We start from the raw sequence: 42,974 nt of genomic DNA, 5'->3' as shown, positions 1-42,974 counted from the left end.
CGACCTGATCGACGAAGCGACCATCACGCGCGGCCGCGACGCGGTGCGGTTCTTCCTGATCTCGCGCAAGGCCGATACCGAGTTCGTGTTCGACATCGACCTCGCGCTGAAACAGAACGACGAGAACCCGGTCTATTACGTCCAGTACGCGCATGCGCGGATCTGCTCGGTGCTCAACGAACTGAAGGCGCGCTACAACGTCGACGCCGCGCAGCTGCCGGGCGCCGACCTGTCGCAGCTGACGAGCGCGCAGGCGGCGTCGCTGATGCAGAAGCTGGCCGAGTACCCGGACATGCTCACGCACGCGGCGAACGAGCTGGCGCCGCACGCGGTCGCGTTCTACCTGCGCGACCTCGCTGGTGAATTCCACTCGTTCTACAATGCGGAGCGCGTGCTGGTGGACGACGAAGCGCCGCGCAATGCGCGCGCCGCGCTGCTCGCCGCGACCCGGCAGGTGCTCGAGAACGGTCTGGCGGTGCTCGGCGTGTCCGCGCCCGCCAAGATGTAACGACGCAAGCGGCCCGAACCGGGCAGCGAATGGCCGTGGCAGCGCCCGCCGTCGGATACCCGCCGTCGGACGCCCGCCGCAGCCTTTTCACGATTCTTTTTGCAGGTGACTCAAGCAATGGCACAACCACGCCGCACTTCGAAACAATCGAAACAAGCCGGAGGGACATTTCTTGGAATCGTGCTGGGCCTGATCGTCGGCCTCGCGATCGCGGTGGTGGTGGCGCTCTACATCACGCGTTCCCCGTCGCCGTTCGTGTCGAAGGTTGCGCCGCCGCCGGCCGACAACGGCGCGAGCCAGCCGCAGCAGTTCGATCCGAACCGCGCGCTGCAGGGCAAAACGCCCGGCCAGCCGGTGCCGCAGGCCGCCCAGTCGGCACCGCCGAACACCGCGCCCGGCCAGGCCGCGAACCAGACCCAGGGCGGCCTGCTGCCCGAACCGCAGATCGTCGAAGTGCCGCCGTCGGCCAACGGCTCGAGCGGCTCGAACAATACCGGCAGCTCGAACGGCACGACCGCGTCGAACAACACGTCGTCGGGCAACGGCGTCGCCGTCGCGCCGAAGCCGGCCGACACCACGCCGCCGCCGAAGAAGACGCAGCAGGCGCAGCAACAGCAGCAAGGCGGCGAGGACGACCTCGCACGCTTCGCCGCGCAGAAGCAGGCGCAGCAAGCCGCCGCACAAAAGCAGCAACAGCAGCAACTGGCCGCGAACACGCCGAAGCCGACCTCGTCGGCCACGGCCGCCGCGGCAGCGAAGCCGCCGACCGCGAACGACGCGAATACCGGCTACTTCCTGCAGGTGGGCGCGTACAAGACGGAAGGCGACGCCGAGCAGCAGCGCGCGCGCCTCGGCTTCCAGGGCTTCGAGTCGAAGGTGTCGAAGCGCGATGTCAGCGGCGTGACGTACTTCCGCGTGCGCGTCGGCCCGTTCTCGAAGTTCGAGGATATGAACTCGGCCCGCCAGCGCCTGTCCGATGCAGGTGTCGACACGGCGGTGATCCGTTTCACGAAGCAGTAAGCAACCGGCCGAGCCCACTCAGAACCCGTTACGTTCCGTAACCCGAGCAACTGATTCGACGTTCACAACATGAAAAAACTGCTTAGCACGCTCCTTCTTTCCCTGGGCCTGGCCGCCGGCCTCGCGCAGGCTTCGCCCGCCGCGCCGGTCGCCGGCAAGGACTTCGAGGTGATGAAGTCGCCGCAGCCGGTGTCCGCGCCGGCCGGCAAGGTCGAGGTGATCGAGTTCTTCTGGTACGGCTGCCCGCACTGCTACGAATTCGAGCCGACGATCGAAGCCTGGGTGAAGAAGCAGGGCAGCAACATCGACTTCAAGCGCGTCCCGGTCGCATTCCGTGACGATTTCGTCCCGCACTCGAAGCTGTTCTACGCGGTGTCCGCGCTCGGCATCTCCGAGAAGGTCACGCCGGCGATCTTCAACGCGATCCACAAGCAGAAGAACTACCTGCTGACGCCGCAGGCGCAGGCCGACTTCCTGGCCACGCAGGGCGTCGACAAGAAGCAGTTCATGGACGCATACAACTCGTTCAGCGTGCAGGGCGAAGTGAACCAGTCGGCCAAGCTGCTGAAGGACTACGCGATCGACGGCGTGCCGACGGTCGTCGTCCAGGGCAAGTACAAGACGGGCCCCGCTTACGCGAACAGCATCCCGGGTACCGCCCAGGTGCTCGACTTCCTCGTGAAGCAGGTTCAGGACAAGAAGCTCTGATCCCCGCCCGCGCGCCGGCATGACTACTCCGCTGAAGGTCTTCATCACCGGCGCATCGAGCGGCCTCGGCCTCGCGATGGCCGAGGAATACGCCCGCCAGGGCGCCACGCTCGCACTCGTCGCGCGACGCACCGATGCCCTCGATGCGTTCGCGCGACGCTTCCCGAAGCTGTCCATCTCCGTCTACTCCGCCGACGTGCGCGACGCCGACGCGCTCGCGACGGCCGCCGCGTCGTTCATCGCGACGCACGGCTGCCCCGACGTCGTGATCGCGAACGCAGGCATCAGCCAGGGCGCCGTCACGGGCCAGGGCGATCTCGCGACGTTCCGCGACGTGATGGACATCAACTACTACGGGATGGTCGCGACGTTCGAGCCGTTCGTCGGCCCGATGACGGCCGCGCGCCACGGCACGCTGGTCGGTGTCGCGAGCGTCGCCGGCGTGCGCGGGCTGCCGGGCTCCGGCGCGTACAGCGCGTCGAAATCGGCCGCGATCAAGTACCTCGAAGCGCTGCGCGTCGAGCTGCGGCCGGCCGGCGTCGGCGTCGTGACGATCGCGCCCGGCTACATCCGCACGCCGATGACCGCGCACAATCCGTACCGGATGCCGTTCCTGATGGACGCCGACCGCTTCGCCGCACGAGCGGCCCGGGCGATCGCCCGGCAGCACGCGTTCCGCGTGATTCCGTGGCAGATGGGTGTCGTCGCGAAGGTGCTGCACGTGCTGCCGCGCTGGCTCTACGACCGCCTGTTCGAGAAGGCGCCGCGCAAGCCGAAGGCCGGCGCGCACTGATCGGCCAAACGGCCCGCGTGACGCATCGCGGGCCGCTTCTCCGCTTCTCCGCCTCTCCACACCGACGCCCAAAGGCTTCGACACTTCGATTCGCGGGGCCGGCCCGCAACGCTGCCGCGCCGTCCTCGCCGTGCCGCTGCCCGGCCTCCCCGGCGCCAGCGCTCCGCCGCTCGCCGCCCCAACACCCGTTCCGTCGCGAACGCAGCCGTTTTTCGGTCAATTCACCGCGTTCAGGCGCCTTTTTCCACGCGTCGCACGCTTTGACGGTATGCTATTCGCCAGCCGCGCCGGCCCTGCCCGCTTCCGGGCCGCGCCCGCATCCCGTCACCCAGCAAAAAACACAAGCCACGTGGGAGATCCTATGCAGGTCAAGCTGTTCGCCGCGGCCGCGCTCGCCGCCGCCCTCGCCGCCCCCGGCCTCGCCGCCGCCAAGCCGCTCACGGTCTGCACGGAATCGAGCCCGGACGGCTTCGACGTCGTGCAGTACAACTCGCTTGTCACGACCAACGCGTCGGCCGACGTGATCTTCAACACGCTCGTGTCGTACGACGAAGCCGCGAAGAAGGTCGTGCCCGCGCTCGCCGACAAATGGGAAGCGAGCGCCGACGGCCTCACGTACACGTTCCACCTGCGCCCGAACGTCGCGTTCCAGACCACCGACTATTTCAAGCCGGGCCGCGCGCTGAACGCGGACGACGTCGTGTTCACGTTCTCGCGGATGCTCGACGATTCGAACCCGTGGCACAAGGTGGCCGGCGCGAGCGGCTTCCCGCACGCGCAGTCGATGGGCCTCGTGAAGCTCGTGAAATCGGTCACGAAGGTCGACGACAGCACCGTGAAGTTCGTGCTGAACGAACCGAACGCGACGTTCGTGCCGATCCTGACGATGGGCTTCGCGTCGATCTACTCGGCCGAATACGCGGACCAGCTGCTGAAGGCCGGCAAGCAGGCCGACCTGAACGCGAAGCCGGTCGGCACCGGCCCGTTCGTGCTGAAGAGCTATACGAAGGACGCGCTGATCCGTTACGACGCGAACCCGACGTACTGGGGCGCGAAGCCGAAGGTCGACCGGCTGATCTACGCGATCACGCCCGACCCGTCGGTGCGCCTGCAGAAAGTGAAGGCCGGCGAATGCCAGATCGCGCTGTCGCCGAAGCCGCAGGACGTGCTCGCCGCGAAGGGCGACAACGCGCTGAAGGTCGTGCAGACGCCCGCGTTCATGACCGCGTTCGTCGCGCTGAACACGCAGAAGAAGCCGCTCGACAACGACAAGGTGCGTGAAGCGCTGAACCTCGCGTTCGACCGCGCGACCTACCTGAAGGTCGTCTTCGACAACACCGCGACGGCCGCGAACAACCCGTATCCGCCGAATACGTGGAGCTACGCGAAGGACGTCGCGCCGTATGCGTACGATCCTGCGAAGGCGAAGCAGCTGCTCGCGCAGGCCGGCTTCCCGAACGGCTTCTCGACGACGATCTGGACGCGCCCGACCGGCAGCGTGCTGAACCCGAACCCGAAGGTCGGCGCGGAGCTGCTGCAGGCCGATCTCGCGAAGATCGGCGTGAAGGCCGAGGTCAAGGTGATCGAATGGGGCGAACTGATCAAGCAGGCGAAGCTCGGCCAGCATGACATGCTGTTCATGGGCTGGGCCGGCGACAACGGCGATCCGGACAACTACCTGTCGCCGCTGTTCAGCTGCAACGCGGTGAAGTCGGGCATCAACTTCGCGCGTTTCTGCGACGCGCAGCTCGACAAGCTGATCGCCGACGGCAAGTCGACCGCCGACCAGGCGAGGCGCGCGAAGCTGTACGAAGCCGCGCAGAAGATCATCCACGACCAGGCACTGTGGATTCCGCTCGGCTACCCGACCGCGGCCGCGCTCACGCGTACGAGCGTGAGCGGCTATCACGTGAGCCCGTTCGGACGGCAGAACTTCACGACGGTCGCCGTGCAGTAACGCGACCCTCGCGCGTGGCACGCAAGCGACGGTGCGTCGGGCCGTCGCTTGCGGCCCGCGCACCGCGCTTGCTACACTGCGCGCTCATTCCTCATACCGGACGCCAGCCAAAGTGAACAACTAAGCCTTCCCGAAATGTTTTCGCCGCCGTGCCACGCACGCCGCGCGCGAAGGTCTTCACGCATTTTTGGAGGTGCTTATGGCTGCTGCCACGCCCACCGGCGCGCTCGTCGCGCTTCATCACGTTTCCTTCCGCTTCGACGACGGCGTCACGCTGTTCGATTCGCTCGACCTTTCCATCGACCGCACGCCGACCGGCATCGTCGGCCGCAACGGCATCGGCAAGAGCCAGCTCGCGCAACTGATCGCGGGCCGCTGCGCGCCGAGCACGGGGACGATCGAGCGGCACACGCCCGTCGTCTACGTCGCGCAGCAGCATGACGACGGCAACGCGGCGGCAAACCCGCGCACCGTCTCGCAGGTCGCCGCGCTCGATGCGCCGCTCGGCGCGCTCGCGCGTCTCGCGGACGGCCACGCGGAACCGCACGACTTCGACCTGATCGGCGATCGCTGGGATCTCGCGGAACGGCTGCGCACGGCGCTCGACGCGGCCGGCCTGCACGACGTGCGCGCCGACACGCCCGCGCACGCACTCAGCGGCGGACAGCGCGCGCGCGTCGCGCTGATCGGCGCGTTGCTGTCGGGCGCCGGCCTGCTCGTGCTCGACGAACCGACCAACCACCTCGACGCGCCGGGCCGCGCGTGGCTGCGCGCGGCACTCGACGGCTGGCGCGGCGGCCTCGTCATCGTGAGCCACGACCGTGCGCTGCTCGCCGACGTACAGCGCATCGTCGAGCTGACGCCACAAGGCGTGCGTTCGTACGGCGGCAACTACGCGTTCTACCGCGCGCAGCGCGACGCGGATCAGGATGCCGCGCAAGCGGCGCTCGACAACGCGCGTGCCGAACGCGGGCGCGCAAGGCGCAGGCTCGAACAGGAACACGACACGATCCAGCGCCACGCGGCCGCGTCGCTGCGCGATGCGAAGACGGCCAACCTGTCGTCGGGAGCGAAACAAAGCCGCAAGGGCGCGGCGCGCAACATCATGGGGCAGGTGCGGCGCCACCAGAACGACTTCAAGGCGACGCTCGACGAACGCGTGCAGCAGGCGGCCGCGCGCGTCGAAATCGACGCGCCCGTGCTGGTGTCGCTGCCGGGCACCGAGGTCAGCGCACGCCGCCAGCTGTTCACGCTCGAACGCGCGCGACTGCCGTGGTTCGTCGCGAGCGACACCGACGGCATCACGTGGTCGGCGAGCGGCCCCGTGCGCATCGCGCTGACGGGCCCGAACGGCTGCGGCAAATCGACATTGCTGAGAATGCTCGCGGGTGAACTCACGCCGCGTTCAGGAGCCTGCACGACGCACGTGAGCGCCGCGTATCTCGACCAGCGGCTCGCGCTGCTCGATCCGGAGCGCTCGATCGTCGAACAACTTGGGTTGCTCGATACGCCGCTCGCCGAGGGCGAACTGCGCAGCCGGCTCGCGCTGCTGCAGCTCGATGCGGCGCGCGCGACGCAGCCGGCGCGTCAGCTGAGCGGCGGCGAACGGCTGAAGGCCGCGCTCGCATGCGCGTTGTGGCGCGGCACGCCCGCGCAACTGCTGCTGCTCGACGAGCCGACCAACCACCTCGATCTCGAATCGGTGCGTGCGATCGAAGCCGCACTGGCCGGCTTCCCCGGTGCGATCGTGGTCGCCTCGCACGACACCGCGTTTCTCGCGGCGCTCGACCCGACGCACACGATGCAGTGGCATCGCGACGGGTGGCGCTACGAACCCGTCGCATGAGGAGAACGAAGCGGTGTCAGCCGGCGGTGCGGAACCGCAGCACGCCGTCGTCCCCCTGCTCGCGCACGAGCTCGCCCGCGAGCCACAGCAGGTTCAGGTGTGCGAGCGCCTCGCCGAGCGCGAACGTCATCTGGTGGATGTCGAGTTCGCGGCGGCGGAACATGATCGGCACGATGTCGGCCGCGCTCATCGGCTTTTCCGCGCATGCGACACGCACTTCGGCCAGGCGCGCGTCATGGTGTTCGCGCAGTTGCGCGATGCGCGTGCGCACGCCGCGGAACGGCTTGCCGTGCGACGGCAGCACCAGCGTATCGGGCGCCATCGTCTCGTAACGGCCGAGCGACTGCAGGTACAGCGCGAGCGGATTCGCCTCCGGTTCGAGGTCGAACACGGATACGTTCGTCGAGATGCGCGGCAGCACCATGTCGCCGGAAATCAGCACGCCGTCCGCTTCGCTATGCAGCGCGCAATGTTCAGGCGAATGGCCGAAGCCGGTCACGACGCGCCACGTGCGCGCGCCGATCGTCACCGCATCGCCTTCACGCAGGCGCCGGTAGCGCGGCGGCACGGCCGGCACGAGATCCGAGTAGTAGTGGCGACGGTTGCGCAGCTTGTCGAGCGCAGCCGGATCGGTGAGCCCGTGGCGCGCGAAATGATCGGCGGCCGCCGCGCCGCCCGCGTTCGAGCCGTTGCCGGCCGCCATCAGGCAGCCGAACATGTACTCGCCGAGCGTCATCCACAGCCGCACGTTCCAGCGGCCCTTGTCGCCGCCTTCGCACAGCCAGTTCGCGAGGCCGAAGTGATCGGGGTGGCAGTGCGTGACGAGCACCCGCAGCACGGGCAGGCCGTCGAGATGCGTGTCGAAGATCTGCTCCCAGTGCGTGCGGATCGCCTCCGACGAGATCCCGCAATCGACGATCGTCCAGCCGGCCTGCCCGTCGATCTCGTCGCGCAGCAGCCAGAGGTTGATGTGATCGAGCGAGAACGGCAGCGGCATGCGCAGCCAGCGCACGCCGGGCGCGACCTCGAACGTGTCGCCCGCGGCGGGCAGCGTGTCGGCGAAGGGGTAGTCGAGTTGGTGTTCCAGTGCGTTCATCGGTGGGGCGTCTCGTCGTTATCGGTGCGAATGCGCGCCGGCGGCAGGCCGCGGCGGGCGTCGCGTCGATTCTATCGCCGTCGCGCTCGACGCGTGCCCGGCGGCCGCCTGCCGGTCAAAAAAAGTTCGTGCCAGAATCGGTTCCGTACCCGTATCTTTACGCGAAGATGCACCGAACGGCACGCAACGGCGAACAACGCGCCGATTGAGGGCCTTGGGCGCGTCCCCCCGAAAGTCATTGAAACGCCGACTTGGGCGCTAAAATGGCGAGTGCTTACAGCCCCTCCCGAACGAGCCTGCACGCAATGAATCACTTCCCCAAACTGCTGTCTTCGCAGATCGGTTTCGACGTCGCGCAGACGATGCTCGAAAACTTCGACCGCCACTACCGGATCTTCCGCGACGCGGCCGTCGAAGCGAAGACGCTGTTCGAGCAAGGCGACTGGCACGGGCTGCAGCGGCTCGCGCGGGAGCGGATCACGTCGTACGACGATCGCGTGAAGGAATGCGTCGAGGTGCTGGAAGACGAATACGACGCGGAAAACATCGACGACGAAGTGTGGCAGCAGATCAAGCTGCACTACATCGGCCTGCTCACGTCGCACCGCCAGCCCGAGTGCGCGGAGACGTTTTTCAATTCGGTGTGCTGCAAGATCCTGCACCGCTCGTACTTCAGCAACGATTTCATCTTCGTGCGCCCGGCGATCTCGACCGAGTATCTCGAGAACGACGAGCCGGCCGCGAAGCCGACCTACCGCGCGTACTATCCGGGCACCGACGGGCTCGAGGCCACCCTCGAGCGCATCGTCACGAACTTCCAGCTCGAGCCGGCGTTCGACGATCTCCCGCGCGACATCGGCTGCGTGATGCAGGCGATCCACGACGAATTCGGCCACTTCGACGAAGCGCCGAATTTCCAGATCCACGTGCTGTCGTCGCTGTTCTTCCGCAACAAGAGCGCGTACATCGTCGGCCGCATCATCAACGCCGACCGCGTGCTGCCGTTCGCGGTGCCGATCCGCCACGTGCGTCCGGGCGTGCTCTCGCTCGACACCGTGCTGCTGCGCCGCGACCAGCTGATGATCATCTTCGGCTTCTCGCACTCGTATTTCCTCGTCGACATGGGCGTGCCGTCCGCGTACGTCGACTTCCTGTGCACGATCATGCCCGGCAAGCCGAAGGCCGAGATCTACACGTCGGTCGGCCTGCAGAAGCAGGGCAAGAACCTGTTCTACCGCGACCTGCTGCACCACCTGTCGCATTCGAGCGACCGTTTCATCATCGCGCCCGGGATCAAGGGCCTCGTGATGCTCGTGTTCACGTTGCCGTCGTTCCCGTACGTGTTCAAGATCATCAAGGATCACTTCCCGCCGCCGAAGGAAACGACGCGTGCGCAGATCATGGAGAAGTACCAGCTCGTGAAGCGCCACGACCGCCTCGGGCGGATGGCCGATACGCTCGAGTATTCGAGCGTCGCGCTGCCGCTCGCGCGGCTCGACCACGCGCTCGTGCGCGAGCTGGAAAAGGAAGTGCCGTCGCTGCTCGAATACGAGGACGACAATCTCGTGATCAAGCACCTGTACATCGAGCGCCGGATGACGCCGCTGAACCTGTACCTGCAGAACGGCACCGATACCGACGTCGAGCACGGCGTGAAGGAGTACGGCAACGCGGTGAAGGAGCTGATGAAGGCGAACATCTTCCCCGGCGACATGCTGTACAAGAACTTCGGCGTCACGCGCCATGGCCGCGTCGTGTTCTACGACTACGACGAGATCGAGTACCTGACCGACTGCAACGTGCGCCGCGTGCCGCCGCCGCGCAACGAGGAAGACGAGCTGTCCGGCGAACCGTGGTATACCGTCGGCCCGCACGACATCTTCCCGGAGACCTACGGGCCGTTCCTGCTCGGCGATCCGCGCGTGCGCGACGTCTTCATGAAGCATCACGCGGACTTTTTCGATCCCGCGCTGTGGCAGGCCAGCAAGGACAAGCTGCTGCAGGGTGAATTGCCCGATTTTTATCCCTACGACGCATCGCTGCGCTTCAGCGTGCGCTACCCCGACCGCTTCGGCGCGACGGACCAGAACGACGGCGAAGGCGACGCGCAGCGCGCCGCCTGACGCCGGTTACACCGAACCCGATACCGTACCGACCCGATTTCCGTCAACGGAAGCCACACCGATGAACACCCAAGACAATCCGCTTTCCCACCTGTTCGACAACAACGATGCGTGGGTCAAACGCAAGCTCGAGGACGATCCGCAGTTCTTCGCGCGTCTCGCCGACCAGCAGGCGCCGGAATACCTGTGGATCGGCTGCTCGGATTCGCGCGTGCCCGCGAACCAGATCATCGGCCTGCCGCCGGGCGAAGTGTTCGTCCATCGCAACATCGCGAACGTGGTCGTGCACAGCGACCTGAACTGCCTGTCGGTGATCCAGTTCGCGGTCGACATCCTGCGCGTGAAGCACATCATGGTCGTCGGCCACTACGGCTGCTCGGGCGTGAATGCCGCGCTGCTCAACCGCCGCGTCGGCCTCGCCGACAACTGGCTGCATCACGTGCAGGACGTGCGCGAGCGCCACGCGGCGCTGCTCGAGGACTGGCCGGTCGGCGAAGCGCGCTATCGCCGCCTGATCGAGCTGAACGCGATCGAGCAGGTCGTCAACGTCTGCCGCACGACGATCGTCAACGACGCGTGGGCCCGCGGCCAGTCGCTCACCGTGCACGGGCTCGTGTACGGCGTGCACGACGGCCGGATGCGCAACCTCGGGATGGCCGTGTCGAACTTCGACGCGCTCGACGAGACCTACAAGCGCTGCGTGGCCGCGCTCACCGCCGGCGGCAACCATGCGCCGGACAACGACATGATCGCGGCGGACGCCGCGCGGCGGCTCGAAGGCGTCGCGCAGGCGGTGGCCGACACGCTGAAGCCGTGCGACGACGCGAAGTAACGCGCAAGCCGCCGGGCGGCCGACGCCGCGCGGCCGCGATGCGCATCGAACGGATCTGACACCGGTACCGCCAGGGCGGCGCCAAGCAAAGGAGCGACGGGCATGAAAACCGCATTGATCGTCGGTGCATCGCGCGGCCTCGGCCGCGAATTCGTCCGGCAATACCGGCGCGACGGCTGGAACGTGATCGCCACCGCGCGCGATGACGCCTCGCTCGACGCGCTGCGCGCGCTCGGCGCGCAAGCACATGCGCTCGACATCACGCAGCCCGAGCAGATCGCTGCGCTCGGCTGGAAGCTCGACGGCGAGCGGCTCGATGCGGCCGTGATGGTGTCGGGCGTCTACGGGCCGCGCACCGAGGGCGTCGAGACGATCACCGCCGAGGATTTCGACGCGGTGATGCATACGAACGTGCGCGGGCCGATGCAGCTGCTGCCGATCCTGCTGCCGCTCGTCGAGGACGCACGCGGCGTGCTCGCCGTCGTGTCGAGCCGGATGGGCAGCATCGCCGAGGCGACCGGCACGACCGGCTGGCTGTACCGCGCGAGCAAGGCCGCGCTGAACGACGTGCTGCGCATCGCGTCGCTGCAGACGCGCCACGCCGCGTGCATCTCGCTCCATCCCGGCTGGGTGCGCACCGACATGGGCGGCGCGCAGGCCGCGATCGATCCGGAAACCAGCGTGACCGGCATGCGCCGCGTGATCGCCGAATCCGGCGCGGACGTGTCGCAGGCAAACGGCCGTTTCTTCCAGTACGACGGCATCGAGCTGAGCTGGTAGTCAGCCGGTGGTCAACCGACAACCGGACGTCGTTAATTCCCGTTTCGCATGATTTTGAACCGACCTGACGCGTGCCCGTGCGGCGGCGCGTCCCCCGCTCCCGCCGGCAAAGCGCCGGCGCCTCGCTACGCGGCCTGCTGCGGCCGCTTCATCGACGGCGGCGAAGCCGCGCCGAGCGCACTCGAGTTGATGCGTTCGCGGTACAGCGCGTACGTGCTCGGCGCGACCGGCTACCTGCGCGCGACGTGGGCCGCGCGCACCTGCCCGCCCGATCTCGACACCGACCCCGAGGCACCCGACGCGCCGCGCTGGCTCGGCCTCACGGTCAAACGCCACGCGCCGCTCGACGAACGGCACGCGGAGGTCGAGTTCGTGGCCCGCTACAAGATCGGCGGACGCGCTTACCGGCTCCACGAGACGAGCCGTTTCGAGCGCGACGAGCACGGTTTCTGGCGTTACGTCGACGGCGAAGTAAGTGAACGTTGACAAATAGTTGCTGTGTCAGACGCCGGGTAATTCCCGCATTGCACAACCTGAATTTGTCGGGCTAGGATGGCCCTCAGATCAGTCATGTTGCATGGCAGGGCTTACGAATGGCGTTCAGCAAGGTATTGGTGGGATGGATGGCGGCCTGCGCGCTGTCGGCCGCTCAGGCCGGTACGCTGTCGAACGCCAATACGGCGACGGGCGCCGGCGCCAGCGGGTCGCTCGCCCATGCCGAACGCTTCGACTACGGCGATTCGAACCTGCCGCAGGTCGCCGCCGACCTGAACGAACAGATCCTCCGCATTCCGGCCGACGCATCGGGCACCGTCACGCTCGAGGCGACGCTCTTCAAGCCGAACGGCCCCGGCCCGTTCCCGCTCGTCGTCTTCAACCACGGCAAGAACACCGGCGATCTCCATCAGCAGCCGCGCAGCCGGCCGCTCGCGTTCGCGCGCGAATTCGTGCGCCGCGGTTATGCGGTGATCGCGCCGAACCGCCAGGGCTTCGCGGGCTCGGACGGCACGTACCAGCAGGAAGGCTGCAACGTCGGCAAGAACGGCCTCGCGCAGGCGGCCGACGTCGACGCGACGGTGCGCTACATGTCGCGCCAGCCGTATGTCGATGCGTCGCGCATCGTCGTCGCCGGCACGTCGCACGGCGGCCTCGTATCGGTCGCGTACGGCACCGAAGCCGCACCGGGCGTGCGCGGCATCATCAACTTCTCCGGCGGGCTGCGCCAGGACCTCTGCGACGGCTGGCAGCGCAACCTCGTCGACGCGTTCGACCAGTACGGCGCGCATACGGCCGTGCGGTCGTTGTGGCTGTACGGCGACAACGATTCGGTGTGGACGCCCGGGCTCGTCGCGCAGATGCACGACGCGTACGTGTCGCACGGCACGCAGGCCCAGTTCATCGATTTCGGCCGCTACAAGGACGACGCGCACCGGCTGATCGTCGATCGCGACGGCGTGCCCGTGTGGTGGCCGGCCGTCAACGCGTTCCTCGCGCAGTTGAACCTGCCGACCTCGGTGCGCTACGCGGTCGCGAACCCGCACGAGCCGAAAGCCACCGGCTACGCGTCGATCGACGCGGTCAACGCGGTGCCGTATGTCGACGAAGCCGGACGTGAAGGCTATCGCCGCTTCCTGAACCAGCATCCGAGCCGCGCGTTCGCGGTGTCGTCGGAAGGCGCGTGGTCGTGGGCCGAAGGCGGCGACGACCCGATGGCGCTCGCGCTCGACAACTGCGCGAAGCAGGGCGCGGGCGCGTGCCGGCTGTATGCGGTCAACGACCGGGTCGTGTGGAACACGAACACGCAGACGGCCGACAACGGCGACGATCACACCCGCGATACCGATACGCGCGCGCTGGCGTCGCGCTGACGGGCGGCGGCCTTCGCTGCCCCGTCTCGTTTTTCCTTCCCCCCGTTTTTCATCACTTCGCGCACGCGCTGCATGCCGCGTTTGCGTCGAATGCCGGCGTACGCCGTTCGCATCGTTCGCCGGCCCGAGCGCGCCGCCTCATCGCGCGATGCTCGCGCGCCCCTCCTCACCGCTTTCAGTCATTCACGTTCCGGCCGCGTTGGGGCCACAACACCCCGCCCGATTCGCCCCTTCGCTCCCCCATTTTTCACCCTGCCGCACCGCCCGCCCTCCGATTTTTTTCAGTTGGGGGGCTCACTCGAACGTCGTCATCTGCGGTCATTTCCGGACTTCTGAACCGTACCGTCCCGAGCCGCTCCGATCTGCGCCGAACTCCCGTCCAGCAAGGCTTCGCGGCCTTTGTAACCGGTAGTGCAACCCGTCGCGGAACACGCTAATCTCAGCGCGTTTCGTTGTCCCGTTGTCCCGCCGCGCGGCATCCCGTCGATGCCGCGCGGCCGTTTTATCCCCCGGAGCCGCCTTGAGTACGCCAGCCACCGACGACTGGGTCGCGCGCAGCCTGCGCGCGGTCTGGCATCCCTGCACCCAGATGAAGCACCACGAGCGCCTGCCGCTCATCCCCGTCGCGCGTGGCGCGGGCGTGTGGCTGTACGACCGTGACGGCCGCCGCTATTTCGACGCGATCAGCTCGTGGTGGGTCAACCTGTTCGGCCATGCGAACCCCGACATCAACGCGGCACTGAAGGACCAGCTCGACACGCTCGAGCACGCGATGCTCGCCGGCTGCACGCACGAGCCCGCGATCGAGCTCGCGGAGCGGCTGCACACGCTCACCGCGCGCACGCTCGGCCATGCGTTCTTCGCGTCGGACGGCGCGTCGGCCGTCGAGATCGCGCTGAAGATGAGCTTCCACGCGTGGCGCAACCGCGGCCGCGCGAACAAGCAGGAATTCGTCTGCGTAGCGAACAGCTACCACGGCGAAACGATCGGCGCGCTCGGCGTGACCGACGTCGCGCTGTTCAAGGACGCGTACGATCCGCTGATCCGCCATGCGCACGTCGTCGCGTCGCCCGACGCGCGCGGCGCGCTGCCGGGCGAGACGGCCGCCGACGTCGCGGGCCGCGCGCTCGCGGACGTGCGGCGCCTGTTCGTCGAACGCGGCGACCGGATCGCCGCGCTGATCGTCGAGCCGCTCGTGCAGTGCGCGGCCGGCATGGCGATGCACGATCCGTCGTACGTGCGCGGGCTGCGCGCGCTGTGCGACGAATTCGGCGTGCACCTGATCGCCGACGAGATCGCGGTCGGCTGCGGCCGCACCGGCACCTTCTTCGCGTGCGAACAGGCCGGCGTCTGGCCCGATTTCCTGTGCCTGTCGAAAGGCATCAGCGGCGGCTACCTGCCGCTGTCGCTCGTGCTCACGCGCGACGACGTGTTCGCCGCGTTCTACGACGACGACACGACGCGCGGCTTCCTGCACTCGCATTCGTACACGGGCAACCCGCTCGCGTGCCGCGCGGCGGTCGCGACGCTCGACCTCTTCGCACGCGACGACGTGCTCGCGGCGAACGCGCGCAAGTCGGCCACGCTGCGTGCCGCGCTCGCGCCGCTCGACGCACATCCGCAGGTACGCCACCTGCGCGAGCGCGGCACGCTGTTCGCGTTCGACGTCGCGCTCGACGGCGACGCGGCGCGCGGCTTCTCGCGGCGCTTCTTCGAACGCGCGCTGGAACGCGAGCTGCTGCTGCGCCCGATCGGCACGACCGTGTACCTGATGCCGCCGTACGTGATGAGCGACGACGACATCGCATGGCTCGCGCAGCACACGCGCGATACGCTCGACGCCACGCTCGCGGAGATCGCACGATGACACACCCGCTGCTCGACGCGCTGCAACGCGGCCTCGCCGATCTCGATGCCCAGGGGCTGCGCCGCGTGCGCCGCACCGCCGACACCGCGTGCGATGCGCGCATGACCGTCGACGGCCGCGAGATCGTCGGCTTCGCCAGCAACGACTATCTCGGCCTCGCCGCGCATCCGGCGCTCGTCGCCGCATTCGCCGAAGGCGCGCAGCGCTACGGCGCCGGCAGCGGCGGCTCGCACCTGCTCGGCGGCCATTCGCGTGCGCACGCGACGCTCGAAGAGGAGCTCGCGGCCTTCTCGGGCGGCTTCTCCGACGCGCCGCGCGCGCTGTACTTCAGCACCGGCTACATGGCGAACCTCGCCGCGATGACGGCGCTCACCGGCAAGCGCGCAACCCTCTTCTCCGACGCGCTGAACCACGCATCGCTGATCGACGGCATGCGGCTGTCGCGCGCGAACGTACAGGTCTATCCGCATGCCGACACGGCCGCGCTCGCCGCACTGCTCGACGCATCGGATGCCGAAACGAAGCTGATCGTCAGCGACACCGTGTTCAGCATGGACGGCGACATCGCGCCGCTCACCGAACTCGTCGCGCTGGCCGAGCGCCATGGCGCGTGGCTCGTCGTCGACGACGCACACGGCTTCGGCGTGCTCGGCCCGCAGGGCCGCGGAGCGCTCGCGGCCGCCGCGCTGCGTTCGCCGCATCTCGTGTACGTCGGCACGCTCGGCAAGGCCGCCGGCGTCGCGGGCGCATTCGTGATCGCGCACGAGACCGTGATCGAATGGATGATCCAGCGCGCGCGCAGCTACATCTTCACGACGGCCGCGCCGCCGGCCGTCGCGCACGCGGTATCGGCAAGCCTGAAGGTGATCGCGGGCGACGAAGGCGATGCGCGACGCGCGCATCTCGCCGCGCTGATCGAACGCACGCGCGCGCTGCTGCGCAATACGCGCTGGCAGCCGGTCGATTCGCACACGGCCGTGCAGCCGCTCGTGATCGGCAGCAACGACGCGACGCTCGCGGCGATGCGCGCGCTCGACGCGCACGGCCTGTGGGTGCCCGCGATCCGGCCGCCGACGGTGCCCGTCGGCACGTCGCGGCTGCGCGTGTCGCTGTCGGCCGCGCATTCGTTCGACGATCTCGCGCGGCTCGAAGCCGCGCTGGTCGAAGCCAGCGAGGGAGCCGCAGCCTCCGCTCACGCGGCCCCGCGGGAGACGGAACCGCCCCCACGCTCACTTCGTGAGCTGCCCCCCGAGGGGGCTGCAGCCTCCCTTGGGGCGGCCCGGCGGGAGACTGCGGCATGACCGCCCCGCTCTCGCTTTTCGTCACGGGCACCGACACCGAAATCGGCAAGACCTTCGTGTCGGCCGCGATGCTGCACGGCTTCGCGCGGCACGGCCTGCGTGCAGCCGCGCTGAAACCCGTCGCGGCCGGCGCATATGAACGCGACGGCGTGTGGCGCAACGAGGACGCCGACCAGCTCGACGCGGCCGCGAACGTCGTGCTGCCGCCCGAGCTGCGCACGCCGTTCCTGCTGAAGGCACCGGCCGCGCCGCATATCGTCGCCGCGCGGGAAGGCGTGACGCTCGACATCGACACGATCGTCGCGTGCCATCGCGAAGCGCTGACGCGCGCGGATATCGTCGTCGTCGAAGGCGCCGGCGGCTTCCGCGTGCCGATGAACGACACGCAGGACATGGCCGATCTCGCGGTCGCGCTCGGCGTGCCGGTCGTGCTCGTCGTCGGCGTGCGGCTCGGCTGCATCAGCCATGCGCTGCTCACCGCCGACGCGATTCGCCAACGCGGCCTCAAGCTCGCCGGCTGGGTCGCGAACCACGTCGACCCGGCGATGTCGTTCCCCGACGAGAACGTCGCGACGATGCGCGACTGGCTCGCCCGCGAGCACGGCGCGCCGCTGCTCGGCCGCATTCCGCACATGAGCCCGGCCGCCCCCGAATCCGCCGCGGCGATGCTCGACATCGCCGCGCTCGTCGATACGCTGCGTGCCGCGCGGCATTGACCCGACAGAAACAGATCCCCCGATCCCTCATCCCCGACCAGGACAGGAAAACGATATGACCCAAGCCCAGACCGCCACCACCGTGCAACCCGACGCGATTCCCGTGGCCGCTCCGGCCTCGCAACGCTGGCGCGTCGCCGACGTCGTCGCGCTGTTCGAGCTGCCGTTCAACGACCTGATCTTCCGCGCGCAGCAGGTGCACCGCGAGCACTTCGACGCGAACGCGGTGCAGCTGTCGACGCTGCTGTCGATCAAGACGGGCGGCTGCGAGGAAGATTGCGGCTACTGCTCGCAGTCATCGCACCACGACACGGGCCTGAAGGCCGAGAAGCTGATGGACGTCGACGCGGTGCTGGATGCCGCACGCGCGGCGAAGGCGAACGGCGCGAGCCGCTTCTGCATGGGCGCCGCGTGGCGCAACCCGAAGGAGCGCCACATGCCGGCGCTGACCGAGATGGTGCGCGGCGTGAAGGAACTCGGCCTCGAGACCTGCATGACGCTCGGCATGCTGGAAGACGAGCAGGCGCAGGAACTCGCGAATGCGGGCCTCGACTACTACAACCACAACCTCGACACGTCGCCGGAGTTCTACGGCCAGGTGATCTCGACGCGTACCTACCAGGATCGCCTCGACACGCTCGACCGCGTGCGCGACGCCGGCATCAACGTGTGCTGCGGCGGCATCATCGGGATGGGCGAATCGCGCCGCGAACGCGCGGGCCTGATCTCGCAGCTCGCGAACCTGAACCCGTATCCGGATTCGGTGCCGATCAACAACCTCGTCGCGATCGAAGGCACGCCGCTCGAAGGCACCGCGCCGCTCGACCCGTTCGAATTCGTGCGCACGATCGCGGTCGCGCGGATCACGATGCCGAAGGCCGTCGTGCGCCTGTCGGCCGGCCGCGAACAGCTCGACGACGGGCTGCAGGCGATGTGCTTCCTCGCCGGCGCGAACTCGATGTTCTACGGCGACCAGCTGCTGACGACGAGCAACCCGCAGTCGCAGAAGGATCGCGCGCTGTTCGAGCGCCTCGGCATCCGCGCGAGCGACGCGGACGCGATGTCGGCGAACGCGTAAGCGGAGCGGCCGTCGGGCCGGATCTGCAAACGGAAAAGCCGGGGCATGCCCCGGCTTTTCTGTATCCGGCCCCGTCGTTCAGGCCGCGCCGCCGAGCGCGCGCGGCTCCATGAACGTGTGCCGGAAATAATCGCGCACCGCGTGCATCGCGGGGCTCAACTCGATGTCCTTGCGCCACGCAAGACCGACGCTCATCGGCGGCACCGCATCGCGCAGCACGATCGTCTCGATGCGCCGCCCTTCGAGCGACCACGGCCGATACACCATGTCGGACAGGATCGCGACGCCGCTGCCGTTCGCGACCATGCTGCGGACCGCCTCGACCGACGACGTGCGCAGGATCACGTTCGGCCGGTACGGCGTCTCGTTCCAGTAACGCAGCGCCGTCTGCCCCGCCTCGTCGACCGTCAGCATCACGAACGGCTCGCGCGCGACTTCCGCGAACGTGACGCTCTCGTGCCTGAGCAGCGGATGATGCGCGCCGACCCACAGCCGCCGCACCGAGTGAATCACCGGCTCCAGCACGAGCGCCGGATTCGACACGTTCGACGTGAGCAGCACGGCCATGTCGTAGCGGCCCGCGATCAGCCCTTCCTCGATCGACTCGCGGTTCAGCTCGTGCAGGTGGATCGTCAGCCGCGGATACAGCGTGTTCAGGCGCAGCACGTGGTGCGGCAGGAAATAGCCGAGCACCGTGTAGCTCGCGGCGATCGCGAGCGTGCCGGTCAGCGTGCTTTCGAGGTTCGGAATCCGCATCGCCTCGTCGACCGACGACAGGATCGTGTACGCGTGATTCAGGAAACGCCGCCCCGTGTCGGTGAGCGTCACACCCGACGGCGTGCGCAGGAACAGTTGCGTGCCGAGGCTGTCCTCCAGTTCCCTGATCGCGCTCGTCACGGCCGACTGCGAAATCGTGAGCTGGATCGCGGCCTGCGAGATCTGGCCGAGCTCGGCGGTCGCGACGAAATACTTGAGCTGTCTGAGAGTCAGGGCCATGGTCGATGAGAAAACAGATGGGCACGCGACAAACATCATAACAACCGTGCCGAGCCCATGAACCCGACCTCGTGGAAACCCTGCCGCCCCAGCTCCGACGGCACCTGGCAGCCGTTTTCCGCGGTATCGAAAAAATCGATACGGTCGCATATAAAAATAGAACTTTTTTGACGCACCCCACGCGGCTAACCTGCGTTCAACACGGTTTCGGCATGCGCCACGACGCACGCGAACCGGAGAACCTGGAGGAGCACATCGTATGAGGAAGCACAGCGTCGACCTGAACTCCGACATGGGAGAAGGCTTCGGCCCGTGGACGATCGGCGACGGCGTCGACGAGCAGATCATGCCGCTGATCAGCTCGGCAAACATCGCCACCGGTTTTCACGCCGGCGATCCGAACATCATGGCGCGCACGGTGCAGCTCGCGCGCGACGCCGGCGTCGGCATCGGCGCGCACCCGGGCTTTCGCGATCTCGTCGGCTTCGGCCGCCGCACGATCGCCGAAACGCCACAGGCGCTCGTCAACGACATCCTGTACCAGCTCGGCGCACTGCGCGAGTTCGCGCGCCTGAACGGCGTCAGCCTGCAGCACGTGAAGCCGCACGGCGCGCTCTACATGCATGCGGCAGGCAACGAAGCGTTCTCGCGGATGCTGGTCGAAACGCTGCAACGCGTCGATCCGGGCCTGTGGCTGTACTGCATGGAGGCGTCGGTCACATACCGCGTCGCCGTCGAGTACGGGCAGCCGGTCATTCGCGAGTTCTACGCGGACCGAGACTACGACCGCAGCGGCTCGATCGTGTTCACGCGCCGCGTCGGCCGCCTCGATCCGCGCCAGGTCGCCGACAAGGTGCTGCGCGCATGCATCGACGGCAAGGTGCGGACGATCGACGGCGACGACATCGACATCGATTTCGATTCGGTCTGCATCCACAGCGACACGCCGGGCGCGCTCGACCTCGTGCGCGAAACGCGCCACGCGCTGATCCGCGAAGGCATCCGGACCGCCGGGCCGCAACCGCTCGCCGCCCATCACTGATTCAAGGAGACACACGATGGCATTGCACGATATCGTCAGCCCGCTGCCGGGCACCTTCTACCGGCGTCCGTCGCCCGATGCGGACTATTACGTCGCGGTCGACGCGACGGTCGCCGCCGGCACGGTGGTCGGCCTCGTCGAGGTGATGAAGCAGTTCACCGAGATCGAAACCGATGCGGCAGGGCGCGTGGTCGAGTTGCTCGTCGAGGACGGCGAGCCGGTCGACGCGGGCCAGGTGCTGATGCGGATCGAGGAGTGATGCGATGAATCCGGCAACCTCCTCCAGCGCGTTCTACCGGCCGTCGCGCATCCGCACCGTGCTGGTCGCGAACCGCGGCGAGATCGCGGTGCGCGTGATCCGTGCCGCGCGCGAGCTCGGCATGCGCGCGGTCGCCGTGGTCAGCGACGCGGACCGCGACAGCCTCGCCGCGCGCATGGCCGACGAAGCCGTCCACATCGGCTCGTCGCACGCGGCGAAGAGTTACCTGAATCCCGCCGCGATCCTCGACGCCGCGCGGCAGTGCGGCGCGGACGCGATCCATCCCGGCTACGGCTTCCTGTCCGAAAATGCCGCCTTCGCCGCGCAGGTCGAGGCGGCCGGCCTGATCTTCGTCGGCCCGGACTCGCAGGTGATCGCCACGATGGGCGACAAGGCCCGCGCACGCGAAACCGCGCGGCGCGCCAACGTGCCGACCGTGCCCGGCAGCGACGGTGTCGTGCAGTCGCTCGACGAGGCGCGGGACGTCGCCGCGCGCATCGGCTATCCGATCATGATCAAGGCGGCCGCCGGCGGCGGCGGGCGCGGCATCCGCGTCGCGCATGACGCCGCGCAGCTCGACGCCGAGCTGCCGCTCGCGCAGCGCGAGGCGCAGGCGGCGTTCGGCGACGGCGGCGTGTACCTCGAACGCTTCATCGCCCGGGCGCGCCACATCGAGGTGCAGGTGCTCGGCGACGGCCGTCACGTCGTCCACCTGTTCGAGCGCGAATGCTCGCTGCAGCGGCGCCGCCAGAAAATCCTCGAGGAAGCGCCGTCGCCTTCGCTCACGCCCGCGCAGCGCGACGCGCTGTGCGCGTCGGCCACGCGGCTCGCGCAGGCGGTCGGCTATCGCAGCGCGGGCACGCTCGAATACCTGTTCGACGACGCGCGCGGCGAGTTCTACTTCATCGAGATGAACACACGCATCCAGGTCGAGCATCCGGTGACCGAGGCGATCACCGGCATCGATCTCGTGCGCGAGACGCTGCGCATCGCCGACGGCGAGCCGCTGCGCTTCGCGCAGCCGGACATCGCGATGCGCGGCGCGGCGCTCGAATGCCGGATCAACGCGGAAGATCCATTGCAGGACTTCCGCCCGAACCCCGGCCGGATCGACGCACTGGTGTGGCCGACCGGCCCCGGCGTGCGCGTCGATTCGCTGCTCTATCCGGGCTACGTCGTGCCGCCGTTCTACGATTCGCTGCTCGCGAAGCTGATCGTGCACGACGAAAGCCGCGCGGCCGCGCTGCAGCGCCTGGCCCGCGCGCTGGGCGAGCTGCACGTCGGCGGGCTGAAGACGACCGCGCCGCTGCACGTCGCGCTGCTCGCCGACGACGACGTGCGCGCCGGGCGCTATCACACGAATTTCCTCGAAGCGTGGGTGCCGCAATGGCGTGAGGCCGCAACAACCGCCACGCAGCAATATGCAGCCGAACATGCGGACGCCGCGCGCGTCGGGGAGGCGATGTGACGACCCGTTATACCTTCGGCGGCGACGAATTCGTGTTCGTCGAAATCAGCGAATCGATGTCGCTCGACGCATTCTTCAAGGGCACGGCGATCACGCGCGAACTGCAGCGCCGCGCGGTGCCGGGCATCACCGAGATCTGTCCGGCGAATGCGTCCTACCAGGTGCGCTACGACCCGGACGTGATCGAGCCCGATGCGCTCGTCGCGCTGTTGAAGACGATCGAGGCCGAAGTCGGCGACGCGCCACTCGAACTCGATACACGCATCGTCGAGGTGCCGGTGCTGTACAACGATCCATGGACGCACGAGACGCTGATGCGGTTTCGCGAACGCCACCAGGACCCGTCGTCGACCGATCTCGAATACGCGGCGCGCATCAACGGCAAGCGCGACGTCGATGCCTTCATCGCCGCGCACTCGGGGTCGCCGTGGTTCGTGTCGATGGTCGGCTTCGTCGCGGGCCTGCCGTTCATGTACCAGATGGTCGAGCGCGAACGCCAGCTCGAAGTGCCGAAATACCTGCGGCCGCGCACCGACACGCCGAAGCTCACCGTGGGCCACGGCGGCTGTTTCGGCTGCATCTACTCGGTGCGCGGCGCGGGGGGCTACCAGATGTTCGGCGTGACGCCGGCGCCGATCTTCGACCCCGCTCAGCGGCTCGACTACCTGCGCGAGTTCATGGTGTTCTTCCGGCCCGGCGACATCGTGAAATTCCAGCCGATCGATCGCGCGACCTACGACGCCGCGGTGGCCGACGTCGAGGCCGGCACCTTTTCCCTGCGCGTGCGCCCGGTGCAATTCTCGCTCGACGCATTCCTGCGCGATCCCGATGCGTACAACCGCTCTCTCGTCGAGGTGCTGCATGCAAGCTGACGCGCACAACCTGATCGAGGTCGTGAAACCCGGCCTCGCGACGTCGGTCCAGGACATGGGCCGGCAAGGCTACTACCACGTCGGCATCCCGCCGTCGGGCTCGCTCGACCAGTACGCATCGCGCGCGGCGAATCTGCTGGTCGGCAATCCCGAAGAAGCCGCCGTACTCGAATGCACGCTGCTCGGCCCCGAGCTGCTGTTCCATACGGATGCGCTGATCGCCGTCACCGGCGCCGAGATGACGCCGAAGATCGACGGCATCGGCCAGCGCTGCAACGTCGCGCTGCGGATCGGCGCAGGCAGCGTGCTGTCGTTCAATTACGTGAAGGCGGGCGCACGCGCGTATCTCGCCGTCGCGGGCGGCATCGACGTGCCGGTCGTGCTCGGCAGCCGCTCGACCTACGCGCTCGGCGCGATCGGAGGCCACGCGGGCCGGCGCCTGCAGAAAGGCGACCGGTTGCCGCTCGGCGCCCCCGTCGGCACACCCCGCGAAGGGCGCGAGCTGCCGGCGGCCGTGAGCCGGCCGCTCGACAACCAGGTCGAGCTGCGGGTCCTGACGGGCCTGTACCACTACCGGCTCACCGACGATTCGGCGCGCACCTTCTTCGACGACGAATGGACGGTCGCACCCGAAGCCGATCGCATCGGCTACCGCTACAAGAACGGCCGCGCGCTGCAGTTCCGGCCGCGCGAGCAGCCATTCGGCGCGGGCGCCGATCCGTCGAACATCGTCGACGCGTGCTACCCGATCGGCTCGATCCAGGTGCCGGCCGGGCTCGAGCCGATCATCCTGCACCGCGACGCGGTGTCGGGCGGCGGCTACGCGACGATCGGCACGGTCATCAGCGCCGACATGGACCTGATCGGCCAGATGCAGCCCAACCACCGCGCGCGCTTCGTGCGCGTGACGATGGCCGACGCGCTCGCCGCGCGCCGCGAGTACCAGCGGCGCCTCGCGCTGCTGCGCGCCGTGCTGCGGGACTGAGCACCGGGCGCCCGGTTCGCGTGCCGGGCGCCGCTCGCCGCCGCCCCCTTTTCGCTGTCCGTCTTCCGCCCGCCCGGCCGCGCGCCGCGCGGCGGGGACGCCTGCGCGCTGTTCCTGCCGAACCGGTTGCCCGCCCGACGTCGGGGCAACCCTGCGGATCGCCTGTGCCGCGGCCGAGACGTCGTTCGCAACTTCTGCGCATCAAGGAGCACGATCATGGCCAACCTGGCTCAGGCCCGTACCGACGAGGATCTCGACCTGTCGACGCTCGCCGTCCCCGACCACGCGCGCATGCCGCCCTTCTCGCTGACGATGGCGTGGTGGGCCGTGTGCAGCGCGGTGTTCTACATCGTCGTGGGCGCCACGCTCGCGCTCACCTACGGCGCGCGCAACGCGCTGATCGGGATGGCGCTGTCGGTCGTGTCGTACGGCCTCGTCAACACGATCATCAGCCGCTATGCGATCCGCACGGGACTCTCGGTCGCGCTGTTCTCGCGCGTGCTGTTCGGCAGCGCCGGCGCGGCGCTCGCGACACTGATCTTCTTCGCGACCGCGATCTACTACGCGGTGTTCGAGGGCTCGGTGATCGCGGTTGCCGCGCACCACCAGTTTCCGGCACTCGACTACAAATGGGCCGCGCTGCTCGTCGTCTGCTACAGCGTGCCGCTCGTGTTCGGCAGCGTGCAGCACTGGCTCGACAAGTTCAACGGCGTGCTGCTGCCGTTCTACCTGCTGGGGCTCCTCGCGGCAGTCGGGCTCGCGACGGCCGAATACGGCTACAACGCGGCGTGGCTCGATTTCGGGCCGGCCGGCAACGCGCCGGCCGGCGACTGGTGGCACTGCTTCGTCTACTACATGGGCGTGTGGGTGCTGATGATGTTCACGTTCGACTACGCGCGCTTCGGCCGCAAGGAAGACGCGGGTTATCACGGCCGCTTCAACTTCGGGATGCCGTTTTACCTCGTCACGTTTCTCGTCAACGGCGCGGCCGGCATCTATCTCGTCAGCACGATTCCGGGGCTCGGTACGCTCTCCGAAGTATCGGTCGTGCTCGCGCTGCTGAAGCTGATGGGGGTGTGGGGATTGCTGTTCGTGTGGGTCACGCAATCCCGCATCAATACCGCGAACTACTACCTCGCGACCGTCAACATGCAGGCGTTCTTCCTGAAGGTGGCCGGCGTGCGTGCGCCGAAGTTCGTGTGGGCACTCGTGGTCGGTGCGGTCGTCTATGCGCTGATGATGGCGGACATCTTCTCGCGAATCCTGCAGGCGCTCGCGTACCAGGGCATCTTCGTCGTCGCGTGGGTCGGCGTCGCGCTCGCGCACATCCTGTCCGGCCGGTACGGACAACTCGTCGGCGACGACGTCGAATGCCGCGACGCCCATGTGCCGACCTTCAATCCGGGCGGGCTGACCGCATGGTTCGCCGGCGCGTTCACGGGACTCGCGCTGAACCAGGCGACGGGGTTCGCCGCGTCGCTGTCGGCGCCCGCGACCTTCGTCGTGTCGTGGGTCGTCTATCGCGCGCTGCTGGGCACCGCGAAACGTACCTGGTTCGTGCGCAATACGTGACGGGGTACGCATGCCGCCGCGGGCCGCGCGACCGTCTGCCGCGCGCTGGCGTGATTCGTCGCGCCGTGGCCGCCGCGGGCCACCGCGCGCGTCACACGTGCGATGCGGCTCCGTCGATGGTCGCGCGCACCTTCGCGACGAGCAGTTCGTCGACCGGTGCCAGCACCTCGCCGCGCGGGCGCACACCCGAGCCGAAATGCACCGCGCGCACGCCGGTCGCGCGGACGAAATCGCCGACCGCATCGACCGTGAGCCCCGAGCCGGCCAGTACCGTGCAGGTCGAGCCTGCGGTCTGCCGCACCAGCCGCGTGATCGTCGCAACCGCGTCGAGCACCGACGGATGGCCGCCCGACGTCAGCACCGACGTGACGGCCGGCACGCGCAGCAGCGCGTCGAACGCGGCGTTGAGATCGCGCGACACGTCGAACGCGCGGTGGAACGTCAGCGCGCGGCCGTCCGCCGCGGCCGCGATGCGGGCCAGCGCGCCCAGATCGACGTCGCCGCGCGCGTCGAGCGCGCCGAACACGACGCCGTTCGCACCAGCCGCGACGGCCGCGCGCACGTCGCGCTCGATCACGCGCAGGTCGTCGGCGTCGTAGACGAACGACCGGCTGTGCGGCCGCACGATCACGTTGACGGGAATCGGCACGGCGGCCACGACGGCTTCGATCAGGCCGACGCTCGGCGTCAACCCGCCTTCGGTGATCGCGGTCACGAGCTCGAGGCGGTTGGCGCCCGCGCGGGCGGCGGCCTTCGCGTCGCCGACAGTCGTGGCGATCACTTCGAGGAGGATGGAAGAAGCGGCGTTTCGGCTCATGGGCGGCCCGCGAATCGTCAGGACAATTCGCGCATCCTAGCCGAGCCGCGCGACGGGCGCCAGCGTGACGGGCGCCCCGCCGTCAGCGGCGCCCGGTCAGTCCCGTCGTCAGTCCCGCCGTCAGCCGCGCCGCGCGAGCCACACGCCGACGAGCGCGGACAGGCCGGTCGCCACGGCGCCGGGCGCGAACCGGAACATCCGCGCGTTCACGTCGACGCCCTGCTGCTGCATCACGTCGACGATCCCCGGCGCCAGCAGGAGCGTCACCCAGCCGATCATCCCGAACGCGGTGGTCGCGGACGCGACGAGCAGTGCGATGCCCGCGCCACGCGCGCGCGGCCGGAACGCGCCGGCGAACGCGCCCACGGCGAGGAACACGGCCGACAGCACGAACAACACGGCGACGAACACGAGCATCGCCCGCGTATGGCCGAGCTTCATGAACGCCATCATCTGCGCGGTGATCACGCACATGCCCGCGATCGTGAACAGCACGATCGCGAGCGCATTGCGCACGACGCTCATGCGCTCGCCTGACGGAAATACGCGGTCGCGGGGCGCCGGAACAGCAGGTAGACGAACAGGGCGAACAGCAGGACGCCGGGGATCAGCACCGCGAACATCGACGCCGGCATGTTGACGAACGAGAACGCGAAACCGAACACGGCCGTCACGATGTAGGCCTTGCGCGACCATTCGCGGCCCTTGAGGATCGCGATGCCGATCACGACGTTCACGGCTTCGATGAGCACGCTGATGCCGAGCGTCGCCCAGACGGGCAGCAGGTAGTGCGACAGCAGCGCCTGGGTGGTCGGCATGCCGATCGTGAATGGCGTATAGATGCACGTGATCGCGTTGGTCACGATGATGATCCACGCGAGAATGGTCAGCGAAATCGGTCTTTTCATTGTGTTTTCCTTGTTATTCGCCGCCATGGTGGCCCCCGGGACGGCGCGCCCGCGGTCACGATGGCCGCGGTCGCGCCATTGTCGGGGAAGCGCGGGGCGAGCGCAACGGGCCGCCCGCACTGGCCCGGGTCACCCTGCGCGCCGCCTGCGATACGCGCGTCGCTAGCCGGCGTCCGCTTCGTCGTCGATCCAGTCGATATCGCCGCACAGCACGCGCTGCGTATCGCCGACGCGCACGGCCACCGACAGCGTCACGCACGGCTGCGCCTCGTTGATCGACAGGTACGGCCGCGTGACCTGCACCCGCCCCGGCTCGGCGATCGCCGAGCGGAAATACGGCCGGCGCAGCCAGTTCGCGCCCTGTGCGTCCGCCAGCGGCGAAAAGCGTGCCTCGGCGAGCGCGCGGTCGGCGCGCAGCACGACGTTGCGGCCCGACTGGCGGCCGTGCGCGTCGAGCAGGAAGCAGCGCGCGGCCGCGTCGAGCGCGAGGAAGTTCCAGCACACCTCGTCGAGCGGCTCGCCGGCCGCGAGGCGCTCGGCCGCGCGTTCGAACGCGCGCAGGTACGGCGCGAGCCGCTGCGCATCGCGCCGCTCGCGCGCCTCGGTCTGCTGGCGGAAACGCTCGGTCAGCTCGCCGATGCAGCCCGTCGCGGCCGCGCTGTCGGGCAGCCCCGGCGCCGGCCGGCCGAAGTAGTAGCCCTGCACGAAATCGGCCTCGCAAGACAGCGCGATCTGCGCCTCGTGCTCGGTCTCGATCCCCTCGACGAGCACCAGCTTGCCGGCCTCGTGCAGCAGCGTCACGAGGCCGTGCAGGATCGCGGTGAGCCCGGTGCGGTGCGCCGCGTGCGACAGCATGATCCGGTCGAGCTTCACGATGTCCGGGTTCAGTTGCCAGATCCGCTCGAGATTCGAGTGGCCCGCGCCGAAATCGTCGAGCGCGATCAGGAAACCGTGCGTGCGGAATTCGCGCACGGCCTCGGCCAGCCGCTCGACGTCCTCCGCGCGCTGTTCGAGCACTTCGAGCACGATGCGGCGCGGCGGCATGCCGAGCCGCTTCAGGTTCGCGAGCAGCGCGGCCGCCTGGAACGGGTCGGTGAGCACCCCGGGATGCACGTTGAGGAACAGCCACTCGCGCTCGGCGCCGAGCAGCGCGAAGTTCTCGAGATGCAGCGCCTGCGCGAGCCGGTCGAGCTGCAGCAGTTCGCCCTGGCGCGCGGCCTCGCCGAACACGTCGAGCGGCGACACCGCGCGGTCGAGCGCATCGTGCGCGCGCAGCAGCGCCTCGTAGCCCACCGCACGCTGGTGCGACAGGCTGAAAATCGGCTGGAACACGGTCGTGAGCGTCAGGTCGCGGTGCTGCGTCGCCAGACGTTCGAGGCCGGAACTCACCTCCCGCTCGAACCGGTACGGCGACGCAGCGGCCGGACGCTCCTGTTGCACGATCGTCATGCCTTCCTCCTGGTAATGCCTTCGAACGCGGCGCCCGGCAAGGCGAACGGCGCGTGCAATGTCATGGTTGGACCCTCGGTTGCCCGGTCGACGCCGGACGGTTGACCAGCATCAAGCAAGCTCCGTGCAAGGCGCGTAGAACCCATGTGCCGCGCGGGCTCACCGGGCCGCCGCACCACCGTGGCACACGCACGACGCACCAGTTTCGTGCGCACGCACCGGCCGCTCGAACGCACCCGTCACGCTGTCACGCTACACTCCGTACGATCGTTTCATTCCCCGTATTCGCCGTATCGATGGAAATCGTCTTCACCGTCCTGATCCTGCTGCTGACCGTCGCGCTGTCCGGCGCCGTCACGCGCATCCTGCCGTTCCAGCTGCCGTTGCCGCTGATGCAGATCGCCTTCGGCGCGATGCTCGCGTGGCCGAAGCTGAACCTGCACGTCACGTTCGATCCCGAAATCTTCATGCTGCTGTTCATTCCGCCGCTGCTGTTCGCGGACGGCTGGCGGATTCCGAAGCGCGAGCTGTACCTGCAGCGCCGCGCGATCCTGATGCTCGCATTCGGGCTCGTGTTCATGACGGTACTCGCAGTGGGCTATTTCGCGCACTGGCTGATACCCGAGTTGCCGCTGCCGATCGCGTTCGCACTCGCGGCCGTGCTGTCGCCCACCGACGCGGTCGCGCTGTCGGGCATCGCAGGAAAGGGCCGGATTCCGCCGCAGCTGATGCACATCCTCGAAGGCGAGGCGCTGATGAACGACGCGTCGGGCCTCGTCGCGCTGAAATTCGCGATCGCGGCCGCGCTGACGGGCATGTTCTCGCTGCGCGACGCGTCGGTCACGTTCGTGATCGTCGCGGCCGGCGGGCTCGCGACGGGCGCGATCGTGTCGTGGGTGTTCAGCGCGCTGTCGACGCGCTTCCTGAACGCCGAACAGGAAGGCGATCCGGCCCCCGGCATCGTGATGACGCTGCTCGTGCCGTTCGCGGCCTACCTGTTCGCCGAGCACCTCGAGCTGTCGGGCGTGCTGGCGGCCGTGTCGGCCGGGATGATGATGAATTACACGAGCTTCTCGCGCAAAAGCACCGTCGCTTCGCGCGTGCGCGCCGAAAGCACGTGGGCGATGATCGAATTCGTGTTCAACGGCATGGTGTTCATCATGCTCGGGCTGCAGCTGCCGCACATCATCGGCCGCACGCTCGTCGACGCGCACCACACGAGCGACGCGCTCGTCGGCCGGATGATCTTCAACGTCTGCGCGATGATGCTCGCGCTGTATGCGATCCGCTTCCTGTGGGTCTGGCTGCTGCGCTGGTTCGCGAGCCGTCGCGCCGCGCGCCAGGGCCTCGCCGGCACGATGGCCGGCATCCGCACGATCGCGGTGATGACGGTCGGCGGCGTGCGCGGCGCGGTCACGCTCGCCGGCGTGCTGTCGATTCCGGTCGCGCTGTCCGACGGCGTGCCGCTGCCGGGCCGCGACACCGCGATCTTCGTCGCGTCGGCGGTGATCCTCGGCTCGCTCGTCGTCGCGGTGATCGGCCTGCCGCTGCTGCTGCGCGGCGTGCGTTCGTCGCGCAGCCCGCTCGGCGACGAGGAACGCGCCGCGCGCGCGGCCGCCGCGCAGGCCGCGATCCGCGCGATCGACTCGTCGCACGACGCGATCTCGGCCGATCTCGACGAATCGGGTGCCGCGCGCTGCGCGGATATCTCCGCACGCGTGATGGACCAGTACCGCCGCCGCCTCGCGACGCTCGCCGAGGACGGCCCCACGCCGCGCGCCGAAGCGAAGCAGGCCGAAACGATGGAACTGCAGATGCGGATCGCGGCCGTGCGCGCGGAACGCACCGCGCTGTACCGGCTGCGCAGCGACAGCAAGATTTCCGACGAGACGCTGACGAAACTGCTGCGCGAGATCGACCTGTCGGAAACCGCGCTGTCGACGCGCAAGAAAGGCATTCTCTGACGGACGGCCGCCGCTGCCGGTGCGCAGCCGCCACTCATGAAAAAAACGGCGACGCACCCGCGTCGCCGTTTTCACATCCGCCCACCTCCGCCCGGGCGCGCGTTACTTCGCGACCACGACCGGAATCCCCTTAAGCATGCCCGCGCCCTTCATCTCGTCGAGCGCGTGCTGCACGGCCGCGCTCGTCGCCGCGTCGATGCCGAGCTGCAGCGCGAGCTCGCGCTCCGCGCGCTTCACGCCGGCCAGGTTGCGCACCTTCACGTGACCGAAGCCGCGCACGCGGGCATGCAGGTCGGCCAGTTGCGCGACCTGCGCCGCATTGCCGGCCGTCATCGCGGCGAGCGCCCGCGCGAGCGTCGTCTCGTAGTCGTCGGCAAGCGCGCGTTCCATCCTGCGCTCGACGGTGCGGCCGAACGGATCGAGCCACGTGCCGCGCAGGCTGCGCACGCGCGCCAGCACGCCGAACACCGGCCACATCCACTGGCCGAACACGCGCTTCTTCGGCACGCTGCCGTCGCTGCCGGCCTTCGCGACCGTCGGCGGCGCGAGGTTGAACTTCACGCGATAGGCCTGCCCCGGCACGCCTTCGAACTGCGCTTCGAGCGCCGTGCGGAACGCGTCGTCCGTGTACAGCCGCGCGACCTCGTATTCGTCCTTCACCGCGAGCAGCCGGTAGAACGTCGTCGCGACCGCGCGCGTGAGTGAATCGTCGCCCTTCGCACGCGCCGCGCTCACGAGCGCACGGTAGCGCTCGACATAACGGGCGCCGCCGTACGCATCGAGACGCGCTTCGCGATCGGCGATCAGCTCGGCGAGCGTTTCCGGCGCGGCATGCGCGGCCACCGTGTGGCGCGCGTTCCACAACGCATCGAGGCCCGCCGCGTCGCCGGCCGCCATCCGGCCGATCGAGAACGCAAGCTTGTTCATCGGGACCGCGACGTTGTTCAGCTCGATCGCGCGCATCATCGCCGCGAGCGACACCGGCACGAGGCCGAGCTGCCATGCATAACCGAGCATCAGGATGTTCGCGCCGATCGAGTCGCCGAGGAACTTCGCGGCGAGCGCCTGCGCGTCGCAGCTCGACAGGTAGCCGTCGCCGGCCGCGTGACGCATCTTCTCGAGCAGCGCGTCCGCATGCAGGTTCGCGTCGGGGTTCTGCACGAACGACGCATTCGGGATCCGGTGCGTGTTGACGACGATCCGCGAACGTTCGTGACGCACCGTCTGCAACGCCTCGGCGCTCGCGCCGACGACCATGTCGCACGCGAGCAGCACGTCGGCCTGCTGCGTGTCGATGCGCACCTGGTTCAGCCACCGGTCGTTCGACGCGATCCGCACGAACGACAGCACCGAGCCGCCCTTCTGCGCGAAGCCCATGAAGTCGAGCACCGACGCGCTCTTGCCCTCGAGGTGCGCGGCCATGCTGATCAGCGCGCCGACCGTCACGACGCCCGTGCCGCCCACGCCCGTCACGAGCATGTCGAACGGCGCCGCGTCGAGATGGGTCGCCGGCACCGGCAGCGCATCGACGCGCGCGGCGAGCGCGGCTTCGTCGAAGGCGGCACCGGCGGCCTTCTTCAGCGCCGCGCCTTCGACCGTCACGAAGCTCGGGCAGAAGCCGTTCACGCACGAATAGTCCTTGTTGCACGACGACTGGTCGATGCGGCGCTTGCGGCCGAGCGGCGTTTCGAGCGGCTCGACCGACAGGCAGTTCGACTGCACGCCGCAGTCGCCGCAGCCTTCGCACACCGCGTCGTTGATGAACAGGCGCTTGTCCGGGTCGGGGAATTCGCCCTTCTTGCGGCGGCGGCGCTTCTCGGCCGCGCAGGTCTGGTCGTAGATCAGCACGGTGACGCCCGGCGTCTCGCGCAGCTCGCGTTGCACCGTGTCGAGTTCGCTGCGGTGATGGAACGTCGTGCCTTTCGGGAACAGCCCGTGGTGACCGTCGTACTTCTCCGGTTCGTCGGACACGACGACGAAGCGCGACACGCCTTCCGCCTCGACCTGCCGCGCGATCTGCGGCACCGAGATGCTGCCGTCGACCGGCTGGCCGCCCGTCATCGCGACCGCGTCGTTGTAGAGGATCTTGTACGTGATGTTCGCCTTCGCGGCCACGGCCTGGCGGATCGCGAGGATGCCCGAATGGAAGTAGGTGCCGTCGCCGAGGTTCTGGAATACGTGCTTCGTGTTGGTGAACATCGCGTGCGCGGCCCAGTCGACGCCCTCGCCGCCCATCTGGATCAGCCCCGTCGTGTCGCGCTCCATCCACGACGCCATGAAGTGGCAGCCGATGCCGGCCTGCGCGATCGAGCCTTCCGGCACCTTCGTCGACGTGTTGTGCGGGCAGCCCGAGCAGAAGTACGGCGTGCGCTTCACGGCATCCGCCTCGTTCGACAGGATCTGCGGCGCGACGAGATCGACGACGCGCTCGCGCCGATCGAGCGCCGGCTTGTGGCGCGCGAGCCATTCGGCGAACACGGGCAGGATGCGCGACGGGCGCAGCTCGCCGAGCTCGGACAGCAGGCAGGCGCCTTCGGCATCGTGCTTGCCGAGCACGCGCGGGCGCGCGCCCTCGGTGCGGTTGTACAGATAGTCCTTGATCTGCTGCTCGATGACCGGGCCCTTCTCCTCGATCACTAGCACTTCGGCGAGCCCGTCGACGAAGGTCTCGATGCGTGTCATCTCGAGCGGATACGACAGGCCGACCTTGTAGATCCGCACGCCGGCCGCGTCGAGGTCGGCCACCGTCAGGTCGAGGCGGCGCAGTGCTTCCATCAGGTCGAGGTGCGCCTTGCCGCACGTGACGATGCCGACGTTCGCCTGCGCGCTCGGCGCGATCCACTTGTCGATGCTGTGGGTGCGCGCGAAATGGCGCACCGCGTCGAGCTTCGCGGCGAGGCGCGCTTCGATCGTCAGGCTCGGCAGGTCCGGCCAGCGGTTGTGCAGGCCGCCCGCCGGCGGCGTGAAGCCTTCGGGCGCCGGCCAGTGCGTCTGCAGCGCGTCGAGGTCGACGGTCGAGCCCGACTCGACCGTTTCGGAGATCGCCTTGAAACCGACCCACGCGCCCGAGTAGCGCGACAGCGCCCAGCCGTACAGGCCGAATTCGAGCATGTCGGCGATGTTCGCCGGGTTCACGACCGGCATGTGCCACGCGATCATCGCGAAGTCGCTCTGGTGCGGCATCGACGACGACACGCAGCCGTGGTCGTCGCCCGCGACGACCAGCACGCCGCCATGCGGCGACGAACCGTACGCGTTGCCGTGCTTCAGCGCGTCGCCCGCGCGATCGACGCCCGGGCCCTTGCCGTACCACATCGCATACACGCCCTCGACCGTGCGCTCGGGATCGGCCTCGACACGCTGCGTGCCGAGCACGGCCGTGCCGCCGAGTTCCTCGTTGATCGCGGGCAGGAAGCGCACGCCGCTCGCGTCGAGCAGTTTCTTCGCCTTCCACAGCTGCTGGTCGACCATGCCGAGCGGCGAACCGCGATAGCCGCTGACGAAGCCGGCCGTGTTGAGCCCCTGTTCGGCGTCGACGGTGCGCTGCATCAGCAGCAGGCGAACCAGCGCCTGCGTGCCGGTCAGGAAGATCCGACCGCGCGTCGCGGTCAGGTTGTCGGTCAGGCGGTAGTCGGACAGGGCGGGCGTGCCATCGACGGGCAAGCGGGCGGTCATGGGGGGAAGTCTCCTGATTGTGCTGTTCTGGGCTGCGCGGCAGGCGCCGGACGACGCGTGGGGGACGGCAGCGAATGGCTCTATTTTTTCGCGCGCAGCCGAGAATGTTTTTTCTCATCTTGCTCGGACGGGGCTGTAGCGAGAAAAACTGCGCAGGTTTTTGACCGAATTTGAGATAGTTCTCGCGCGCGGCGGCCGGGCGGGATGGGCGACGTGTCGGGGCAGACGGGCTGTTTGCCGGGAACGCCCGGGGTTGCCCGACGGCGGTTCAGGTATGCGGTGGCTGTCGCTCGCGCCCCGTGTGACAAGGGTTTCGGCGGGTGGAGGCGGTCACGCTCACCGTTGAAATGCACAGCGTTCCGATTGGGCGGCGGCGCGGGATGTCCACAATCCCGCTCTCGTGCTCACCATTCGATTGCACAGGGTTTCGAGTGGCGCAGGGGCCGGGATATCCACACCGTCATCGGCATGCGGCACGCTCGAGTGCCGGCGCTCACCGTTGAAATTCACAGCGCGGCGAGTGGGTTTCGGCGATGGATATCCACACTGGAAATGGCGCATGGCGTCGATCCGGCGTTCACCCTCACCGATCGAATACACAGGGGCGCGACTGGGTTTGTCGGCCGGTATCTCACTCGGACAGGCCGGCCGGAACCCGCATGCTGCACAATCGCGGGCTCGCGCTCACCGTTGCGATGCACAGGGCTTCGAGTGGCTGCCATTGCGGTTATCCACTTCAGATCCGGCAGAACCGCCCAGCCACGCGGGCACCCTCACCGTTGAAAACCACAGCGCTTCGAGTGATCCGGTGCGCGGGATATCCACATGGGCGAGAACCCGCCGAGCGACAGCGGATGCGCGCCCAGGAAGGCGCTGCGGGCCGGCATTCCATGCCGGAAGGGGCTCATGGGCCGGTCGAGCGCTGATGCTCACCGTCGCAGCACTTCGAGCGATCCGGGACGCAAGATATCCACGTGGGCGAGAATCCGCCGAGCAATGGCGGGGGCCCGGAAGCGCCACCGCGCCGGCATTCCGTGCCAGAAACGGCTCATCGGCCGGTCGAGCGCTGATACTCACCGTCGCGGCGCTTCGAGCGATCCGGGACGCAGGATATCCACATGGACGAGAATCTGCCGAGCAATGGTGGGGGCCCGGGAGCGCCACCGCGCCGGCATTCCGTGCCGGAAGGGGCTCATCGGCCGGTCGAGCGCTGATGCTCACCGTCGCAGCGCTTCGAGTGATCCGGAACGCAGGATATCCACATCGGCGAGAATCCGCCGAGCAATGACGGGGAGCCCGGAAGCGCCACCGCGCCGGCATTCCGTGCCGGAAGCGGCTCATCGGCCGGTCGAGCGCTGATGCTCACCGTGGAAATGCACAGTGCCGCGAGTCGTTTCGGCTGCCGGATATCCACACGGGAGCCCCAGTTGTCTTCACCCTCACGCTCGCGTGCGAACCGGACATGCACGACGCTTCAGGTGGTGTTGGCTTGGGCTTGGGCTTGGGCTTGGGCTTGGGCTTGGGCTTGGGCTTGGGCGGCCGAATGATCGCATTCTGGTGCTCTGACCGCCTATCGCGTGTTGATGCGCGCCTTTGCGGGCACGTCGAGTCGCTCGCGAACGCGGCGATGCGCGGCAAAATCGGCGCATTGCAGACCACTCCACCGCGCTCACCGTTAGAATGCACGGCCCTTCGGGTGGCTGCCGATAGCGGGATATCCACGTCGCGGCGCGTCCGCGGTTCGGCCACGATGCGCGCGTTCAGCTAGAATGCGCGGCGCGCCGAACCTCGACAAAAGTCAGGAAACCCCGCCGGGAAAGGCGCGCAGCGGGATCGCGCGTCGCCCCTCACCGTCGAATTCCACAGCATTTCGCGTCGTTCCGTGGGCGAGTTGTCCACAACCCGCTTCATGCCCTTCGCATCATCCGGTGCCCTCACCTGTGAAATGCACAGGGCGCCGAGTCGTTTCGGCGCAAGGATATCCACATCCGATCGCACTGCGCGACCTTCGTCGAAACATCGGCAAGCGCGGCCCGAGCCTCCACCGGCGACTATCGGGCAGACACCGGAAAGCCCCATCCGGGCGGCCTCGACGACACCCTCACCATTCAAATGCACAGCGTTTCGAGTCGCCCCGGGAGTTGGTTATCCACATCCGTTCCTGCCAGACTGCTTCGGACGGGCGCGCGCCCTCGTGCCGCGTCATTCGGCAATCGACCGGATGACCGCCGCCGGATTACCGCCAACCAGCACATTCGGCGCAACATCCCGCGTGACGACGGCCCCGGCCGCGACCACCGAGTTCTCGCCCACCGTCACACCGCCGACGATCGTCGCGCCGGCGCCGATCCATACGTTGCGTTCGATCACGATCGGCTTTGCGACGACGAAATCGCGCCGCCGCGAAGGTTCGACGGGATGGCCCGACGTGATGAGACCGACGTTCGGCCCGATCATCACGTCGTCGCCGATCGCGAGCCCGCCGAGATCGTAGAACGTGCAGTTCTGGTTGACGAACACGTTGCGACCGAGCTTCATGCCGGTGCCGCCCGTCGCATGGAACGGCGGGATCAGCACGAAGCCGTCATCCACCGGCGTGCCGATCAGTTCGCCGAACAATGCGCGAACCTCGCCTACATCGTCGAATGTCAGGCGGTTGATCCGCGCGGTGATCGCCATCGCGCGTTTGACCTCGGCCACCATGGCCGCCGATTCCGGTGTTCTGCGTGGAATGATCGTGGTGCGATCGTCGTTTGCCATGCGTGACTTGTCTCCCATGATTTCCCTGTTTCGTGTCGCATCGGCGAACGCGGCCGGATGCGAGTCTTGCCGTACGCGCGGCCACTGCGGGCCTCGCGATGCCGGGCAAGTAACGCGGGCTTGCGCCGGAGTTTTTCACCTTGTTCATAACTAGTATCAATATGACTAGTTATTTACGCACCTCCGTGTCACATCGGACTCTGCCCGGTTTTCCACTCGAAACGTCACGCGTCCGGCCATCACTTGCCGATAGGCGCTCCTAGCCGGGCGCCCCTAGCCGGGCGCCCCTGTCCGAACCTCTTGCGCTCGGGTACGCTTGAGCATCCACCGGACCGACAGCTGCACCCAATCACGGAGGCACGATGAAGCTCTACTACTGGCCGAAGACCCGGGCATTCCGGGCGTTGTGGATGCTCGAAGAACTCGGCGTGGTGTACGAACTCGTGCCGATCGACCTGCGCTCGCACGAACAGGGCAGCGACGCGTTCGTGCAGGTCAACCCGATGGCCAAGCTGCCCGCGCTCGACGACGGCAGCGTGCCGTTCGCCGAATCGGGCGCCGTGCTGCTCTATCTTGCCGACCGCTGCCCGGGTGCCGGGCTCGGCATCGCGCCCGACGATCCGCTGCGCGGCCGCTTTCTCCAATGGATGTTCTTCACGCCGACCTGCCTCGAACCGGCGATGGCCGAAAAATTCACCGGCGCGTCGGGCAATCCGGTCGCATTCGGCTGGGGCAACATCACGCGCGTGCAACGCGCACTCGCGCAAGCGCTCGCCCATCATCCATGGCTCGTCGGCGACCGCTTCACCGCGGCCGACCTGCTGCTCGCCAGCACGCTGAAGATCGCATTCGACGCGCATCTGCTGCCGCACGAAGGCGTGCTCGGCGACTACGTCGCGCGCGCCGAGGACCGCGACGCGTTCCGCCGCGCGGTCGCGATCGAACAGCGCGAAGCGGCGCGCCTGCTGCATGCGTGACGCGTAGCGCGCGGGCGGTGCCGCCAGCCGCCCGCGCGCGTACCTACGCGGCCGGGCCCGGCGCCGCTGTGTCGGCATCGACCACCGCGCCCGGCGAGCCGCGCTCGTCGGTATCGGTGTCGACCGGCACGACTTCATGAAAATGCGTGTAGTCGATGTGCGTGATGCCGTCTTCGTCGTGCATCAGGTCGACATAGCGGTGACGCCAGCGGATGTCGCCATGCACCCACGTGTGACGCGCCTGCATCACCTGCGCGGTCGTCTCGTCCGAGCCTTCGATCGTGATCAGCAACGACGCGTCGCGCGCGGCGAGCGATTCGGGCGTCTCGCCGAACAGCGCGCTCGATTCGTCGATCACGTGCATCAGGTTCCAGCCGAGCAGGAAAATCGGGTGCTCGCTGCGCACGAGCGGCAGGTCGTGGATCTTGCGCAGCATGTAGCCCTCGTGCGTACCCTCGATCCGCATCAGCCGCAATTTCGCCTGCGCCTCGGCAATCACGTTCTGGCGCGCGTTCGCGGCGCGCACCATCAGCGTCATCCTGCCGTTCAGCGGCCGGACGATCGCGTAGCGCGCGAACAGGATCTTCGCCTGCGGCCGCGAAAACCGCGCGAACACGAGCCCCGTGGCCAGCGCGATGCCCGACATCCCGATGAAGATCTCGAACGTCGCGACCAGGTGCGCATAGACGGTCTGCGGATGCATGTCGCCGTAGCCGACGGTCGCGAGCGTCTCGACGCTGAAGAAGAATGCGCCGCCGAACCCGGGCGGCGACTGGTTCGCGATCGACGCGTGGCCGAGCAGGTAGAGCGTTGCAAAGCCGCCGTTGAGCAGCAGGAACAGCACGGCGAGCGACAGGAAGAAAACGGGCCAGCTCACCGTCAGCGCGCGGTGATAGAGGTCGCGCCAGCCGAGCGGCGGCATCCCGTACGCGATGACCGGGCGTGTGCCCGACCAGATCTTGCGGCCACGGCCGCGGGAGGCTGGGGAGGACGAATCGACATTCATCGCGCGGGGCCGGAAGCAGGAAGGCGATGAGCGTAGCACGCGCGGCCGCGGCCGGGTATGCGTGCCGGTTCGGAATGGACGTCCGCCGCGCCGCCGGCCGCCAGGCACAAAAAAGCCGGCCGCGGAAGCGGCCGGCTGCGTCGTCAGCGTGCGGACAGGCGCGCGGTGTGCGCGGCGCTCACTTCCGGTCGACGATCACCTGGTCGAACGTGCCGCCGTCCGCGAAATGCGTCTTCTGCGCGTTCGCCCAGCTGCCGAAGACCTGCTCGACGCTGAACGTCTTCAGCGGCTTGAACTCGGCAGCATGCTTCTTCAGCACGTTCGCGTCGCGCGGGCGCAGATGGTGCTGCGCGATGATCTCCTGCGCTTCCGGCGTGTACAGGTAGTCGAGATACGCCTGCGCGACCTTGCGCGTGCCCTTCTTGTCGACGACCTTGTCGACGACGGCGACGGGCGGCTCCGCGAGGATGCTCGCCGACGGATACACGGCGTCGAACTGCGCGCCCGACGCACCGGTGTCCATCAGCGCGACTTCGTTCTCGAACGTGACCAGCACGTCGCCGATGCCGCGCTGCGTGAACGTCGTCGTCGCGCCCCGGCCGCCGGAGTCGAGCACCGGCACGTTGCGGAAGATCGCCTTCTCGAAGTCGATCGCCTGCTGGTCGGTCGCGCCCTTCTGCTTCTGGAAGCCCCATGCGGCGAGATACGCATATCGACCGTTGCCCGACGTCTTCGGGTTCGCGATGATCACCTGGACACCCGGCTTCGCGAGATCGCTCCAGTCCTTGATCGCCTTCGGGTTGCCCTTGCGCACCAGGAACACCATCGTGGTCGAGTACGGCGAGCTGTTGTCCGGGAAACGCGCACGCCAGTCCTTCGGCAGCAACTGGCCGCGCTCGGCGAGCAGGTCGATGTCGTTCGGCTGGTTCATCGTCACGACGTCGGCCTGCAGCCCCTGCAGCACCGACAGCGCCTGCGCGCTCGACGCGCCGTGCGACTGCTTGATCGCGACCGTCTCGCCGGTCTTCTGCTTGTACGCGGCGGCAAAGCCCGTGTTGATGTCCTTGTACAGTTCGCGCGTCACGTCGTACGACACGTTCAGGATCGACGTGTCCGCGTGCGCGGCCGACGCCGCCACGACCAGCGCCGCCGCCGCGCCCGTGTGCAGCCAGCGGCCGATCCCCTTCATGCTTGCCATCGTGATATGCCCCGTTTCCAGTGGTGGTGAATGTGCGTGACGGCACGCGTACGCGCTGTCATCGAAACGTAAGCGGGCATTCTAGCGGCCGGGCGCGGCGCGCTTTCCAATCAGTCGTGGAAAGCAAATCTCGATTCCTGCTAAACGGCGCGGACACTCGCGTGCGCATCGATTCAGGTGTTAAGATCGCCGCTCAGCCCATTCACGGTTCCTCCATGTCCGCTTCCCTGCGCTCGCTTCCGATCCTCGCCGCCGTCGCGGCAGGTGCGCGCGCGGCCGGGCTGAAACTGAAAAAACGACTCCTCGACTGACGGGGACGTCGCGTCCCGTCAGGCGAATGCCGGACGGGATGCCCGCAGGTCGTTTCATTCTCCTTGCACGCATGCCTCGCTCCGGCCCTCCGCCGGCGGAACGGTTCCTTCCCACTCCGTTTCCACCATGAGGCTTTGCATGAACACACGTTTCGAAGGTATCTGGCTGCCGATCATCACGCCGTTCCACCACGGCGAAGTCGACCATGCCGCGCTCGCGCGACTCGCGCGCCACTATGCGGGCGCGGGCATCGCGGGCTTCGTCGCGGGCGCGACGACGGGTGAAGGCGTGCTGCTCGACGCACGCGAACAGGACGCCGTGTTCGCGACGCTGCGCGACGCGGCGCCCGGACTGCCGATCGTCGTCGGGCTGACCGCGAGCGCAACGCATTTCGCGGCCGCGCGTGCGCGCGAACTCGCGACATTGCGACCCGACGGGCTGCTCGTCACGCCGCCCGTGTACGTGCGGCCGACGCAGGACGGCATCCGCCGCCACGTCGAGGCGATCGTCGACGCGGCCGACCTGCCGGTGCTCGTCTACAACATCCCGTACCGCACCGGCGTGAACGTCGAACTGGACACGCTGCAGGCGCTTGCGCGCGACCCGCGCGTCGCGGGCATCAAGGAATGCGGCGGCACGCTCGACCGAATGAACCGGCTCGTGCACGACACGCCGCTCGCGATCCTGTCCGGCGACGACAACCAGAACTTCGCGGCGATGTGCGCCGGTGCGCACGGCGCGATCGCGAGCAGCGCGCACGTGCTGCCCGAATGGCATGTGCGCATCCATGCGCTGCTGCGCGACGGCCGGCTCGCCGATGCGCGGCGCCTGTCGGTCGCGTTGCAGCCGCTCGTCGCGGCGCTGTTCGCGGAGCCGAATCCGGCACCGGTGAAGGCCGTGCTGGCCGCGCAAGGGTGGTGCGAGGACGGGTTGCGGCTGCCGTTCGTGCCGGCGAGCGAAGGGTTGCGGGAGCGGCTGGCCGCGCTCTGCGCGGAACTGGACGAAACCGCACCGGACGCCGCAGCGGCATGACCCGCGACGCCTCGTGAGGCGCCGGCGACCGACGGCTTTCGCGCCGACAAATTGCTTCAAACTGTCAGAACGAGAGACAGGCCGTACCGTGCAAGATGGGTATCGGCCGTCACGAGCTGAAGCGGCTCGAGCCGTGCCTGCGCGACCAGCAAGCGATCGAACGGATCGCGATGGTGGTGCGGCAAATCACGCACTGCCGCACCATGCACGGCACGAACCGGTAGCTCGCGAATCCCGCTCGAGCCGATTGCGCGGATCAGCTTGCCGACGTCGATATCGAGCTTCCCCAAGCCGGCCTTGATGGCGGCCTCCCAGATACTCGCGCTGCTGACGAAACGCTCGTCGGCGGCCGAAATCAGTCGGCGCGCCCGTGCGCTGAGCTTGGGGTCATCGGTCACGATCCACAAAAAGACGTGCGTATCGAGCAACAGCCGCATCAGCACCCTTCGAACGCATCCAGCAGGTAATCGGGCAGCGGCGCATCGAAATCGTCCGCGATCCGGGCCTGCCCTTGCAGGACACCGAACCGAACGGGCGGATTGGCAGACGCGGGGCGATCGGCTGACGCCCCGTCATCGAGGATCGTGGTATCTGCCCGTTGGGCCGGATCGACCGCACCAGCGCCGGGCGTATTCGCGTTTTGCATGATGACCTCCGTTTCAAGTGATCATCACTGTAGTCAGGTTCACCCGATCGATCCATTCGGCCAATCGGCAGAGGGACGGCCGAACCGCAACCCGCGGCGGCAATCGAACGTTTCGTCACGCCGCCAGCGCCGCCACCGCCCCCTCCGTCGCATCCCGCACCGCCTGCGTCACGATCCAAGCGAGCCGGTCGACGGTCGGCGTCGCCGACGACGTGCGCCGCAGCAGGATCAACGGCAGGCTCGGCAACGCCGGCAATCCGAGCGAAGCCGCATCGAGCACGCGCACCGACGCGGGCAGTCCGTAATGCGAACGCACCGTCAGCCCGAGGCCGGCCGCCGCCGCGGCCCATAACCCGGCGAGACTCGGCGTCGTGAATGCAACGCGCCACGGCACGCCCGCGCGGTCGAGCGCATCGGTCGCGGCGCCGAAGAACCGGCACGGCCGGTCGAACACGACGAGCGGCAGCGCCTCGCCCGCGGCACGGCCGCCCGCCGAGGCGTGCACGGCAGCCGCCCCGACTTGCGCCTCTTCATCGGCCCCAC

Annotated in this window: 38 protein-coding genes; 25 read left to right on the top strand and 13 right to left on the bottom strand. The window is 68.3% G+C overall.

Going from position 1 to position 42,974, the window contains the following annotated elements:
* From VK92_RS34130 to VK92_RS34105, 6 genes are all read left to right on the top strand, one after another.
* On the top strand, nt 1–508 hold a 508-nt coding region (locus VK92_RS34130), incomplete at its 5' end, for a DALR anticodon-binding domain-containing protein (RefSeq protein WP_048026273.1).
* Between the two features lie 117 nt (nt 509–625).
* Nucleotides 626–1,528 carry an SPOR domain-containing protein gene (locus VK92_RS34125; RefSeq protein WP_048026272.1) on the top strand — a complete coding sequence of 301 codons (903 nt, stop codon included), beginning with the start codon at nt 626–628 and terminating at the stop codon, nt 1,526–1,528.
* A 69-nt stretch (nt 1,529–1,597) separates the two neighbouring features.
* Nucleotides 1,598–2,236, top strand: a complete 639-nt coding sequence (locus VK92_RS34120; RefSeq protein WP_021162606.1) for a thiol:disulfide interchange protein DsbA/DsbL — start codon at nt 1,598–1,600, stop codon at nt 2,234–2,236.
* A 19-nt stretch (nt 2,237–2,255) separates the two neighbouring features.
* Nucleotides 2,256–3,029 (top strand): SDR family oxidoreductase, encoded by a 774-nt coding sequence (locus VK92_RS34115; protein ID WP_021162605.1) that lies wholly within the window; start codon nt 2,256–2,258, stop codon nt 3,027–3,029.
* A 361-nt stretch (nt 3,030–3,390) separates the two neighbouring features.
* On the top strand, nt 3,391–4,986 hold the full coding sequence (locus VK92_RS34110; RefSeq protein WP_048026270.1) for an ABC transporter substrate-binding protein: 1,596 nt from the start codon (nt 3,391–3,393) through the stop codon (nt 4,984–4,986).
* Between the two features lie 199 nt (nt 4,987–5,185).
* The gene (locus VK92_RS34105; RefSeq protein ID WP_048026269.1) at nt 5,186–6,832 is read left to right on the top strand and encodes an ABC-F family ATP-binding cassette domain-containing protein; all 1,647 of its coding nucleotides are present in this window, start codon (nt 5,186–5,188) and stop codon (nt 6,830–6,832) included.
* Between the two features lie 16 nt (nt 6,833–6,848).
* Here VK92_RS34105 and VK92_RS34100 read toward each other — a convergent pair whose 3' ends face one another.
* Nucleotides 6,849–7,928: an MBL fold metallo-hydrolase gene (locus VK92_RS34100; protein WP_021157396.1), complete on the bottom strand. Its 1,080-nt coding sequence runs from the start codon at nt 7,926–7,928 to the stop codon at nt 6,849–6,851.
* A 305-nt stretch (nt 7,929–8,233) separates the two neighbouring features.
* Between VK92_RS34100 and aceK the strand changes: the two genes are divergently transcribed.
* From aceK to bioB, 9 genes are all read left to right on the top strand, one after another.
* Nucleotides 8,234–10,051: a bifunctional isocitrate dehydrogenase kinase/phosphatase gene (gene aceK, locus VK92_RS34090; protein WP_021157398.1), complete on the top strand. Its 1,818-nt coding sequence runs from the start codon at nt 8,234–8,236 to the stop codon at nt 10,049–10,051.
* A 61-nt stretch (nt 10,052–10,112) separates the two neighbouring features.
* Nucleotides 10,113–10,883 (top strand): carbonate dehydratase, encoded by a 771-nt coding sequence (can, locus tag VK92_RS34085; RefSeq protein ID WP_021157399.1) that lies wholly within the window; start codon nt 10,113–10,115, stop codon nt 10,881–10,883.
* Nucleotides 10,884–10,985: 102 nt separating this feature from the next.
* Entirely contained in the window at nt 10,986–11,663 is a 678-nt protein-coding gene (locus VK92_RS34080; protein WP_021157400.1) for an SDR family oxidoreductase, read from the top strand.
* 48 nt (nt 11,664–11,711) lie between these two features.
* Nucleotides 11,712–12,149, top strand: a complete 438-nt coding sequence (locus VK92_RS34075; protein ID WP_048026266.1) for a YchJ family protein — start codon at nt 11,712–11,714, stop codon at nt 12,147–12,149.
* 107 nt (nt 12,150–12,256) lie between these two features.
* Nucleotides 12,257–13,531: a dienelactone hydrolase family protein gene (locus tag VK92_RS34070; protein WP_048026265.1), complete on the top strand. Its 1,275-nt coding sequence runs from the start codon at nt 12,257–12,259 to the stop codon at nt 13,529–13,531.
* Nucleotides 13,532–14,051: 520 nt separating this feature from the next.
* Nucleotides 14,052–15,398, top strand: coding sequence for an adenosylmethionine--8-amino-7-oxononanoate transaminase (bioA, locus tag VK92_RS34065; protein WP_048026264.1), 1,347 nt, complete (start codon nt 14,052–14,054; stop codon nt 15,396–15,398).
* The gene (gene bioF / locus VK92_RS34060; RefSeq protein ID WP_048026263.1) at nt 15,395–16,699 is read left to right on the top strand and encodes an 8-amino-7-oxononanoate synthase; all 1,305 of its coding nucleotides are present in this window, start codon (nt 15,395–15,397) and stop codon (nt 16,697–16,699) included. Before bioA ends, bioF begins: the two co-directional genes overlap by 4 nt.
* Nucleotides 16,696–17,415: a dethiobiotin synthase gene (bioD, locus tag VK92_RS34055; protein WP_027788995.1), complete on the top strand. Its 720-nt coding sequence runs from the start codon at nt 16,696–16,698 to the stop codon at nt 17,413–17,415. The genes bioF and bioD overlap by 4 nt, the downstream gene beginning before the upstream one ends.
* A gap of 55 nt (nt 17,416–17,470) precedes the next feature.
* Nucleotides 17,471–18,493, top strand: a complete 1,023-nt coding sequence (bioB, locus tag VK92_RS34050) for a biotin synthase BioB (RefSeq protein ID WP_048026262.1) — start codon at nt 17,471–17,473, stop codon at nt 18,491–18,493.
* A gap of 78 nt (nt 18,494–18,571) precedes the next feature.
* Here the strand turns inward: bioB and VK92_RS34045 are convergent, their stop codons facing one another.
* Entirely contained in the window at nt 18,572–19,489 is a 918-nt protein-coding gene (locus VK92_RS34045) for a LysR family transcriptional regulator (protein ID WP_048026260.1), read from the bottom strand.
* 259 nt (nt 19,490–19,748) lie between these two features.
* Between VK92_RS34045 and VK92_RS34040 the strand changes: the two genes are divergently transcribed.
* From VK92_RS34040 to VK92_RS34015, 6 genes are all read left to right on the top strand, one after another.
* Nucleotides 19,749–20,531 carry a 5-oxoprolinase subunit PxpA gene (locus VK92_RS34040; RefSeq protein ID WP_021157409.1) on the top strand — a complete coding sequence of 261 codons (783 nt, stop codon included), beginning with the start codon at nt 19,749–19,751 and terminating at the stop codon, nt 20,529–20,531.
* A 16-nt stretch (nt 20,532–20,547) separates the two neighbouring features.
* Entirely contained in the window at nt 20,548–20,790 is a 243-nt protein-coding gene (locus tag VK92_RS34035) for an acetyl-CoA carboxylase (protein ID WP_048026258.1), read from the top strand.
* A gap of 4 nt (nt 20,791–20,794) precedes the next feature.
* Complete coding sequence (locus tag VK92_RS34030; protein ID WP_048026256.1) at nt 20,795–22,258, top strand: acetyl-CoA carboxylase biotin carboxylase subunit; 1,464 nt, start codon at nt 20,795–20,797, stop codon at nt 22,256–22,258.
* Complete coding sequence (locus VK92_RS34025) at nt 22,255–23,130, top strand: 5-oxoprolinase subunit B family protein (RefSeq protein WP_048026254.1); 876 nt, start codon at nt 22,255–22,257, stop codon at nt 23,128–23,130. Before VK92_RS34030 ends, VK92_RS34025 begins: the two co-directional genes overlap by 4 nt.
* Nucleotides 23,120–24,115, top strand: coding sequence for a biotin-dependent carboxyltransferase family protein (locus tag VK92_RS34020; protein WP_021157413.1), 996 nt, complete (start codon nt 23,120–23,122; stop codon nt 24,113–24,115). The genes VK92_RS34025 and VK92_RS34020 overlap by 11 nt, the downstream gene beginning before the upstream one ends.
* Nucleotides 24,116–24,331: 216 nt before the next feature.
* A complete protein-coding gene (locus tag VK92_RS34015; RefSeq protein ID WP_048026253.1) occupies nt 24,332–25,687 on the top strand; it encodes a purine-cytosine permease family protein in 1,356 nt (451 codons plus the stop codon).
* 91 nt (nt 25,688–25,778) lie between these two features.
* Here the strand turns inward: VK92_RS34015 and VK92_RS34010 are convergent, their stop codons facing one another.
* From VK92_RS34010 to VK92_RS33995, 4 genes are all read right to left on the bottom strand, one after another.
* Complete coding sequence (locus tag VK92_RS34010) at nt 25,779–26,504, bottom strand: copper homeostasis protein CutC (protein ID WP_048026251.1); 726 nt, start codon at nt 26,502–26,504, stop codon at nt 25,779–25,781.
* A gap of 120 nt (nt 26,505–26,624) precedes the next feature.
* On the bottom strand, nt 26,625–27,029 hold the full coding sequence (locus VK92_RS34005) for a hypothetical protein (protein ID WP_048026250.1): 405 nt from the start codon (nt 27,027–27,029) through the stop codon (nt 26,625–26,627).
* Nucleotides 27,026–27,412, bottom strand: coding sequence for a hypothetical protein (locus VK92_RS34000; protein ID WP_042973415.1), 387 nt, complete (start codon nt 27,410–27,412; stop codon nt 27,026–27,028). The genes VK92_RS34005 and VK92_RS34000 overlap by 4 nt, the downstream gene beginning before the upstream one ends.
* A gap of 162 nt (nt 27,413–27,574) precedes the next feature.
* Nucleotides 27,575–28,861, bottom strand: coding sequence for a sensor domain-containing phosphodiesterase (locus tag VK92_RS33995; RefSeq protein ID WP_042973380.1), 1,287 nt, complete (start codon nt 28,859–28,861; stop codon nt 27,575–27,577).
* A gap of 296 nt (nt 28,862–29,157) precedes the next feature.
* On the opposite strand from VK92_RS33995, the gene VK92_RS33990 reads away from it, so the two are divergent.
* Nucleotides 29,158–30,825 carry a Na+/H+ antiporter gene (locus VK92_RS33990; protein WP_021157418.1) on the top strand — a complete coding sequence of 556 codons (1,668 nt, stop codon included), beginning with the start codon at nt 29,158–29,160 and terminating at the stop codon, nt 30,823–30,825.
* 102 nt (nt 30,826–30,927) lie between these two features.
* Here the strand turns inward: VK92_RS33990 and VK92_RS33985 are convergent, their stop codons facing one another.
* Both VK92_RS33985 and VK92_RS33980 read right to left on the bottom strand, forming a co-directional pair.
* Entirely contained in the window at nt 30,928–34,500 is a 3,573-nt protein-coding gene (locus VK92_RS33985; RefSeq protein ID WP_048026249.1) for an indolepyruvate ferredoxin oxidoreductase family protein, read from the bottom strand.
* 2,202 nt (nt 34,501–36,702) lie between these two features.
* The gene (locus VK92_RS33980; RefSeq protein ID WP_048026805.1) at nt 36,703–37,260 is read right to left on the bottom strand and encodes a sugar O-acetyltransferase; all 558 of its coding nucleotides are present in this window, start codon (nt 37,258–37,260) and stop codon (nt 36,703–36,705) included.
* Nucleotides 37,261–37,622: 362 nt separating this feature from the next.
* On the opposite strand from VK92_RS33980, the gene VK92_RS33975 reads away from it, so the two are divergent.
* The gene (locus tag VK92_RS33975; protein WP_027788983.1) at nt 37,623–38,237 is read left to right on the top strand and encodes a glutathione S-transferase family protein; all 615 of its coding nucleotides are present in this window, start codon (nt 37,623–37,625) and stop codon (nt 38,235–38,237) included.
* 43 nt (nt 38,238–38,280) lie between these two features.
* Here VK92_RS33975 and VK92_RS33970 read toward each other — a convergent pair whose 3' ends face one another.
* Nucleotides 38,281–39,243 (bottom strand): ion channel, encoded by a 963-nt coding sequence (locus tag VK92_RS33970; RefSeq protein WP_048026804.1) that lies wholly within the window; start codon nt 39,241–39,243, stop codon nt 38,281–38,283.
* A 178-nt stretch (nt 39,244–39,421) separates the two neighbouring features.
* The gene (locus VK92_RS33965) at nt 39,422–40,441 is read right to left on the bottom strand and encodes a sulfate ABC transporter substrate-binding protein (protein WP_048026803.1); all 1,020 of its coding nucleotides are present in this window, start codon (nt 40,439–40,441) and stop codon (nt 39,422–39,424) included.
* Nucleotides 40,442–40,602: 161 nt separating this feature from the next.
* On the opposite strand from VK92_RS33965, the gene VK92_RS42670 reads away from it, so the two are divergent.
* Both VK92_RS42670 and dapA read left to right on the top strand, forming a co-directional pair.
* Nucleotides 40,603–40,752 carry a hypothetical protein gene (locus VK92_RS42670; protein ID WP_196486191.1) on the top strand — a complete coding sequence of 50 codons (150 nt, stop codon included), beginning with the start codon at nt 40,603–40,605 and terminating at the stop codon, nt 40,750–40,752.
* Between the two features lie 139 nt (nt 40,753–40,891).
* Nucleotides 40,892–41,785, top strand: a complete 894-nt coding sequence (gene dapA / locus VK92_RS33955; RefSeq protein ID WP_021157427.1) for a 4-hydroxy-tetrahydrodipicolinate synthase — start codon at nt 40,892–40,894, stop codon at nt 41,783–41,785.
* Nucleotides 41,786–41,841: 56 nt separating this feature from the next.
* Here the strand turns inward: dapA and VK92_RS33950 are convergent, their stop codons facing one another.
* The 3 genes from VK92_RS33950 to VK92_RS33940 all read right to left on the bottom strand — a co-directional run.
* Nucleotides 41,842–42,222 (bottom strand): type II toxin-antitoxin system VapC family toxin, encoded by a 381-nt coding sequence (locus VK92_RS33950; protein WP_042973416.1) that lies wholly within the window; start codon nt 42,220–42,222, stop codon nt 41,842–41,844.
* Nucleotides 42,222–42,431: a hypothetical protein gene (locus VK92_RS33945; protein ID WP_021157429.1), complete on the bottom strand. Its 210-nt coding sequence runs from the start codon at nt 42,429–42,431 to the stop codon at nt 42,222–42,224. Before VK92_RS33945 ends, VK92_RS33950 begins: the two co-directional genes overlap by 1 nt.
* Before the next feature lie 115 nt (nt 42,432–42,546).
* Nucleotides 42,547–42,974: LysR substrate-binding domain-containing protein (locus VK92_RS33940; RefSeq protein ID WP_048468223.1), on the bottom strand; the 428-nt coding region annotated here is incomplete at its 5' end.

This window comes from Burkholderia sp. LK4 (genome assembly GCF_001043615.1).
GTDB lineage: Bacteria > Pseudomonadota > Gammaproteobacteria > Burkholderiales > Burkholderiaceae > Burkholderia > Burkholderia cepacia.
The sequence above is the reverse complement of the archived record's forward strand: the minus strand, read 5'-3'. Positions and strand labels throughout refer to the sequence as shown.

Coding starts and splice junctions, on each gene's coding strand:
- VK92_RS34125 (WP_048026272.1), top strand. CDS start 626: ATGGCACAACCACGCCGCACTTCGAAACAATCGAAACAAGCCGGAGGG.
- VK92_RS34120 (WP_021162606.1), top strand. CDS start 1,598: ATGAAAAAACTGCTTAGCACGCTCCTTCTTTCCCTGGGCCTGGCCGCC.
- VK92_RS34115 (WP_021162605.1), top strand. CDS start 2,256: ATGACTACTCCGCTGAAGGTCTTCATCACCGGCGCATCGAGCGGCCTC.
- VK92_RS34110 (WP_048026270.1), top strand. CDS start 3,391: ATGCAGGTCAAGCTGTTCGCCGCGGCCGCGCTCGCCGCCGCCCTCGCC.
- VK92_RS34105 (WP_048026269.1), top strand. CDS start 5,186: ATGGCTGCTGCCACGCCCACCGGCGCGCTCGTCGCGCTTCATCACGTT.
- VK92_RS34100 (WP_021157396.1), bottom strand. CDS start 7,928: ATGAACGCACTGGAACACCAACTCGACTACCCCTTCGCCGACACGCTG.
- aceK (WP_021157398.1), top strand. CDS start 8,234: ATGAATCACTTCCCCAAACTGCTGTCTTCGCAGATCGGTTTCGACGTC.
- can (WP_021157399.1), top strand. CDS start 10,113: ATGAACACCCAAGACAATCCGCTTTCCCACCTGTTCGACAACAACGAT.
- VK92_RS34080 (WP_021157400.1), top strand. CDS start 10,986: ATGAAAACCGCATTGATCGTCGGTGCATCGCGCGGCCTCGGCCGCGAA.
- VK92_RS34075 (WP_048026266.1), top strand. CDS start 11,712: ATGATTTTGAACCGACCTGACGCGTGCCCGTGCGGCGGCGCGTCCCCC.
- VK92_RS34070 (WP_048026265.1), top strand. CDS start 12,257: ATGGCGTTCAGCAAGGTATTGGTGGGATGGATGGCGGCCTGCGCGCTG.
- bioF (WP_048026263.1), top strand. CDS start 15,395: ATGACACACCCGCTGCTCGACGCGCTGCAACGCGGCCTCGCCGATCTC.
- bioD (WP_027788995.1), top strand. CDS start 16,696: ATGACCGCCCCGCTCTCGCTTTTCGTCACGGGCACCGACACCGAAATC.
- bioB (WP_048026262.1), top strand. CDS start 17,471: ATGACCCAAGCCCAGACCGCCACCACCGTGCAACCCGACGCGATTCCC.
- VK92_RS34045 (WP_048026260.1), bottom strand. CDS start 19,489: ATGGCCCTGACTCTCAGACAGCTCAAGTATTTCGTCGCGACCGCCGAG.
- VK92_RS34040 (WP_021157409.1), top strand. CDS start 19,749: ATGAGGAAGCACAGCGTCGACCTGAACTCCGACATGGGAGAAGGCTTC.
- VK92_RS34035 (WP_048026258.1), top strand. CDS start 20,548: ATGGCATTGCACGATATCGTCAGCCCGCTGCCGGGCACCTTCTACCGG.
- VK92_RS34030 (WP_048026256.1), top strand. CDS start 20,795: ATGAATCCGGCAACCTCCTCCAGCGCGTTCTACCGGCCGTCGCGCATC.
- VK92_RS34020 (WP_021157413.1), top strand. CDS start 23,120: ATGCAAGCTGACGCGCACAACCTGATCGAGGTCGTGAAACCCGGCCTC.
- VK92_RS34015 (WP_048026253.1), top strand. CDS start 24,332: ATGGCCAACCTGGCTCAGGCCCGTACCGACGAGGATCTCGACCTGTCG.
- VK92_RS34010 (WP_048026251.1), bottom strand. CDS start 26,504: ATGAGCCGAAACGCCGCTTCTTCCATCCTCCTCGAAGTGATCGCCACG.
- VK92_RS34005 (WP_048026250.1), bottom strand. CDS start 27,029: ATGAGCGTCGTGCGCAATGCGCTCGCGATCGTGCTGTTCACGATCGCG.
- VK92_RS34000 (WP_042973415.1), bottom strand. CDS start 27,412: ATGAAAAGACCGATTTCGCTGACCATTCTCGCGTGGATCATCATCGTG.
- VK92_RS33995 (WP_042973380.1), bottom strand. CDS start 28,861: ATGACGATCGTGCAACAGGAGCGTCCGGCCGCTGCGTCGCCGTACCGG.
- VK92_RS33990 (WP_021157418.1), top strand. CDS start 29,158: ATGGAAATCGTCTTCACCGTCCTGATCCTGCTGCTGACCGTCGCGCTG.
- VK92_RS33985 (WP_048026249.1), bottom strand. CDS start 34,500: ATGACCGCCCGCTTGCCCGTCGATGGCACGCCCGCCCTGTCCGACTAC.
- VK92_RS33980 (WP_048026805.1), bottom strand. CDS start 37,260: ATGGCAAACGACGATCGCACCACGATCATTCCACGCAGAACACCGGAA.
- VK92_RS33975 (WP_027788983.1), top strand. CDS start 37,623: ATGAAGCTCTACTACTGGCCGAAGACCCGGGCATTCCGGGCGTTGTGG.
- VK92_RS33970 (WP_048026804.1), bottom strand. CDS start 39,243: ATGAATGTCGATTCGTCCTCCCCAGCCTCCCGCGGCCGTGGCCGCAAG.
- VK92_RS33965 (WP_048026803.1), bottom strand. CDS start 40,441: ATGGCAAGCATGAAGGGGATCGGCCGCTGGCTGCACACGGGCGCGGCG.
- dapA (WP_021157427.1), top strand. CDS start 40,892: ATGAACACACGTTTCGAAGGTATCTGGCTGCCGATCATCACGCCGTTC.
- VK92_RS33950 (WP_042973416.1), bottom strand. CDS start 42,222: ATGCGGCTGTTGCTCGATACGCACGTCTTTTTGTGGATCGTGACCGAT.
- VK92_RS33945 (WP_021157429.1), bottom strand. CDS start 42,431: ATGCAAAACGCGAATACGCCCGGCGCTGGTGCGGTCGATCCGGCCCAA.